This is a genomic window from Methanobrevibacter sp. (assembly GCF_045644645.1).
Taxonomy (GTDB): Archaea; Methanobacteriota; Methanobacteria; order Methanobacteriales; family Methanobacteriaceae; genus Methanocatella.
The window spans coordinates 1-55,058 of sequence record NZ_JAZRHE010000168.1 but is presented as its reverse complement, the minus strand read 5'-3'; the positions used below and the strand labels follow the sequence as shown (position 1 = coordinate 55,058).

Here is a 55,058-nt window from a genome sequence, read left to right as displayed (position 1 = left end):
CATGGCTACGATCCGACTTATTGATATATATTTAGGTAAAATTAGTATATATTTGTTTTTAAATGAATGTGAATAATGAATAATTTGTATGAAAATAAGTAAAGTATGAATATATTTTATTAAAAAAATAAATGTGATGGTCAAATATAATTAGTATAGATAAATGCACTTCTCTGCAGATGCCTCATAGCAAGTCCTTAATTTAAATCTCATGCCAACAGGTATTTTTAATGCTCATATTTCTGTGAATGCATTTCCAGACCTATTTTGCTTAATTTTAACTTTACCAACAACAAAATCCCCAAGAAAGTGGTGTTGCAAATCTCATTGACTTTCAAATCTACATCCTCTTGACTCATAATGCATCAATATGTTCAAATCTAACAATTTGATATTCCTCTTCAGCATCCAACAGCATTTTAACATCAGATTCAACATTTGCATAATGCTGATCCAATTCTTTTTGTCTTTTAGCCAATTCCTCAGACAGCACTTTCCTGTAATGTGTTATAAATCTCTGTTCGTCTGCTCTTGTGGTAAGGTGGTGTTCCCTTATAAAAGGCAAACAGCGTTCATAACCTGTATATAGCAGTACTTTAACAGAAGAGGTTCCAAAAGATTTCCTTTTTACATCATCAATATATAATATTTGTTCAAAGTTCTTAACCATGTCAAAGATTCCATTTTTACTGTCCTCTTGTATTTAGGTTCTTGCAGGCATTTTAGTAGCATCTGACACTACTTCTTTAATCATCTTTCCAGTCATTCCCATCATAAATGGAGCTATAGTTCAGCTTCATCCAATTGGGAAATCTTGGCATCGAACTCATTGAATTTGCGGGCAAGACCTGAGAAGTATGGAATATATACTTTGGAGAAAGTCAATCTTTCAGGGTCTTCTCCCAACTCCCTGATACTGTTTTTGACCCCCTGTATCTTGTGTTCCACTTCATCATACATCAAATCTCCAGGAAACTCCCCGATGAAAACCCCATCGGCACCGTTTTCAAGGGCATAATGTATATGCTTTGGCCTTACACGGTTTACCGAAATGACCTTGATGATATGTATCGATTCGGGATAGCTCAGCCTATTGACTCCAATATTGTCTGCGGCGGTGTATCCTATATTGTCTAAAAATACCAGTATCATGCGTTCCCCTTCACGTTTTTTAGACAATACCCCTTTTATTGTGGCCAATATCTTCTCATCGATGTTTCCGTTTACGGTAATGGCCCTCTGCTTACATCCAACAAGACATTTTCCACAGCCTGTGCAACTCATAGGGTCAATGTAAATCTCATCATCCTGTATGCTCATGGATTTGTATTTGCATCTGCTTATGCAGTCTCCACAGACTGTACACCTTTCCTTATCGATTTCAGCTATGAACGGTTCTATTTCCACTCCGCCATAATTGTATTCTGAAACCTTTGATGCCGCCGCTGTCGCCTGCATGATTGAATCTGTGATGTCCTTTGGATCCTGTGCGGTTCCGCATACATATATTCCCTGAACATCGGTGGCCACAGGCTTGATTTTAGGATGTGACTCCTTGATGAATCCGTCTTCGGTTGTTCCGATGTTCAATATCTCGGCTATCTCCACAGTGCCGTCGGATGGCTCCATTGCAGTTGACAACACCACCATGTCCGCCTCGATTTCCACAAATTCGCCCTTGAGAGTGTCTTCAGTCCTTACGATGAAATTATCTCCTTTTTTAACTACTTCACCCGGACGTCCGCGAAGGAAGCGAACCTCATTTTCCTGTGTGTGCTTGTAGTACTTTTCAAACATTCCCGGTGTCCTTATATCAGTGTAGCATATCAGAACATCAGTGTCAGGGTACTTGTGCTTGATGATGTTTGCGTTTTTAAGCGCCACAGTGCAGCATATCTTTGAGCAGTACCTGTGTCCGTCCGGCTTTTCGTCCCTTGAGCCGACACATTGTATCATCACAACCCTTTTTGGAACTTCACCGTTGGCCTTAACAAGTTTTCCCTTTGTCGGACCGTTCACCCCCGTGATACGTCCAAGTTCAGACTGGGTTATCACATCATCATATCTGGTGTAGCCGTACTCAGGCCTCTTTTCCATGTCAAACAGCTTATGGCCTGTTGCTACAATAATCGAGCCGACCTGAAGGAGTGACTTTTCGGCTTTGCCCCTAAGCTTGATGGCTTTCATAGTGCATGCCTTGACACAGTTGCTGCATTTATTACAGTTATCCATGTCAATCACATAGCTTTCAGGATAGGACTGTCCGAATGGCCTGTAGATTGCCTTTCTCATTGATAGATTATCATTCCAGTCATTTGGAACTTCCACCTCACATGCTTCAGCGCATTTGCCGCATGCGATACACTTTTCTGTGTCAACATACCTTGGGGACTGCTCAACAATCAGGTTATATGTCCCTGCCCTTCTTTCGGCTTCAATCACGCGGGAATTGGTCATGACGTCAATGTTCTCATTCCAGACCAGCTCATTCAATATCGGATTCAAAAGGCACATTCCGCACTCCTCGGCAATCTTGACCGGCGAGAAGACCTTACCTATCTTTGCCATGTGCCCTCCGATTGATGGGGACTGCTCTATGATTGTGACCTTGGTTCCCTGCTTTGCAAGGGACAATGCGGCATTCATTCCGGCTATTCCGCCACCAATCACGGCCACCTCCTTTGGTGTCTGGCAGTAGATGGGGTCCACCGAATCGGACTGCTTTACCTTTTCGATTGATGCATTGATCAGGGTGATGGCCTTGTGGGTTGCCTTGTCCTTATCGGAATGCACCCATGAGCACTGTTCCCTGATATTGGCCATGTCCATCAGATAGGGGTTTAGCGGCTTTACATAGTCCTGGAATGTCTTTTCATGACTGATAGGTGAGCAGGCCGCAACCACCACCCTGTCAAGGTCATGGTCAAATATTGCATCACGTATAATCTTACGGCCGTTCAGTGAACATAAGTTTTCAAATTGTCCGATAAATTCCACATCCAGTTCACTTCGAACCTTGTCCAAATCGATTGTATCTGCGATATTTCCTCCGCATTCACATAAAAAAACGCCAACTTTTAAATCATCCCTCATTTTTTAACCTCCTTCAATTCCCTTATAATTGAATCTATTGGAGTTGTGTGTGCCTTTGCACCTATCACATTATCCAAGTCTCCTCCCATTGCAAGTGCAATGAACTGTGCTATATTCAAATGGATGGCCTTGAATTTCCTGCCTTCCCTTTCGCCAATCAATGACTGGTATCTGTCAAACTGAATATGGCAGTTCGGGCATAGATGCACCAGAATCTCCACATCCTCATCGGCTATCGCATTCATCTTGTCTGCAGTGGCCGTGAATGACAAATCTGGATTCGAATACCTTTGCCTGAAGCCGGTTCCGCAGGTCGCCCTTTTGTGGTCATACCATCCTATTGTTCTGCATCCGCATGCCTCAACCAACTCATCCAGGACATTGGGATCCCTTACGCCACCGACAGTGTCCTCATAGTGCACCTTGCAGTAGTGGCATCCGTGATGGGTGGCTATCGTATAGCCGCTTAGATCATATTTGATATGTTTCGGAATCTCATCGATTTTGTTATACAATATGTCTACAACATGCAGAATGTTCTCTGTCGAATCCAGGTCATCCTTTTCATATTTCAGATGTCCCAATCCGTTGTCTTCAAATAGCTGGTTGATATGCTCCCTTAAATCATCCTTCCCATTGAGCAGTTTAACTGATTTCTTGTTGATTGCATAACATGTCGCACACATCATGACAAGGTTCGGCCTGTTCAAATCGCGTGCTACCTTAAAGTTACGTGCTCCGATTGCGGTTGTGTCAATCTGGTTAAATACGTCTGAATAGTATCCAAGGCCGGTGCAACATGTCTGCTTTTCGGAAATTGCATAATCAATTCCTAACCTGTCAAAGACAAACTTGGTTGATGCCTCGACTCCTGGATACTCGACACTGACCAGACAACTTCTAAACAGAAGTATGTCCTTATCTGGAATCTGCTTCATTGTCCTCCTCCTGGGATGCTCTTATCTTTTCTATCTTTTCCTTGAAACCGGTTATTGTCAATATCCTGCTTACTTCATCAATGACCTCTTCAGGCGGCATCAACGGTGGGTCAAGCTCCAGTTCGTCCCTGATTTCACCAAGGTTCTGTCTGAATTCCCACCATCCTTCGACATCCCGGGCAATATCATCAAAGAATATCTCGGGTATTGCCCCGATGGCCGCCGTAAAATAGCTGTCTGCAAATCCCATATACTCATAAAGCTTGTCGTATGCAATTCCGTTCTTGATTGCAAACTGCTTCAGAATCTGGTTAACCTCACATACGCTGTTTCCGACCGGACATACGCTGTGGCATGTGTAGCAGTAAAAGCAGTTCCACAGATTGTCATCCTCCAGAATTGACACGTCCCCTTCCAAAACCCTCTCTATAATATCGCGGGGATTGTAATCAGAGTGGCGGGCAGCGGGACATGTTGAGGTGCACATTCCGCATTGGACGCATTTCAGGACACCACCTTCCTTTGAGTTTTTGACATCACTTATGATGTCTTCGGCAAAGTCTATCGGTGAATCTGTAATCTTTTGGGTTGTCATATAAGCATCTCACTATAACTTGAATTCTTTGTTTTCAATCATCTTCTTTAATTTCAAGGATAATTTATTGGCCCTGAGCCTGTCTGACTGTCTGCATATGATTGGAATGTTTACATTATCGCCGTCAATCTCCAAATCAACATCCCCGGTATTCATCCTGAATGCATCATGGCGGCAGTGATGTGCACACATTCCGCATCCGAAACAGTATACAAGGTTCAATCTCAGGTTCTTGAATGCGTTTGTAGGGCATGTCTCCTCAACCCGGCACCTGTCACATCTATCGCAGCTGGAATCATCAAATTGAGGTCTTAAATCATGACCGTCCCACATTTCATGATAATTGGTGTTGTCAAGGGGCAGGTGACGTCCCTTGATGTCCGCCACAGGCAGGTCAATATCCTCATCTTTAATCAACAGATTATTATAAATTTCCTCATCCAATACTGGTATCGGTATGGCAACGGTGTCATAGACCTCTCCGCCCTGACCTGTCTTAAATCCTCCAATATAATAGGGGTCCATCTTGCACAAATCGGCCGTCAGCATCAGATTCGGCTTTTCGGCGCTTGACCTTGTGCCGTCACCCAGGATATAGCCTTCGGCACCGTTTATAAGAACCTTCTTGCCCTCTTTGATTACGTTGTGCGGTATGTCATTCTGCAGCGGATTCAGGTCTCCGCACCCTGAAAATGTCAATCCGGACAGGTTGCCTTCAAGGGGAACGGCTGCAAATATTGATGAAACCGCTTCATTATTGGGATTTGTGAAAGCTGTGTAGTTTTTGAATGCCATGCGGGAGCCGACGATTTGCCCGCGTGTAATGTCTTCCATTGTAATTTTGTTTTCTATGGTCTTTCCATCAGCGCTTTCTATCCTTACATCAATTTCATGGCCTTCAAGAAGTTCCTTCAGCAGAAATCCGCCGCCGTAATTGTCATCATAAATCGAGTGGGCCGTTCCATGAAGTATTGCATCAACCGAACCTAGCCACTCATTCGGACAGGGCCCTGCATAGGCCGGAACCCCGTTTAAATAAACCTCCCTGGCCCTTATAAATTCGCCGGGCCCGGATACGATAAAGTTAAGTATGGCCGCAGTTCCGCTCATCACCCCACATGTTCCGCATGTCACCACGTCCACTTCCTCAAAGCTTGGGGCATCTTCTTTTTTTATGAGCTTTTTGAATTCTTCTGCTGTGTAAATATTGGCCTCGCCATTGTCAATTCTTTCATTGATCTGGTCAACGCTTCTCTTTTTCAATTTATAACCCCACTAAATCTTGCCTAAAGTGTCTCCCCTCAATCCCCTTCTTAGGGTTTCAAGGGAAGTGATGTCATCGCTTGATACATTTCCCAAATTGACTGTGTTTCCCAATTTCAATATGAAGAATACCTGCTGGTCCTTGTTTGGAGCTTCCCAGAGAATCCTATCGCCATCGAAACTGTTCAGGATGTAGTCTATTTCATCCTCCTTTGCATTTCCGGACTTGTCGAATATTCCGATGTTCTTTCCGCCTTCGCGGGCTTCGACAATTATCAGGGATGAACCTGCGCTTAGCTCGTCCCTCATCTTTTCAATTCTCTCGTCCAGTGAAAGTTCCTTGTCCAGGTTAGGGTCCTTTTTTCCCACTTCAGACAGCACTTCAAAGCCATCCTCCCTTGCCTTTCGGATGCATTCAAGCTTGTCCTCATGTGGAATGTTTAAAGATCCGTCAGACACCTCAACAGCCGGAAAGCCCAAGTCATGAGCTTCGCTGAAAAACTCCTCCAACTTGTCGTTTTTGTAAGCTAGTTCAAACAATGTTCCTCCTGTATAGGGAGTGACTTCATGAGCCCTGTACATTTCCACCTTGGCCCTGATGATGTCCTGTTCATGGACAATGGATGTTCCCCATCCGAATTTCAGATAGTCCACATATTCCCCTGAAATGTTCATCAGGCTTTCTGCAGTCTCAAGTCCCAGACCCTTGTCCAGAACCATGGTTATGCCGCATTTTCTTGGCTTTTCTTCCCTAGGAATTGATAAGAATTCAAATGATTTCACAATTATCACGCGTGTTAATTTGATTTTTCTAAATATAAATAATTAAATATTATATATAAATCTTTTTAATGGTTTGCTTTTCAACACCAATAGAAAGCCGTTATATCAACTTAAGAAAAAAATAACGTATAGTATATCAAAAATAGATTTCACAATAGTTGTAATTGGAACTATGAATGTTGAAGAAAACTAGTCCATTAACCTTGTTAATTTCATCCATTTAAAATACAAAACTCTGTTCCTCTCACAACTATAAGCTATTAATCAATAGCAATATGAAGATAGTGCACAGCAATAACAAAATAGGCAATCGCTACACAAATATCTTCAAACATGTTTATCACCTATGAAAAAATTTCTTCCCATAATATCACTAATATCTATATGAAAGTTTTACCAACATTTAGAATATATGATATATCTCAAATATTATTTAATTTAGATAGTATTTAAATTAATAAAATTGTATACATTCCCCAATATTGATTTAATGTGTAAATTTTGTCTTAATAATTATTTATAAATGAAATAGTTTAAATAATATGAAATTCATAATCTATGATTAGACATCATTGATGTTCGACCATGTTTATCATGGCACTTATCTATATGTTAAAGGATGGGAATTTTCCCATTCTTATCTTTAAACTTATTTTTAATTAAATTACCTTAAAATCCAAATAATCTTTTTGATAATCAAAAAAATTTAATAGAACACCTGATAATATAACAACCATGCACTATGAAGAAATCAACTTAGGCGAAACACATATCCGGCTAAAAACTGATTTGGCCGAACACGACCTGAAGCATTACATTTACTCAATCAGATCTGATTTAAAAAGTTACATCAGCCGAAACCAGGATTTTTTACTCACAATCGAGCCTCTTAAGTTAAACGATGAATCACTACCTCCGATAGTCAAAACAATGAACGATTCATCAAGCATTGCAGATGTCGGTCCTATGGCCTGTGTTGCAGGTGCAATATCCGAACTGTCACTGAATTATTTGATTGAAAATGATTCCAAAACATCAATCGTTGAAAACGGCGGAGACATTGCACTGATAAACGATGAAACAACACTTTGCGGAATATATTCAAACAACAGGGTTTTGAGAAATGAAATAGCCTTTGAAATAAAACCCCAAAAAAATCCTTTGGGAATCTGCACATCCTCAGGTAAAATCGGCCATTCAATCAGCTTCGGCACATCGGATAGCGTAACGGTAATCGCCAGAAGCCCCTCAATAGCAGACGGGCTTGCAACAAGAATAGCCAATGACGTGACTGGGCAAACTTCAGAGGATAAGGTTTCAAATGCTCTTGAAACCTCAGAAAACTTTAAAGAATTTTTCAATGGAGCCCTGATAATTTCTGAGGACAGTATCGGGACAATCGGAAAATTGCCGAAGATTGTTGAAACTAGTAAATTCGATATTAACAAATCCTCCTGATGAAAAAATCAAAGAAACTTTAAAAAAATGAGGGATTATTTAAACAATTTAAAATTGCAATACAATTTTGATGCAATATTTAAATATGATTAGGTAATAATATAATAACATCGATGAAAGAGAGTAATAAATTATATTTTCATATAATTTGTTGTTTAACTAACAGAATAGGTTAAATAAAAGGTTAGATAGTTATGTATAAGGATGAAATGATACAATTACATCAATTTTTAGTATATGTTTTAAAATACTTAGCAGAAGATGATCAAATAACTAACGACTGTAGCGAATACATCACCCTAAAAATAAGCCCTCACCACATACACAAGACAAAAGCAGAACACAAACATGCTATTTTTGTCCTTTGTAAAATCATATCACAGGTAATTGCTGATAAGGAAGGAAATTCAATTCCTGAAAACGTTCGCAATTCCTTATCCGATTTAGTTGCTCGTTCTGAAAAGGAACTTAAAGTAGCTTAAATCCCTTTACTTTTTTTAAATATTTTTAAATAATAATAGCTTTCATAGTAATATCATGAAAGGTCTTAACAAAATGCTTTGTCTGGTTGACGGCGAACACTACTTGCCGGTCACAAAACAGGCAATAGATACATTAAATAACTTGGAGCATATTGACATATCCGCTGCTGTTTTTATAGGGGGAACTGAGAAACTTAGAGATGATTCACCGGACACATACTCAGAGAAACTGGGAGTTCCGGTGGAATTTGCAAAGGATAAGGACATCCCATATGACACCATTGTCGATGCGATTAGAAAATATGATATTGATACTGTAATGGATTTGAGTGATGAACCCATTCTTGACTATTCCAAAAGATTTAAAATAGCATGTAAGGTTTTAAATGAAGGAATAAGCTATGAAGGACCTGACTTTAAATTTGAACCGACTTCACAATATGAAGTGATGGAAAAGCCGTCAATAACAATTCTTGGAACCGGCAAGAGAATTGGGAAAACCGCCGTTTCAGGATTTGTATCAAGACTGATTGACAAAAACGGATATGAACCGTGCGTAATAGCCATGGGAAGAGGCGGACCTGAAGAACCCGAAATCGTTCACGGCGAAAAATTGGAAATAAATGCCGAATTCCTGCTGGAACAATCCGAAAAGGGAGTTCATGCGGCCAGTGACCATTGGGAAGATGCGCTAATGAGCAGAATATTGACAATCGGATGCAGACGTTGCGGAGGAGGAATGGCCGGTGAAGTATTTTTAACCAATATGAAGAGAGGTGCCAAACTGGCCAACGAAGTTGATGCCAAATTTGCAATTTTTGAAGGAAGCGGAGCTGCCATACCCCCAATCAAAACCGATAAGAAGATTGTACTGGTCGGGGCCAACCAACCTATTGAAAACCTGACAACCTACTTTGGACCATACAGAATCGGCCTTGGAGACCTGGTTATTCTGACAATGTGTGAGGAACCCATGGCGGACAATGATAAGATTGCAGCTGTTGAAGAGTTTGTAAGCGAAGTCAATCCCGATGCAACTGTCATCTCAACAGTATTCAGGCCTAAACCGTTAGAGGACATTTCCAACAAAAAGGTTCTGTTTGCAACAACCGCACCTGAAGGAGTTAAGGACAAGCTTGTGGATTATCTGGAAAGAAATTTCAACTGCGAGATTATTGGAACCACAGCACATCTGTCCAATAGGCCATTGCTTCGCGAGGATATGGAAAAATATATGGATAATGCTGACGTTATGTTAACAGAACTTAAGGCGGCTGCAGTGGATGTTGCAACAAAAGATGCATTGGCTGCCGGATTGGAAGTGATTTACTGTGATAACATTCCTGTGCCCATAAACGATTCATATCCCGATTTGGCGAAATCAGTAATTGGATTAGTTGATTCGGCAATTGACAACTTCAACAATTAGCATGTGGAATTTATTTTCCATAACCCTTTTTTTAATAAAAAACATCACAATTAGAAAAACTTATTTTATAATGAACTACAAATAATAAAACTAATGAAAAGAATAGCTATTGGTGTTGGAGAAAATGAAAACATTATACAGGCATGCCACATTTTCAAAGAAAAACACCCAGATACAGACATAAAATTAATATACAATGATGCCGACTTGGTCAAAGCAGTATTGGATAAAAATATAGACGGAGTAGTCCGCGGATCCCTTCCTGCATCCAATATCATGAAGGAACTGAAGGAAAGATACCCTAATCTTTCAAGGGCAACTTATGTTAATGATAAGGAATTTGAATTTCTGCTAACACCTGTTGGAATTGATGAAGGCACCACAGTTGAAGAGAAATTCAAGATGGCAATGAATTGTGTTGACTTTCTTAAAAAAGTAGGAAAAACTCCTAAAATCGCAGTTCTCGCTGAAGGCAGGGAAGACGATTTTGGAAGAGGCAAGGAAGTGTCCAATTCAATCAAAGAAAGTAGAAAATTAACCAAACTCATCCAAGAAAACTGTGATGCGGAAGTCAAAAATTACTATATACTAATTGAAAAAGCGATTAATGAAAAGTCAAATGTTATCATTGCTCCAAACGGAAGAGTTGGAAATATTATTTTTAGGTCACTTGTCCTGCTTAATTCATGGCCAAGTTATGGTGCCGTAACATTTGGAATAGACAGAACCTATATCGACACAAGTCGAGACCAAAGTATCGAAGGCTATGTTAGAAGTTTGATTCTAGCTAATGATTTAGCTGAAGATGAATAGACAATAAAGGGATTTAAATGGCAGAAAATATACTTTATAGATTATATGAATGGTACATTACCCGAGGTTTAAAACCAGACAAAATGCCAAAACACGTTGCCATCATCATGGATGGTAACAGAAGATACTCAAAACTTAAAGGAAACATAGATGTACTTAAAGGACATGAAATGGGAGTGGACACCTTGGAAAATGTCCTTGACTGGAGCGTGGAGCTTGGAATTGAAATCATCACAGCATACGCATTCTCAACTGAAAATTTCAACCGTCCACAACATGAAGTTGACGGATTAATGAAGCTGTTTGTCATCAACTTTAAAAAACTGGTCGGTCACGAAAAAATCAGGAAAAACGAAGTTAAGGTGAACGTTGTCGGCAGACTCGATTTGCTTCCTGAAGAGGTGAGGGAAGCCATCGACGAAGCTGTGGAAGCAACTGCCAAATACGATAAAAGATTACTTAACATAGCTATTGGATATGATGGCCGTCTGGAAATTATTGATTCATTTAAAAAGATTATTAAAGATGTTCAGGACGGTAAAATCACCATTGATGACGTTGATGAAGATTTAGTAAGCAAAAACCTTTACACTGGAGGATTGGCCGATCCCAATCTAATTATAAGAACAAGCGGTGAGGAGCGTCTGAGCGGATTCTTGCTCTGGCAGTCATCATACTCCGAGCTGTATTTCTGTGAAACATTATGGCCGGAACTGAGAAAGGTTGATTTCATCAGAGCCATCCGGTCATACCAGGCAAGGGATAGAAGGTTTGGAGTCTGAATATGATTGATACCCATTGCCATATTGATTTTGAAGACTTTGACAGCGACCGTGATGAAGTTATAAAAAGGGCGCAGGACAAACTTGATTTGATTATTGCATCAGGCTTTAACAAAAAGAGTAATCAAAATGTATTGGACCTTTCAAAAGAGCATGAAGGCTTTATTTATCCGACATTCGGTTTTCACCCAGTCAGCTCACAAAATTCAACTGACGAAGAACTGAAAGATGCTCAAAATCATTTAATTGATAATCTGGATAACATCGTGGCTGTCGGCGAAGTTGGAATGGACTATTTCTATGTAACTGACAAGGCATTACGCGAAAGACAGCAGGAAATTTTTACCAGCTTTTTAAATCTTGCAAACGAACATAAGGTTCCCATTGTAATGCATGTAAGAGACTGCGAGAAAAAGGCCGTCAATATTATTGAAGACTATGACGACATTCCATATTTTGTTTTCCACTGTTATGGAGGAAGCCTGAAAACAGCAAAAAGAATAATGAACAGGGATAATTGTTTTATGAGCTTTTCTACAATGCTTTGCTATTCCAAACATCATCAGGACCTGATAGAAAAAATAGATTTGAATTATGTTTTGACCGAAACAGACAGCCCCTATCTGGCAATAACCAAAGAAGAGAGAAATGAACCTGCAAATGTCGTGAATGCAGCTAAAATGATAGCTGAAATTAAAGATATGGATTTGAAAACCGTTGACGAGATAACCACTGCCAATGCCCGTAAGGTCTTCAGGATTTAGAAGTGATATGTGAAATTCAAGTTTATCAAAACATCCTTATCTTCTTTGACAGCCTCTATCTCCAATTCAAAATCTGTTAAATCATCCATTACCAATTTAATTAGATTCCAGTCAAGAAGAGAATCGTTTAAAAATATTGTGAATTGATTTTGATTTATGGTTACTGTTTTTCTACAGAATAATTTAAAAGCGTAGAAGTACAGCTCGATTCTAAAAATCAAATCCTCCCTATCTCCAAGACCATTCTCAAAAAACCTTTTCAAATCCTCCTGTAAGATCTTACCCTCATCACCGACATCGGCTTTGAAAGTTTCCATCTCCACCAGATCATCCATCAATTGCCTTTTTTCTTCATCGCTATACATTGCAATCACTCATTTAACCGGCAATAAATCCTTTTTGTAGAATACTTCCTTGGCGGCTATTATGCCGTTAATGGATTTTGGAAAACCGGCATATGCACTCATCTGCATTATGATTTCAACAATTTCCACAGGAGTGTTTCCAACATTTAAAGCTGCATTAATGTGGTCTTTAAGTTGAGGTATTGTTCCGATTGCAGTTAGTGCTGCAACAGTGCACAACTCCCTGGTTTTTAAATCCACTTCTTCACGTGTATATATTTCAGAATATGGAAACTCAACAACGAACCTGGACAAATCAGGTGCTATGTCTTCCAAATCTTTGAAAATCTCTTCAACAGATGACTTTTGAATATTTTCTAAACATTCCTTTCCTTTTTCATACCTGTCCATAATATCCCCTGATAATACATTTGACTTCAAACCCATTTAACATTAGCTGTTGTGAAGACATAATGCGGTGAAAAGACAGGGTTGTATAATCCGTTTGTTGAAGATGTTGTGTTGAAAGTTACTGCAATGGATTTCCTTAAATTAAAGTTAATCCTATCTCCAATTGAATCCAATTCCTTTTTATTGAATTTTTCCGATGCTTTTGCATATACCCTGAACTGGATTTTCTTTTTATTGTAATTGCTATCCCATCCAAGTTCAGCATATGTAACATTTACCAGTTCCACCGAATAGGGATTCATCAGATTATATTTTGAGTCCGAATAATCATAATATGTATCAATCGGGTAAATTGCAGATGCTGAAGAGGAGATTCCTTCAATGACCCCATTTCTTGAAGCACCCATTGCACGGTTCAGCTCATCCTCGCCGGCAATGAATACAAGCGATAAAATTAAAACCATTATCAGAACTCCACTCAACAATAAATATTCTCCGCTGACCTGACCATTATTCTCCTTCATGTTATCACTATCCTGCCATCTTCGGTTTTTGAAATCATATAAGTCCTTCCACTATACAATTTATACTTAGAAGGAATTTTTAAAGGCAGTACTTGAGTTTCGCCTATCCTGTTTGAATTTTTCATCGTTAACTTATCCCTCTCAACAGTTATTTCATAATAGCCTGCCTTAGAGTCAAGGTGAACATATGCGGAATATCCTTCACCATGAGAATTTACCTGATTTATCAAACCGGCCAGATTATCTAAAATAAGCCTGTTTTCCACATTATTTTCAATATTATTATTTGACTCTATTGTTGCCTGAGTGAAAAATAACAATCCTGAAGCAATAATCAGAACAATAAAGATTGAAAATAAATATTCCATTGAAATAAATCCTTTTTCATCCATATTTCTTAATTATTTTAGAAATTAATAAACTTTATTTAAATCAAAGGTCAATTATAATACATAATTATTAAATAATACTTGAAATAAAAAGTTATACTATGAAAGGAAAAGTTGTTTTCATTGGTGCCGGCCCGGGAGATCCCGATTTAATCACCGTTAAAGGAAGAAATGTAATTGAAAAAGCGGACGTAATTATCTATGCAGGTTCTCTCGTCAATAAAGACGTTTTGAATCCTGCAAAAGACGATTGTGAAATCCACAATAGCGCATATTTAAATTTAGAAGAAACAGATGCAATTATCACACAAGCAGTTGATGAAGGTAAACTGGTGGCACGTGTGCACACAGGCGACCCTTCAATTTATGGTGCGATTGCAGAGCAAATTCGTGAACTCAAAAAACATGACATCGAATATGAAATAATTCCGGGAGTCAGCTCCTTGTTTGGAACAGCAAGTGTTCTTGAAGCTGAATTAACACTTCCTGAGATTTCACAAAGCGTAATCATCACACGCCCTGAAGGCAGAACCCCAAAACCTTCTGGTGAAAGCATTGCAAGTTTTTCCAAACATCATGCCACAATGTGTATCTTTTTAGGCATTGGGATGATTGATAAGGTAGTTGAGGAACTGCTTGTGGGTTATGAGGAGACCACCCCAATAGCAGTTGTGAAAAAGGCTACCTGGCCAGACCAGCAAATAATTAAAGGAACCCTTGCGGATATTGCACAGAAAGTTAAGGACGCCAACATAACAAAGACTGCAATGATTGTGGTGGGAGATGTCCTTGACCCCGGTGACTTTAATGCATCCAAGCTATATGATAAAAACTTTAAACATGAATATCGATGAATTAGGAAATTGAACATTTCCTAAAAACTTTTTTTAAAAAAAATAGGATAGTTTGATATTTAATCAAACTATTTGACTGTTGTACTTACACTGACAACACCATAGGCATCCGTAGTGCTTTCCTCATCAACAACCTTGCCATCTTTAACAATCTGAACTTTTAATTTGTCATTTCCGCCGGTTGTCTTTTGAACTGCCGCTGCAAGAACATCATAATCGGCCGGGTCAAACTCTATGACCGCATCTCCGGTTCCCTCATAGTGTGTGCTGTTATCTTTACCGCCCATGGAAGCGGACCATCCGACCGGACATATAATCCTTACTTCCAGTTCACCATCGGATACGATGACATCACCGCCTGATGAATTGCTTCCGCTTTTCATATTGTCAGTGAGATTGGCCAAAATTTGCTGGGATGTGTTCGCATCGGGAGTCAAGGCACCGATTATTCCGCCAACAATGACAAGGCCAATACAGCAAAGCAGAATTACTGAAATTATCTTCAGTCCCAAACTGAATTCATTCCATTGTTCTTTTAGATCTCTCATTTAAATCCCTCCAAGTTTTAAAAACATAAAGTATTTTAAAGCTTTTATAAGTATTCCAAGTCCCAAACCGCCAAGCAATCCTGTTAAAAATCTTAATGCGTTATTGCTTTGGCTGTCTGTTAACAATTGTGTTAGCCCATCAAGAATAGCTGGAATCAAAAAGATAACTGCTAAAGCAATCAAAAAGGGAGTATAATCTACAAAAAAGAAATATGCATAGATAAAATACAGGATTAATGTTATGTAAAAACCCGTACATCTTGCACATACTGGAAATTGATGTCCCCCAATAAAAAAGCTCCTTTCAGGCATTCTATGGCATACCAAGTTTAAAACATTCATTCTAAAACACTTAACTAAATACTTTATAACTATTTATCTGAATCATATTTTAAAAAAGTTATGACAGGCCATGAATGAATTCCATAATTTTATCGGCAGCCTGCATCTGTTGGTCTTCAGGTGAGATTGAAGCTATTCCATCACCTGATTGGGTGCCGTAGTATGCAAATTGCTCATGGTTTCCGCCGACAATAACAAACTCAGTCAGATTAGTCATTAAAGGTTTTGATTCATTGTATTTTTCCACATCCAATACCTCATCTTTAGAACCATAGATTGATAAGACGGGTTTGGTTATTTTTGAAGGCGGATATGCGGAAAGTAAAATCAACCCATCAGCTTTGCCTGTGCCGTTCATATAGGATGCGGCTGTAACACCCCCCAGGGAATGGCCTGCAAGCACATAACAGGTATAATTAGTATTGTCCATAATGGCATCTGCAGCATTTCCATCGAAAAAGGCGATGTTAAACGGCATTTCAACCAAATAACAATCCACGCCACGATTTGCCACCTCCGATAAGAGAGGCAAGTATGAAACATACTCGACTTTGGCTCCTGGATAGAAAATCAGTGCAGTGTCATTTCCCGGTCCGTCCAAAAACAGTTTGGAACCCTCTTTAACAACAGAAACATTTTCAGTACCCTTCATATAATCATTTGCTGTTGTTTCGGCAGGATAATAATCTGTTAAGTAGAATGATATATAAGCCAAAATCAACACAATGGCCACTATCAGTATAATCTTTAATTTTTTATTCATGGCATCATCGATTAACTGTATTTATCTTTGATTTGATTCATCAACTTTAATTTTTCGAAAGCAACATCCTTTGGAGCTCTTCTAAGACCGCAATCCGGATCCAAAATTAGATTGTCCTTTCCGACAATGTCGATTGCCTTCATGACCAGGTCATCCACATCATCCACATCATCGACTTCATTAACGGATGAATCCACACAGCCAAAGCCGATTTTCTTGTTGCGAATCAAATTAGCATTTTCTTCCAGAACGCCAACATTCACATTATTTCCTGCAAATTCCATGTCTAAAATATCGACATTAAATCTGGCAATTTCCTTAAACGCATTATCAAGAGTCCCGCAGACATGCATTGCCAAAGGAATTTCCAGATTGTCGTGTAGAATGTCAATAGCTTCACTGGCCACTTTCATATCAACCATTCCAGTTGACAGGAATGGCTCATCGATTTGAATGTAAACAGGTTTAACCTTTTTGGCAATTGCATTCACTTCAAACTTAAGAGAATGAGCCAGATCAATGATTGCATCCTCTTTGTTTTTATAGAAAGATTGTATTCTTGAAGAATGAATGATTGTTGTCGGACCTGTAATGATTCCCTTTACCCCTTTTCCTTCAGGAATATTGCCACCATAATAATCCTTCATGACCTTTTTCGCATATTTTAAATCATTTACTGAAATTTCCTGAGTTGGATTTCTGATTTTAGAAACAACAACAGTATTCCCATCTTCCAATTTCATTCCAGGAATGTATTTGGTAAAAATAGAAACCATGTCGCCCCTTACCTGACCGTCGGATACAATATCCACACCGGCATCAAGTTGAGCTATAACACTTTCTTTAATAGGTTGCTTATATTCATCATAAGCCCCCAATGCATTTAATAATTTATCTTTACCAGATGAGGGTGCCTTTACATCAACTGGAAAACTTCCCACAACAGTTGATTTCATTTTTTATTACCTGTATCTAATTTTCTTATTTTTTCAACTTCTTCTTCGTCAATAGGCAGCTCCACAACTGAGGTTCCATGGCAAGGCTTGGTGTATGGGAGAAAAACAGTCCCCTTCTCATGGTCAAATCCAATTGGAATCGGTGGAATTCCAATTACTCTAACACCCAAAACCTCATCTCCAGGCTTAATGTATACTAAATCATCAGCTTTAAATCTAATAATCATCGCACAGTCTTTAAAACCTGCTTTTGAAGCATGGATTTCATAGTTGTCAGACTGTTGAAGGTAAGTATCTAAACAAAATGACATTTACTCAAACTCCTTTATTGCTTTGTCGAATTTAACTTTGATTGGAGATGGATTGTGGAATGCTCTTACAGCAGTTATTTTAGCATTACTTCCGCTTTCCTGAATCATATTAACAAATTCTTCAACTTCATCCGCATCTCTTGAAAATACTAACGCTAGGGATTTGGTATTAAGAATTTGGTCAAAGGTTACGAAAAATGAAGCTGCTGCATCCTTATGTACAAAACCAACTAATAAATCATAATCCTTTTCATTAATTTCCCCCAAAGTTCTCTCCAAATCCACCAGATTAAGTTTGTAATATCCTTCAGGATCTGAAATACTCACTAATTTTTTGGCCGCAGGGTTTGCCGCTATTGTAACATCATAACCCATTTTTGTTAATTTATTAGAAACATAAACAGCCATTGGAGTCTGAGATGGAGTTTCCGGACATCCTAACAATACTAAAGCCTTCATAATAACTGCCCCCTATGATCTTGATTTGAGTGTAACCACATTAGCTAAAATCAATGCGCCTAAAAATAGGAATGTTAATAATGCCATACCATTGATTGTTCTGTTAAATACAAATAAACCAATTAAAGCCTGCGCACTGAAAGCCGCAAGTGCACCGGTTAACAATACTTCTCTTCCCAAGTATTTTTTATTGTTTTTCTCTCTTTTCTCTCTATACATGGTCAATACCTTAAAACCAATCAGAATTGTTCCAAGTACGAAGACCATTAATCCGACCAGTCCCAGTATTCCAAAGTCAAAACCATATCCGAATATTCCCGGAAGCATATAGTCAATTGTATCTTTCTGGTTTACCAATATACCGAAAAACATTGGGAAAGGCAAACCGAAGAACAAAACGAATTGCATTGGCAGTGTGATATATCCTTCAGCAAAAGCCGTTCCTTCAGTACCCCAATAGGAAGCTTCTCCACTATGTCCTATTAACTGAATGTTGTTCAATACCGTTTTAATACTTGTTAAAGAGTATTGTTCAATCCTACCTAATCTTAACAATGGAGAGAAAACTGTCATTCCAGTTACTCTGGCCAATACCTCCAGGGATATGAAACCAACAAAAGCAACCCCTAAAAACATCATGATTCTTCTACCGGTCAGTATGGTTCTTTCTCTGAAGGATTTTGATATGATAATATAACCTATAAATAATCCCAATATCCATAACAACAAGAAAGACCTATGCATTAATCCCCCAAATATTGTAATGCCTGCTGTAAATAGGATCACAAATCTTTTAAGAGGCCGTATGTCTACACCCGATTCCTTCATCACTTTAAGCGCTGCAAAGGCTGTTACTGTTCCAAGTAGCGCTATCGGTCCGAATGGGTGAGTGAATTCCGCCTGACTTGAAGATATGATAAGTAAAACTATATCCGCACCGAAAATAAATGTAAAACCACCCATAATAAATAATGATAAAAAAGTTACTACACTTAGTGATAGTGGAATCAAGTTAAGACAGAAGACCAATGATACAAACAACATCAATCCTACTTCAACAATTAATTGTAAATGATTTTGAGCAATCAATAACATATTCTAATCACAATCTTTTTATTTTAAAAAAATAAATGGACTGACCGGGATTTGAACCCGGGGCCTCCGCCATGCCAAGGCGACGATCTACCATCTGAGCTACCAGCCCAAAAAAACTTAATATCAAATACTACTATAATATTTGAAAATCTTAATATATAACTATTTACCCTTTTTTGCCAAATCATAAAGATTGTCAATAATTATCTGGAACAAGTCATCTGTTCTTACATCAACTTTTTCATGAGGATTGACAATAAACTCCAATGCTTTGTTGATTACATCCTCAGTATCAACAGACCTATACATCAAGCCTTTATTGATGTAATACTGATCAACAGATAAAGTTTCACCGGGATAACATGAGATAACAGGAGTTTGCAAAATTGCAGATTCCCTGTTCATTGTTCCTCCAGCACCAATCACCAAATCACATTTTTTGATAATGCTTGATGTGTCAACCGGCGGTTTTAGAATTGAAACATTATCAATGCCTTCGAATATCTCGGACTGTTCCTTGAATCTTGGCAAAATTAAGATATTGGCCACATTTTTTAGCTCATCAACAATCGGAGATAAAACAGATTTTCTACAATCAGCATCCAAATAGGAAGCAAGAGAAGGTTCTGGCCTCATCAAAATAGTTTTAGGATGTTTTAAATTAAGATTCAAATCATTGAAAATATTATCATTATATTCGAAGCTTTTAAAATGCATTAATTCTGAAGTTCCATCATATGGAATTATTGTGTTTGGATCTGCTCCGAATTTCATTAGCTTCCAAAAGTCAATAATGTTTGGAGTGATGATTCTGTCACATAATGGAAGGGTCAATTTGTTTGCAGCAAGTGCATGTTCATTATCAAGGACATATAAACTTGGAATCCCTAAACCAAAAGAAATTCTCGGAAGTTCAATAGAATGCTTGCTAAGGGCAACATCCACCTTTTCATCATGTATTATATCTACGAGATTATAAACTCTTTGAGTGCTTTCCCTTAATTTATCATATAATGTTACACCATGTTTTCCAACAGATATAAAATCGATTTCATACATTTCCAATAATTTATGAATATCTCCAAATTGCCTTGCTGTAACGATTACATCCTCACCTTCAGCTTCAAGATATTTGATTACATCTTTGAAAAACCTTACATGGGGAGCATTCGAAATATCAACCCATACCTTCATGAAATCACCTATAAGAGCAATTAATTATTCTTTTTTTCTTCAATAGCTTTAATAATTTCATCCAATCCGCTACCATCCTTAAGGCTGGATTTGATGATTTTGACATTAGGGTTTAATTTTTTAGCATCCGCAACCATTTTATCTGCATCAGCGCCAACAGCTTCCGCCAGATCAATTTTATTGATTACGACTGCATCGGATGTTTGGAATATTAATGGGTGTTTTTCAACAGTGTCATCTCCTTCAGTGACACTTACCACAACAATTCTCATGTGGGAACCGAGTTCAAAGTCAACAGGACAGATTAAATTACCTACATTTTCAATGATTACCATGTCCAGGTCTTCCAACGGCAAGTCATGAAGTCCATGACCAACCAAATGTGCATCCAAATGACATTCTTTACCTGTGTTAAGGCCGACCACAGGAACATTGTGTTTTTCAATACGTCCGGCATCAAATTCAGAAATCACATCACCTGCAAGAACACCAATATTGTAATCGGTATTGTCAATGATCTCTTCAATCAATGTTGTTTTTCCAGAACCGATAGCTCCAACAAAATCAACACAGAATATTTCCTCATCCTCTAAATGTTTTAGGTTTTTATCTGCCAGCCTTTTATTGGCATCCATAATATTTTTTGCTACTTCCACATCTGCTATTTGATGCATATTTTCACCTCTATTAATCTAATTATCATCAGGTTTTTCAATAACAATATTTTTAACAACAATATCTCTACCATTAAGGATTTCAACTGCAAGACTATCACATTCAGGACATTTGACCATAGGTGCATAATGATCCTTATCATCAATGATTGCATCACCGTGGAATCCGCATTCAGAGCATTCGACTTCTACAGGAATCTCTTCGAATTTAATTTCTGCATCTTCAACAATAGTATTTTCAACCAAAACTCCTAAAATAAATTTCAGTTGTTCCGGATTAACCATAGCCAATCTGCCCAGTTCTATAGTAACCTCATTTACCTCAGTTGCATTATTACTTTCAGCAGTATCTATTACCGCATTAATAATACCCTGAGCCATTGATAATTCATGCATTTTAAATCTCCCATAATAAATATTAATATTTTAAATTTAGTTTTATTAATTAATAAAGCTATTTAATATTTCAAGTAATACCCTGTAATACTTTGGAAATTTAAAAAAATGAAATTATGTTGCAATTGACAACATTTAAATATGTTGCCAATTCAAAAATATCACCATAGGAGATGCAAAAAATGACTTTCAAATCTAAATTCGGTTTTGGCTGTATGAGACTGCCCCTAACCGATGAAAACAATCCCACATCAGTTGACCAGGAGCTATTTAACCAGATGGTTGACAAATATATGGAAAAAGGATTTAACTACTTTGACACTTCATATGCATATCATGGAGGAGTTAGTGAAGCAGCAATCAGAAAGGGGGTGGTTGAAAGATACCCCCGCGAATCATATCAAATCTGCGATAAAATGCCGACATGGGCATTGACCAGCAAGGAGGACAATGATAAATTTGTAAATGAAATGCTTGAAAGACTGGGAATAGACTACTTCGACGTGTTTTTTGTTCACAACATCAATGTTCCATGGCTGAGACTGGCTGAAGAACATGATGCATTCGGATACATTAAAAAAATGAAGGATGATGGAGTCGCCCATAAAATCGGATTCAGTTTTCATGACGATTCAAAACTTCTAAAAGAGGTTCTTGACAAATATGGGGATATCCTTGATATTGTCCAGCTGGAGCTCAACTATCTTGACTGGGAAGACCCGGCCATTGAAGCCCGAAAATGCTATGAGCTATGTGTGGAATATGGTCTTGATGTCTATGTGATGGAACCCCTGAAAGGCGGAGTGATCGTCAACCTGCCCGATGAAATAAAAGATGACTTTAAAAAATTCAATCCCGAAAAATCAATAGCCAGTTTTGCAATAAGATTCTGTGCATCGCTGGATAGCGTTAAAATGGTTTTAAGCGGCATGAGCAAGATGAGTGATTTGGATGACAATATTGACACTTATGAAAACTTCGAGCCGTTGAGTGATGCCGAAAGCGAATTTTTAGGAAAGATGGCCTTGAAACTTAGCGAAAGTCTTGCCGTGCCATGCAGTGAATGCGGATACTGCATTGATGCTTGTCCTGAAATGATTCCGATTCCGGAATACTTCAACCTATACAACACCAGCAAGAACCAGCCCGAATCAAATATTTATAGACTTTACTATGACAAGCTATGTGATGAGAAAGTTCCCGCCAGTGAATGCACTTACTGTGAAAACTGTGTTGAGCACTGCACTCAAAAAATAGACATTCCAGAGGAACTTGAAAATGTCTGCGAACATTTTGAAGAGGGTTTCAGCCCATATGCCGGAAACCCTTAAAATCTCAGGATATGGCAAAAATTTTTAAATGGATTAAATTAAATGAATTTATATGAAAAGATATGTTATAATCAGTTTGGTTATGCTCATTCTAGCATCAACAATGGCTGTCAGTGCAATCGATTTTGAAAATACAACAATCCGAGGTTTGAACATTACAACCGATGTTGATGGGGCATTAAGTGAAGCCCAAATCCAAAACAAAAGTGTGGCATTGCTATTTGACCAGGACAGCTGTGTCTATTGTGAAATTTTGAAGGATGATGTCCTGTCAAATTCAACAGTTCAAAAGGAGCTGAACGAAAAGTACATTGTTGTTTTAGTTGACATCAACAAGAATCCTGAGATTGCAGGCAAATATGACATTTTTGGAACCCCGACAATCCAGTTTCTAAAGCCTAACGGCACTGAAGCAGGTAAAATTGAAGGATATCTTGAAAGCGATGAGTTCTTAAATGCAATTAAGGAGATTTAAATGGAAATAACTCCAATAGTTTCCTTTTTGACAGGCGTGATTTCCATATTGTCACCCTGCATTCTGCCAATCATCCCCATTTTTGTAGCATTCAGCCTGAAATCAAAGAGCAAAAGCGAAATACTGTCATTTACCTTAGGTCTATTCAGCATTTTCATTCTTATAATATTTTTGACCGGATTTTTCACATCCCTCGTGTACAGATATCTCTTCTACATCAGAATCCTATCGGCCATTATCCTGTTGGCAATTGGAATTTCAATGTGGTTTGACAAATCAATCAGTTTTGGCGCGGTTTCACCTAAAAATAATGAAGGCATGGCTGGATCATTCACTTTGGGAGTGTTGACATCCATATCATGGGCTCCATGCTATAGCGCTTATCTGATTTCGCTGATAGCTCTGCTTGTAAGCTCAAATGATGCCGCATATGCTGCTTTTAACATTTTCCTCTATGGCCTTGGTTTTGCCTTGACTTTATTTGGATTAAGCCTTGCAATATCAAAAATCGACTTGGAAAAGTTAATCTCAAAAACAAAATACATTCCAAAAATCTTTGCCGTATTAATAATTATTGGAGCGATTTACTTAATGTGGGAATCCCTTAAGGTATTGGTCTAATTAAGATATCCTCATCTTCAACTCACGAACCATTTCACTGTTCTTATCTATTTTATAAGCTTTTTTAAATAGTTCTACAGATTTCGGAAATATTCCTGATTGATAATATATCAATCCCATTAAGGCCAGGGCATCTGCATTTTTGCTGTCAAACTCAACTACCTTTTCTAAAATCTCAAAGGAATTTTCCAAATCCCCCTGCTCATACAGGTCATAGGCCTCCTCATACAATACTTCCTCATCATCCAGATTACTTATTTCAACATCAACATCAGAAGTTACAGATTTTCTGTTGTTCAAAAGCACATCCAGCTCATTGGCTTTCTCATTGGCTGCGTCAATGGCCAATGCCCTTTTCAGAAACATCTTTGAGATGTCAATCTGGTCCTGTTCGTACAGTATCTGCGCCATCAAAACCAAAGCATCAACATGGTTTTTGTTTGTGCTGATGATGCTGTTCAATATGTCCTTTGCCTGGGAATAATCCTTTTTGTCATACAGCTCCAATGCATCGCTGAACTGCATATCTTCCCCGGTAACTTGCTTTTTATGAGTTACTTCTTCATTAATCTCTTCATGCACGGCCAACTCCTCATTTGATATTAGCCTGCACATGTACTCCAGGATGTATCTGGTCGCATTTTTGTGAAGTGGCTTGTTATCATTTCCGCATTTCGGTGAGTAAATGCAGGCGGGACATCCGCTTTGGCAATCACAGTTATCGATTAGGTCAAGTGTGGACTTCAACAGATCAACAAAAACCTCAACTGCCTTTTCTGTGATTCCGATTCCACCCTCATAACCGTCATATATGAAAATGGTTGCTTCCTGAGTGTCCTCATGGTAGTTTGTTGAAAGCCCCCCTATGTCAAATCTGTCACACATCGTATGAAGCGGGAAAAGACCAATCAGTGCATGTTCCGCCCCGTGAAGGCCTCCTGCAAACACTTCCTCCTCATTCGGAAACATGTCGTCCAACTTGTCCTTAACATATTTTGGAATTGTGAACCACAGCCCTTTTGTATTGAATTTCAAAGGGGGCAGATCCAGCGGGTAGGTTCCAATGGCTTTTGAGAACTGCATCTTTTTGTATTTGAAGTAGTCTTCACTTACAGTCAGCTCGCCAAAGTGAATCGTAAGCTTTCCGTATTTCGTTTTTGATAATTTTTTCCTAATGTTGATTTCTGTTTGATTCAAAACCATCGTGTGGTAGTCGACGTCCTTTTGGGTGACATTGACAAAGCCTCTTGACAGGCTTACACTATCAACAACATAGGTATCCCCCTTGTTGATTAAAATTGCACCTTCATGCGCTTCCCTGTAAACTTGCGCACGTTCCATAGTCTCTAAAAGTCGCCCATTATTCATTATCTTAAATTCCTGACCTGAAATTTGGTCTAATGAATGGTCCAGTGCAGGATTGTCATCATAAGGATACATATAATCTCCTCGGGAATTGATATGCAAATCCTTATTTGAAACCAACTCATCAAGAAAATCATCATCAACGCCGAAATACTTTTCAATTTCATCATATTTTAAAGGAAGTTCTTTAGCAGCGCACAGGAGGTGAGCTTCCTTTAAGATTGGATTGGTCAAATCAATGACGGCATTTTCATGGGGCTTATCAAAAAAGAATTTGGGATTGTTCATAAAATATTGGTCCAGCTGGTTTTCGAATGCGATTAGAATGGCCAAAGACTTTTGTGAACTTCTGCCTGCCCTTCCGGCTTGCTGCCATGTTGATATCATGGTTCCGGGATAGCCTGAAATGATGACTGCATCGAGAGACCCTATATCAATCCCCAGTTCCAGTGCATTCGTACAGGTAACGCCCAAATACTTCCCGCTTTTTAGTCCCGCTTCTATTTCACGCCTTTCTTCAGGCCTGTAGCCTGCCCTGTAAGCTGCAATCCTATGGGCCAGTTTACCTTTAACTTGAGTCATATCTTTTTTAGCCCACATTGCTATTAATTCTGTAGTTTTTCTTGAAACAGTGAAGCATAATGTTTGAATCTCTTTCAACATCATATACATAAAAATGTTTTCTGTTTGCATGTGGACCGAAGGGGCATCCTGCATATTGACCTTATTTCTCCGGTAGTTCTTAAAAGGATTATATAGGATAAAATCTTTTTCACCACTGGGGGAAGTGTCATTGTCCACCAATTTAAATTCATCACCAGTCAATCTATTAGCCAATTCCAAAGGGTTTGCAAGGGTTGCAGATGACAATATGAACTGCGGATAAGAGCCGTAAAAGTTAGCTATTCTTTTTAATCTTTTAATCAGAAATGCAACATTCGAACCGAATACGCCTTTATAATAATGAGCCTCATCTATTACAATATATCTTAAATTGCGATAAAATCTGCTCCATTGATGATGCCATGACAAGATAAGATGCAGTTGGTATGGGTTTGTCAGGACAATGCGGGATCTTTCACGAATCCGCTTTTTATCTTCTCTTGGAGTGTCCCCGTCATAAGTTCTTGGGTTGATTTTAATGTCCAAATCCTTTTCAAGAGATTCCAAAACGTGCAGCTGGTCGTTTGAAAGAGCCTTTGCAGGATAAATGTAAAGGGCCGTTGCATCCTTATCTTCAATCATGGTCTCCATTATCGGCAAATTAAACGCTAAGGTCTTTCCGGATGCCGTTGGAGTTGTGATGATTACATGCTCGCCCTCTTTAATAGCCTCATATGTATCGGCCTGGTGATTATATAATCTAATATTCTGGTTTTCCAGATAATCAATGATTCTTTCATTCAAATTATCCACTTTTTTAAAATTAGCTTCTTTAGCTGGAATAGTCTCTACATGAGCTATATTATCCCTAAAGCGAACATCATTTTTAAACATATCAATTTTTTCAGAACCAGACATAATCTCAGCTAAATTAATTTAATAAATATATGTTAAATCCAATTGATATTTAAAATTAATTGTTCTTAAAAGAAGAAAGTTAGGGAAAATCCCCAACTTATGCATATTATGGAAGGATAAATACCCTGCCACAATACTAATTATATCACAACAGCATAAAAATATATTGTAATATAAAAATTACATGACCTAATATATTTTAATTTAATAGTTTTCAAATGCTCTCTCAATTACTTTATAATATGATAATGATATAAATTAATAAATATAGAATAAGAGGGAAAAAATGATTTCATATGATGAATTTGAGGATATGATAGTAAACACGCTTAAAAGAGACATTTCTTCAAATAAGGACCAGAAGAAAGCCATTTTATCTGAAGCTGACAAATCCCTTTTTATCGTTGCAGGACCAGGTTCGGGAAAAACAACCGTAATGGTTTTAAAAATACTAAAGTACATCTTCGTTGATGATATCGAACCCTCAGAAATACTGGCCACAACATTTACCAAAAAGGCTGCAGACGAGTTATACTCAAGAATTCTAGGCTGGGGGGACAAAATCAAAAACCGGCTAATCGATGAGGCCGGAAGCGGTTTTGAAGATGCAAAAAAAATTGCAAAAGTTGAAAGAATTGACTTTAACCAAATCAACATCGGGACCACAGACAGCATTGCTGAAGAACTTCTAAGAGAAAATAAAAAGCCCGGAGAGAACCAGGCCACAGTGATTGAAGAATTTGTCGCTAACACAGCAATGATTAAAATCCTTATTGAAGATGAAAAATACCTAAATAAAGACCTTGTGGAATACTTAAAAGAATTAAGCGGCATGGACAAACTTGAAGAGCCATCAAAAATGAGTGAAATCCTAATGAAAGTAAAAAATAGGATTTATTATGACCAAATTGACTTTGATGAGCTTTATTCAAAAACAGAATCTGGCAGCGGACATAGATTGGCACTTGATTCCATCAAGGAATATGAAAGAACACTTGAGAATAGAAATACAATTGATTTTGCGATGCTTGAATCCGCATTTCTTGAAAAACTAAAAAATCATGACCTGGACTTATTTTTGGATGAAATCAAAATTGTTTTAATCGACGAATACCAGGACACAAATTTGCTTCAAGAAGACATCTATTTCACAATCGCCAATTCGGCGCTCGACAATAACGGCAGTATAACTGTGGTTGGCGATGATGACCAGTCCCTTTATAGATTTAGAGGAGCAACCGTTGATTTGTTTACAGATTACAAAAATCGTGTTAAGGAAAGGTTGGGCATTGAAGTTGAGGAAATCAACCTAAGAACCAATTACCGCTCAACTGAAAACATCATCAACCACTGTAACCAGTTTGCAGAGCTTGACAGAGAATATCAAAACGCCAGAGTTGAAAATAAACCTAAAATCATTGCTCCGGACTTTGAAAGAGACAAAATGCCAATATTGGGAATGTTCAGAAATAACCCTGAAATGCTAGCCAAAGACCTGTCAAGATTAATCGATAAATTGGTAAACAAGGGCGAATGCGATTTAAAAGTTTTAAAGGTGCTAAACGAGGATTATTATAGAAAAGTCAATGGCGCAATCAGTATTGCCGACTTGCAAAAAATCAAGAATGAAGCCGTTCAAGCGGGCAAAAGTGAAGAAAAAATAAAAATCACTTTAGATAAAGATTATGGGTCTGCATCGGATATAGCAATTTTATCCTATTCGCCAAAAGAAACTCAATATGGAAACCGTTCATTTCTCCATCACCTAAGAAAAGACCTGAAAAGACTTAGAAAACCCCTTGAGATGTTTAATCCCCGAGGCATTGATTTGCCCGATATCGATGTTGTCGCCATATTCTGCGGTTTGATGCTTGAATGTATCGACCCTGAAGCGAGCATTCAAAATTCGGATAAGACAATTCCCAATCTGGCAAAAAGAAATATGAATCGCTGGAGATATAGTGCAAAAGACTATATCAAATTAAATCCGGAGCCCCATGAACCAGTATCCCTGAATGATTTTGTAACACGCTGGCAACTCAGAAGACCATACCCCGAAGTCATTAACGGCATTGAGCAGAGCTGGCCTAAAAGTGCAAGTCTAATGGAACTTGCATACAAGCTGACAACCTGGATTGAAGAGCTGCAGGACGATGTGGAGGGAATCGTATACCTTGAAGCCATTACCAAATCAATCACTCAAACCGGATTCTTCAATGATTATCACTCAAGCATCTCATTTAAAACACCTTTACAGGAAAGGGAATCAGTTCTTGAGGCAATATGGAACATTTTCATACCCCTTTCAACAGGCGGAGTAAGCATTGATGAATCACTTCTTGAAACCTTGCCTGACGATAGAATAAACGTTTTATCGATACACCAGTCAAAGGGATTGGAGTTTCCACTTGTTATTGTGGATGTCGGTTCAAGATTTAAAACAAATGATATACGAACACAACGTTTAAGATTCCCAAAAGCGCTGCCGGATAAAATAACCATAGAAGACAGCATTAGACAATACAGTGCGCTTGGCCAAAGCGACAGAAGTGAAAAGGACCGCTCATTTGATGACTTGACAAGACTTTATTTTGTTGCCTTTTCAAGGGCTGAAAGTGTATTGCTGTTAGTCGGTCTCAATTCGGCCATCGAAGGGTATACCAAGAAAAATGACCACTTCGATATACCGAATATTGCCGTTGGATGGAGCAGAGACGAGAAGTATGTTGGATTTAGAGAAATATATCTAATTTAGGAGATAAAATATGAAACTACCTTCAAGATCAAAAGCGTATATGATTCCGGAATACAGTCTGACCGGAGACCTATTATCATTTTTAACCTGCAATCTGCAATACCGATATCAGAACAAGGGAACACTACCCCCTTCAAAACCTGTTCAGAGGTGGTTCGGTGAATTTATTCATGGAGTTATGGAAGAAGCGTTTATCCAATGGAGCCAAAATAAAACCGAATTTCCCTGGGACTGGAAAAATGACATACGGCCAATTGAAGATTTAATTGACTTGAGACTTCAGGCAAGAGGGCTTTATCCCCACGATGAAGACCTATTTTTCAGTACAACCAACCATGAAGTTGAAAATCTGAATGAGCATGACCATAAGAAATTAGCCAGCGCAAGAGCCGAAAAGGCAATAAACATATGGGGAAAACATTTATTCCCACTAATCGATTCATCTGAACTGTTAATTAAAGGAATTCGTGATATGCCCCAATATGATGAAAACAGAAGCAGGTCCAATTACTATGGCATTAATGGGGTTGTAGACGTACTGACATCCATGAAAATCAATAAAACTCTTGAACAAAGTAATTTGGATAATTATAACAATAAGATTATTGAAATTCTTAAGAAAAATGAATCGTTCAAGCAAAGGATTAAAGACTCTGAAGATGGGGACGACTATGAAATAATTATTGATTACAAGGGAATGAAAAGACCTCCAATTGAAGTGAAAAACCCTAAAGCTGAAAACAAATGGGAAAGCCATAAACAGCAGATCCTGACATATTCCTGGCTTAGATCACAGCAGGAAGATGCGAAATCAATCTTTGCAGGAATTATTTTTTATCTAAATGAACTTGTTCCATCAAAAGAGGATTTGCTTTTAATCCAGGAAGAGATGGAAAACAATCTGATTGATGAAAAAACACTGAAAAAATATGAAAATGACTTTAAGCTAATTGAAAATTGGCAGGAAGATGACAAAGCTCCCGAATTAAGTGAAGAATTCAAGCTGGAACGTTCAATAAGAATCATTAATATCAATGAAGAGGAAATTGACGAATCCCTTGAAAAGTTCGATGAAGTTGTTTATAATATAGAAGAATCATTAATAAATGAAATGAAGGGATGTAAAATTCAGGATGCCTGGAAAGCGGAAGCCGATGAAAGAACATGCACCGCATGTGATTTCAAGACATTCTGTAAAAACAATAAAAACAAACCGAAAGAGTTTAAAATTCCATAAAACGAATATATAATTAGGTGTTATCTATGACAAATCTGGAAAAAAATCAAAAATACTGTGAGGTTATCGAAGGAAGAATAAATCTGGACGCTAAACCTGTAGCAATGAAATTATTGAAAACCGAGGATGACCTCCCTGAAGGCTATGATTTAATTGATGAAAAAATCAGACACTGTGAGATGGTAAGAAAAGCATCTTTAGGCAGCAAATTCTACTCAACACTTGAACAGCAAATGTGTTTAGGTGGAGCAGGGGCTATTGGGCTTAGAGACATGCCTCCAAAATTAGCAAATGGGGAAAAATACTTTTCACTTGGGAGATTCCAGGATTTGGAAACCGCTAAAAAACTTACAGGAAAACTTTCAATTATTGAAGAGGAACACTGGGGCATCGTTTACGCTCCTTTAGATGAGGCTGATTTTGAAGCGGACATCATTGAAATCATTACCGAACCTGTTGGCGGAATGATTCTTGCACAGAGTATCGTTTACAAAACAGGTGAGAAAATTACTCCTTCATTTGCCGGCATTCAATCATTATGCGGTGATGCTTTTGCAAATCCATATCTTTCAGATGGAATTAACTTTACATTAGGTTGTGATGGTTCCAGAAAAGCGGCTGACATTAAAGATAATGAGATGGCTGTTGGAATCAGTTCAGCTAAAATTGAAGAGGTAATTTCTGGTTTACAATCAATCTAAGAGATTTAAATAATCTTCATAATGATTGATATTCAATAATTCTTTTTTATTTTTTTCTTTTATTCCATAAAATGTGTACCCATCATCGAATATTTTTCTAAGAATAGGATTTAAATTGTCATCTTCATTTTCCAGATAACCCATCAGATTTTTTCTATGTGCTACAAAAGGCATGCCCAATCCTTCTGCAGTATCCAGCAATCCGATTTTTCTTCTTCTTAAAATAGCTATTGTCTTTTCGGGATCTTCAGAACTCTGACTTACCTCTATCATTTTATTAAATGTCTCTGTTGACACGCTAGGCTGGTCACCTGTAATGCATAAAGCATAATCAAATTTGGAATTTGCCAAACCATTGAAAAGTGATGTTGATAAACCTACATCAACCGGATTGTTTTGAATGAATTTGACACAACCATCATAATTATCGCAAATAGCTTCTTTTATTTCACTAGCATAATGACCAAGTACAACAATACATTCATCAATATTGGCAGATAATGCATTGTCGATTGTTGTCTCCAAAACCGTCTTATCCATAAACGGCAAAATAAGCTTATTTTTCAAATCAATATTTCTAGAAATCTGGTGTTTTCTCATTCTAGAATTTTTTCCGGCTGCAGTAATTATAGTTGAAATCGACATAAAAATAAAAGAAAGGATATATTCTAGTTATTAGGAATATATCTTGTAAGTTGACAATAAACGCCCATTCCAGTACCTGAACCTTCAGTCCACATGTTAATTTTAACTGGATAATCGTGGCTATTGGTTACTGTAATACCGCTAGCAGGGTTATAACCAAATAATACTGCATTTTCATCACCAGTCATACCAACAGGCATTCCAAATCCTTCAGCAAGAACCGCATCCCTCAATGCCCTTGCAGACGGACATACACCATGGGATGCACTTCCCCCAGGAGCTGACGGATCAGCAGCCATTGCAAAGTAGATATAATCTTTACCGCTGCTTGTGGAATTAGGAGGTATGATAGTTCCATTCCATGCTTCAACAAATTGCCTTGCATTAACTTCCCTGGTCTCATCACCATATTCGGCGTGTGAGCCCAAACTGGTTCCGAAAACATCACCGTTCTGTTCGGTGTAATTACCTGAATACAATAGGATAGGTGAACCTGTAGGATATTCTGCAGCATAATCTACAACATCCTGTCCAAATATCCTTGGAACATCAGGGGCACTAATGGAATTCCTTTCATCAGAAAAACCTGCCATTCCCTTTTCCAAGGTGAAATTAGATCCTTCAACAGCATCATAATTATACCAGTTTACAATAGTGTTGTTATCGTAATAATCAGATGAATAGTTTAAATGTTTAATTTCATTAACAGGGACAGACTCTATAACTTTACCATCCTCGACAACATCAACGCCATCCTTGGTTTTGGTCAATACTTTAGATGGTACACTATAAGCCCAAACATAATTATCAGGCCCCTTAACGGCTAACTTATCCCCATCATAAGTTGTATAGCCCGGCCCATCTATGCCTTTAGCATTTCCATATGAATCTATTCCTTCACTTGCTACAGTAGTAAAATCAAATGGGACAACACCTGTTGACAAAGTCATTACCATTCCCTGAATATCAAAAGCGAAGAGTTGATGACTTATAAATCCCATATTGGATAAGAATGGAAGTTCAATCGGATTGCCTGTGCCTAAAATTGAATCCCCATCAAAGACTGATTCTCCAACAGTTATATTATACATTTCAGAAACTGAATGCCCATTATATGGAGTACTGCTTACAAATGCGAAAGCGAATAAAAGAATGCATGCAAAGAATAATGCTAAAAATATTTTTATTGATCTACTTCTCCAACTTTTACTCATCTTTAATACACCATCTAGTCATATATATTGAAAAGTCTTTACTACCTACTATTTAAATATTACTTTTTGTTATAATTTTTCTGAAATTAGTTTAATCCTCTCTTGAATATCAATAATTGTTTCTTGACCATTGCCGCCAATAAGTATTGCATCCTCATGAGAATATTCGGCAACAAGCTCTATGATTTCATCTAGAGTGCTTACAGTAATAATATTTCCCCTATAACCCAAGGAATTCAATCTGTATATTGCAATATCCAATGTATCATCAAGACCAGGGAATAAGACAATGACTTCAGGATTGTATTTGACGGCAACATCCAAAATATCTAATCTGTGCTCCTCATTATGGCGGGGAGTGCCTATGAATATTGCATAGAAATCCTTTTCAGATAAAATTGAGGCAAGCGCATCTGAGTTATCTGTTTTTCCAACATAAACGGACGCATCATTTATCTTATAGACATCCAAACGGCCCTGAACTGCTTTGAAATGTGAAAGAGTGTCTTTAATAACATCCTTTGGAACTTTCAATTCTTTTGAAATGGCGGTGGCCAAACCTGCATTAAGTAAATTAAACTTACCGAAGACTTGCAGTTCATCCTGATAAGCAAAATAGGAAATATGTCTGGCTGCAGATTCTTTAAAATCCGTGTTGAAGTCTTGGTTAAAGGAGGTAAATATTGTTTTACCTTCAAAAAATCGGACTAATGTGTCCTTATAATTGGCAATGGTCTTATGGACATTCATATGATCATTGCCTATATTGGTTAGACCGATATAATCGAAGTCAAAGCAGTGCTTGCAAAAGTCCAAGGTCATATCACATACTTCAACAAGCAATATATCATAATCGCCTTCATTAGCTTCAAGCATCAAATCATAATATCCGGAAAATCCTCCGCCGCCGTTTCCACCGACTAAAACTTTTTTGCCGGCGCTTTGTAAAATATCCTTTAACATGTGCACGGTAGTGGTTTTACCGTTAGTGCCCGTGATTCCGATAGTGAACATTTCCTTATGTTTAATTAAAACATCACTTAACAGGTCACCGCTCATAAGCAATCTTTCTGCAAATGCTCCGCCATACATACTGGGACTTATGGCTATTGCATCACATTGTTCAATTGCATATGAATTAGTGAATCCCAAATCAACAGTCAACTTATCACCAACAATAGAAACCGTTTGATTATCATCCAATACATTCATTGATAGATTTGGTAAATCCAAACCAGTCAAGTCAACATTAATATTCAAATCAGTAGCATAAACTTCCCATCCGTGATTCAAAAGAGAGTTTACTGCCTTTTTTCCTTCAACACCTAAACCAATAACAGCAGCTTTCATAAAAATTCCTTATTCCAATATTCCTATAATTAAATATTACTTCAAAATTAATAAAGATTTTGAAAAACAAATTATTTTATATAATACATCAATTAAAATAAAAGCAAGGTGTTAAAATGTTTGAAGATGAAAAAGATGATAAAATTTATAATCTGATTATTACCAAGGGCATTGACATGAAAAATGAATACGGGCAGTTCTGTGAAAAGTTATTCTCAAAGGTTGATTTCTTATGGAAAGAGTCCATATCCGGTTCCTATGCCCATGCTGGAGATGCATTTTACGAAAAAATTGATGGGATAATATTATTGGCCGGCATTTATAATGATAATAAAGAACTATTCAACGATTTATTGGCTGCAAGCGAAAGATATGACATACCAACAATATTAGTCAGACCATACGGGCTTGAAGAAGTTCCAGAGGTATTGGAAGAAAATGCAACAACAATTGTCGGATGGAATGCAAACTGCATAGTCGATTCCATTAAAAGCGCCAGGGAACTAATGTAAAAAAATAGGAAAATAATGATATTAAATCATTACTTTTGAAATACCATTTTCTTTTTCAACTTTAATTATGTTATCAGCCGCATTTTCAAGCTGACTTTCATGAGTTACTATAATCATTTGAGGCAGCAGGGACATGTCCTTTAATAAGTTAATCAGTTCATGTCTTCTTGAGCTATCCAAATGAATTGTAGGCTCGTCCAATAAAATAGTATCCAATTCTCCTTTGGACATGGCTTGAGTGATACCCAGTCTTAAAGCAAGAGCAATAGCTATCTTTTCACCACCACTAACCATACTCATTGAAGATTCGCCTTCAGGACCGTAAACGGTAACATCATACTCCTCATCCAAAGTTAAATCGGAGTAGTTGAAATTGAATTCATTGAAGAATTGCTTAGTGTATTTCTGAATTAAAGGCCTTGAAATATTCCTTAAATCCTTTTGAATACCATTTTTACTGTATAAACTCCTGAAATGATTTAAAAGTTCAATATAATCTGAAATGTCATTATATTCCTGTTGGAATTTATTGGAAGTTGAAATCCTTTCCGTCAGATCCTTAAGGTTTGAAATGGATTCGCGAGCTTGGCCTTTAATTTCTGCAAGTTCATTGTTGAAGGTGGCCTGACGTCTTTCGTACATTTCAAAACGATAAATAATCTGCTCATATTTTTCCTTATCATATAATGAGGCTTCCATCTTATTTTTAGTGATGTCAATCTGGTTTGTTGACATGCCTATATCTTCCTTGATGGAATTGAGCTGAGACATTAATGAAGATTTGTTTTGAACAAAACCTTTAAGCTGATTATACTCTTCGTTTTTCTGTTTCAAATCATTGATGCGGTCTTGAAGCTCACTGGAACTTATATCTCCACTTAAATGAGGATCTTGTTCCATAGCTAATTTAATGTTTTTAACATGATTGTCAATTTCATTTTTAACTTGTTTTAACTTATATTGAGCTTCAGTTTCACTGCCTAAAATTTCTAAAGCACCTTTAGCCTGATTATAGGCATCATAAGATTCCTTATAACCTTCCTTACCTTCTTTTTCACGGGCAATCAATAATATCAATTCACCCAGTCTATTGCTAACATACTCTTTAGGTTCCAGGCCCTCATCAATCTTATTCAATCTAACCAGTTGATTCTGCAAATGACCGAATTTATGTTTGTATTCAATGATATTTTTTGACAGGTCCTGAATCTGGGATTGCTTTTCTTCAAAGCTATCCTTATTTTTAGTTAACAAACGAATATTTTCCTCATTTTCTGAAATTAATTTTTTATTTTCTTCGATTGTATCCTCATATTGTTTGATTAGCTCTTTTTTCTGGTCCGGACTGATATCGGATTGGCAAACTGGACATTTATTTTTCGCTTCATTCAATTCTTCCAATGGTTTTTCACTAGACTTGATATTCTGATTAAAAACAACCAATTCCTCATTTTTTGCTACGATATCATCGGACAGGTCACTGATTTTTGAATTAATCTCCTTGATGAAATCGTCAGTGACTTCCTCAAGATTATTGAAATCATCAACATTAGCCAAAATGTCTTGTGACAATCCATTATCTTCCAATTTATCTTTAGACCTTGAGAAAAAGTCTTCAATATCATTTCTTTCTTCTTCAATATCTTTCAACAGGTCTTTTTTATCTTGTTCCAATTTAGCTATTGTGGCTAATTCCTTTTCAAGATTTACTTTTTGATTATTCAATTTGTTTATTTCCTCATCAGAAGCCAGGAACTTATTATAATCCTCTTTTTTTTCTGAAACTATTTCTTTTTGTTGACTAATGGATTCCAGTTTATTGTTGATTTCAGCTTCATCCTCTTTTAGCATTTTAATACTATTAACAGATTTTTCAAAGTCAAGGTAAACATCCAACTTTGAAACATACTTTCCCAATCGGGTAATCTGGTCTTCAGCAGCGGCAATCTTATCCAGATTATCTTGAACAAGTTTTTTGTCGCTTTCTAATTTTACCAAATTCTTTTGTTCATTTTCATAATTGGCAACTTGAGTTTCATAAATTTCCTTCTCCCTTTCCATGTCCCTTTTACTTTCAGAAATTTCCTCAAGAGATTTGGCCACATCATCAAGTTGTTCCTCAAGTTCATGCCCCCTATTTTTAAGAGCATTCAATTCATCTTTTTTCCGGGAGTATTCTTCAGTCAATTCAGAGGAATTGTACAGTTTTCCATTAAGCTCTGCAAGTTGATTTTCATAATCATTAATCACAGGTAATAAGTTTTTCCAAGCTTTTTCCAATGAATCTATACCTAACAATTTAGCAATTAACTGTTTTTTCTCAGCAGGAGTCTTATCAACCAATTCAGCTATTTCTCCCTGACGAATATAAATTGCATTAAGGAATAGATCAGAATCAATATCTAAAATCTGGCGAATTTCATTTGCAACTTCTTTATCTCCAGTGCAGATATGTACATATCCCCCTTCTTTGGAAGTCTTTTTGTAAAGTGATGATTTTAACATTGACTTTTTAACGCGGACAATCTTATATTGTCTATTGTTGGAAATAAATTCTAATTCAACAGTCATTGAATCAGCAGTATTGCGCACTAAATCATCAATTTTTTTTGCGGTGTGTTGTTTGAATAAAGCAAAGCTAATAGCCTCTAATAAAGTGGATTTTCCAGCACCATTTTCACCCACAATAACACTGATGCCCTTCTCAAACTTGATGGTAGTGTTTTCATGGGATTTAAAATTAATTAATTTTAATTTTGTGAAAATCATTCTAGAACCTCCTTGGACTTATTTTGAACCTTTTTAGGTTTTTCTAATGGAGTTTCTTCATCTCCAAAATCTTCAATTTCAATTTCAACTTCTTCTATGGCATTCCGATAATTCTCCTCGAAAAATTGATCAATTAAATCCTGTGATTCCTCAACTTTGTCTTTAGACAATAAATCATACAAATCAACTGCTAAATTACTGATGGTCTCATCATCATAAATTTTTAATTGCTCCTTAAGAATTTCTTTAGGTCCCAAAGAATCATTTTCATCTACAAGAATGTCAATATCATCTTCACCAATTATGTGGAATGTTGGTCTAATCATTAAAGATAAATCCCCCAGTTCCTCATTAATCATTTCATAAACCCTATTAGTATCTGATTCTATGTTATAAATGTCCAAATCAAGAATAGGCTTTTTATCGAAGTCCTTAATAGTTTCCTTAATGCCCAAAACACCGCTTTCCAAGTCATTATAGTCAAGGGACCTTTTAATAAATTCACGAGGAATATCGATTTTAACCCTTTTAACAAGTGGTTTTTCATTGTCCATGTCAACAATCACAAAACCCTTGCCGTTTTCATGGTAATCCTTTAATTCATTGATTTTCCATATTTCACCTGAACCGGGATAAACTAATTTTCCTTTCCCGAAATTATCATTGACATAATTGTGAATATGGCCTAATGCATAATAATTAAAATTATCTGGCAAATCTCCAATTTCCAATTCAAAATTATATCCAAAGTATTTATCAATACCCTGATGCAATACAAGAATTGATTTTTCATGATTGGCCGCCTTTTTGGATAATTCCGCTAATTTAGATTTTAAATTCTTGACTTGTGATGATGGATAGAATGGCAAACCGGCAATGAAAATATCTCCGTGCATATAATTAGTATTGATTGGACTGATTACTTTTAAACCTAATTTCTTGAAAATTACTTGAGGAGGAATGGAATCATTACGCATTACAATATCATGGTTACCTGCTATCGCATACATAGGAATTCCTGAACCTTTGAGCTTAAGCAATCCTTTTTGAAAGGTCAAAAGTGCAATAGGAGATGGTCTGGCGGTTTCAAATAGATCCCCACTATGAATCACAAAGTCCACTTTTTCTTCAATTATTTTATCTATAACCTTCTCAAACACTTCATAAAAGTCTTTTTCACGTTCAATTAATCCAAATTGACGATAACCTAAATGAGTGTCTGCTAAATGTGCAAATTTCATTATATTACCTTTTTTTATCAATTGTATATAACCAATTTAAACACTTAACTAAGTATTTAATTGAATAGTATTATATTTCTTAGCATATTTAATAGTTTGCCAAGAGAGCATTTGAAAAGTAAAAAAATAAATTATTAAGAAAAAATAATATTGATTTTAAATTAAAAAAGGAAAATGAAATAGTTATGAATACTAATATTCACAATACGCGCTTAATCATAATTTTTTACAGAATCGATCAAATCCTCCATATCACCAAGCAAATCTTTAACATTCCCATCATCAGATTTGCTCATATTTAATACTAACTCATCAGTTAAATCATCTATTTTATCTATTAATGATTTTAGAACTTCCATTCGTGATTTTATTTCATCATCCACTCTTTTTGAATCATCAGATGCCAGGTCAATAATTGATTGAATAGAATCTGCCTTTTCGTTGAATAGCTTGGTGCAATTATCAACCGCAGTGATAAATCTGTTATAGGTCAATTGCGGAGGTTCGAAGCGCTTTGCGATTAAATCTCTCAAGTGGTTCTCTTTAGTATCGTATTCCTCTTTCAATTCATTGAGCTGGGACTGGTACACAGCAAATTCAGATTTTTCCCCAGCGACTTTTGGAGCAACTTCAACGTCGACCCTTTTCTCCTCAACTTTTTTCTCCTCAACTTTTGGAGCAACCTGAGGCTTAGGCTTTGCAGTTACCTTTTTGGGTGTTGGATTATTATTCGTCAATTTATGGATTGCATAACCGATTACGGATGCAGGTATTGCAAACATAATACCGATAGCCACACATACTAAAAGAGAGGATGTGGGGGCGAATGAAGTCAAAGATGTAAAAAACAGGAATATTAAAAGAGTTATTATTTTTGTTTTTGAATATACGAACTCGCCTGTTTTCTTATTCTGCCAACACAATAGCGCATTCTTCAAATCTTCAACCAAACCATAATCATTATGATTCAATACATTATCCGATGGCTTGTCATTACCCAATATCTTATGAATACAGAACCCAATCAGATAAAAAAACGCGGTGAAGATCAAACCTATAATAAGCACCGCCACGGGAGGGCCGGTGAACATGCTTAAAACAAATACAGCAAATGTTAAGAAAGATATTAATTTAGTTTTTGAGAATATGTAACTCCCATCATAATTCCAATAGAATAATTTATGTACCCAATCACTATTTTGAGACACTTTTTTAGTTGGAATTGAAGAAGATTTGTTTGAAACTGGATTTGCTTGTCTGAATTTATTTAATCCGCAATCCGGACAGAATTTAACATAATCGTCCACAGCTTTCCCACAGTTTTCACAGATTTTTTTAGACATTTGTTTTCTCCAAAATTAATCGTTAATATATTGTTAAAAAAGGATATATAAATATTTTTAAAGATGAGAAATATTAAAAGAAATAATGGATTAATAGTTATAACCCATCTCCATGCTTTCCTGTTCCTGACGTTCTATTTCCTTCTCTTCCTTTTGCTTGATATCTGCAAAATGGGAAACTATATCCATATCCTCCCCATGAAGACGTCCCTTAAACTCATCAATCTTAACAAGAGTAGGTACCTTACTCATCAGACCCAATACAATAGCTTCACCTACATTCAAAGAGGGCAATTGGTTAACCAAATCCTGAGACAGGCTTTCACTGGCCGATTGCACATGCCTCTGGTCTTCAGGTTCAACGAGTCTTAATATGATCATATTATTCATTTGAGACAATGCATCATGGTCAACTGTTTTTGGAGATTGGCTTACCAGGCATAAGCCCAATCCAAATTTACGGCCTTCCCTTGCAATTCTTTGAATCCAACGTTTTGAATCCGAATCACGCTTTTTGGGAGCCAAAATATGAGCTTCCTCTAAAATGAAAAATACTGAATTTTCCATCAATTCCTCTTTATTTCCGCTGTGGGCTGCATCTTTACTTCTTTGAAGTGAATTTCTTAGAATATGACTTACAAGAACTGTAGCCACATATTCATCAACCTGACTTAAATCCAAGACATTGACATGGGAGTGCTTGATGTTAGATATGATATTTGGAGCATTTTGATAAAATAGCTTGGAGTATTTGAGTTTAGCATCATTAATTTTATTCATAACATCCACAACAGACTTGTCGATTTTGCCGTCTTCATCATTCAATCCAGATTTATCCTCCAAATAATCATACATTAAATCTAAAAAGTCAATGATCTTTTCAGTCCCTTCACTGAGCTTTTCATTTGCATGAATAAATGCTTCTCTAAAGTGTCTTTCCTGGATAACTGCATTGTTTGGAATGTTCATTAGCTTTTTAATTTCATAGAATTCCATATATTTCGGATTGATTTTAGGTTTGATGACATTAACATCCCCATTAGGGAAGTTTGCACCAACATATTCCCCATGCATGTCAAATACAAAAATTGGAACGCTATAACCCAGTAACTGGTCTATCAAAACGGAAACGGTATTGGATTTGCCTGCACCGGTCATGGCCAGTATTGCCAAATGTCTTGATAGGATGGGGTTTGCTTCAACATTAACGTCAACATCACCTTGATTAACAAGACAACCTAATTTGATGGGGTTTTTAACATCAAATATCTCATTTAAAGTATCCTTGTCAGCCAATTGAATTTCAGTTCCCGGAAGAACGGGAGTCCTAGGCAACTTTAAGTTATCATTAACATCACCCAGGATTTTTACCTTGCCGCGAATATAGTTGTCATCAACGCCAAGTCTGGAAATCTTTTGAATAGCTTTAAAATCATTGATGTCTACATTTAAGGCATCATTACCCCTTATTAAATTTTCAATCATTCCTAAAACTTTCTTTCCATCGTATTCTATTGTAACATATTCGCCCACTTTTGGCATTTTATCAGAGATAAAAGTAACTTCCGAAAGGGATGTTTCACCTACACAAATTCCAACTACCATCTTAAAACCTCACTATAACATTTCCCTGTTTGTTGTTTCATAAACCTTGGCAATTTTTAACAATTCCTTAATATTTCTATCAGTGATGACGACATCATTGTGTGCTTTATTGAGCAGATACGGATAGCCCTGAACTGATAGCATATTAATCTTTTCTAAAACCTTAATTACATCACCAATAGATGCCTTATAAGGCAATTCCACTTTTAAAACATTTTTATTATCCTGCAACCTCACATAAAAGACCGTGAATTGCAATTGTTTGAAAAAATCATTGAAATATGGAAAGGCCGCATTTTTATATACGCGCCGATAATCAATTTTTGATATGCCCTGCTTTTTATCGGTTAACTGATCTAAAATTGAAATGTCGGGAATATTCCATTTGAACAAGTCATTGTCTGAAGACGTTTTTGATATTGAGATTATTTTCTTTTTATTTTCTAAAAGTTCCTTCAATAGAATAATCTTTTCTATAGACGCCAGATGTAAATCAAAATCTTCCTTATCCTTAAAGTCTTCATTTACACTTACATCAACCAATACCTTATCTTTTATTTGTGGAAATACAAATCCATACGGAGTTATTTCAAGCCTTCTTTTAAATTCATTTAGAAGTGCATCATCAAGATTGTCCCTGATTTTGGCTGGAAGTTCCGCACCCCTCGGATAGGCATTTTCCAAATCTCCCAAAATGGATCCGTCAAATAAATAGTAATCAACATCATATTCATTAATGGCCCTGAGTGCGCATCTGAGTTCTAATATGGACATGTAATTGCTTAAAAGCTCATCCAAAAATGAGATGTGGCTTACTTCAATTATGTCCGAATCATCGATCTTTTTTATTTCACCATCGTAAATGATGGATTCGGCACCGACAGCGCAGAAATTGCTTTTTAAAAATTTCTTTTTGTTAAAGCTTCCGTCTCCTGCTGCAATAGAAAAATCATCAGAACTTTCTTTAAATTCTCTGGAAAACCAATTGGCTTCCAGTTGAGATTCCAGATTATTATCTGATTCAATATCTTGGATAAATCCTCTTTTAGCGATGGCCTTTTCATACAGTGAATTTAACATAATATTTCCTATGTTAATTGATATTAAAAAAAAATATGGTGAGAGCAGTTGAAAACTACTCCAGTGAAGCTTTTCTGATAGCTCCGGTCAATTCTTGAATCTTAGCCTGAACATCATCAACTTCTTCAACTACAGTGCCGGTTACAATAATGTCTCCACCAGCTTTTGCAGCCATATATGCCGCTTTGCCGTCGCGAATTCCTCCGCCAACAACAAGTATGTTTTTTGGAGCTGCTTTTTTAGAGTATGCAACCATTTCCGGAGGGATCGGCTCTTCGACTCCGGAACCTGCCTCAAGATAGAAAAACTTAATTCCGAACAGCTCGGCAGACATCGCATAAACAGCAGGTATCTTAGGTTTGTTTCTAGGCACCAGATTGGCATCTCCAACCCATCCTACAGTTCCTCCCGGTGCAATGACCATATAATGCATAGGTAAGATTTCCATTCCGGATGCTTTTACGGCAGGTGCTGCTATTGCTTGAGCGCCATTAATCCAATGAGGATTTCTGGAGTTGACATAACTCATGTAAAAAATCGCATCAGCATATTTACTTACACTACTTGTATTGCCGGGGAAGATAATAATCGGTACGGCAATGTTTTCAGACAAGATTTTACAGGTGTTATCTACATCATCACCATTTACAGTTGATCCCCCAATCATGATTCCATCAGTTCCGCCTTCAATAGCTGCAGTAGCTATTTCCAAAGCCTCTTCAGGGGTTTGTTCGTCAGGGTCAATTAAAGTGAAATGTAATTTTCTTGTTTTCAAAATATCTCTAATATAATTTTCAACGTCCTTCATAAGAATACCTAAAATAAGATTTATAAAAAATAATATATTAAATTAATTGTTTTTTAAAAGAAATATGAAATAAAAAAATAATAAAAAAAAGTAGAGATAATAAATCTATCCCCTTGGTTCTTTAGCTTTAAATCTTAAACCTTTGTAACCACATTTTCTGCAAGTTGTTGCAGCAGCAGGGTTACGAGCATTACATTTTAAGCAGATTTTTACATTGAACATTCTGTTTTCTGCTTCTTCAAATCTTGCCATTAATAACTCCTCCTATAATCATGAAAACTGTAAATTAATTAAAATAACATGTTATGAAATAAAATGAGAAATTTCACTTTTCATAACTATTAATAAATTATATAACATTAATAGTATTTAAAGGTTTAGTTAAAAACACCCTAAATTAAAAAATTATGTAATAAAAATTAAATTAATATCAATCTGACTCAAGGAATTCATTTTGAACTTTAACTACTTCCGCACTGGTATCCGCTTCACTGTAAGCTTCAAGTAAATCATGATTCAGTTCTAAAAAGGTATGCCCCCATTTAAAACCGTCCATTATTTTACGGGCTTCATCCTTAAAGCGAGTGATATATAATGTGGCGGAAATAGCTTCAACGGTTGACAATATGCAGGGTTTTCCATAATTGACGGGATTTGTCGCTATCAAAAATGGAAGTGACCTGTGGTATTTTGAAAGGGAAAAGAACTTTTTGGACTTTGAAACCTCATTCCAAGAGCAGTCAAGCCCTACAATTCCCCTTCTCTGAACATGCCTATAATCTTCAAATGAAACGGCCTTATCTGCATATGGGTTCAATACAATAGCTCCGCCGGGTATCTTATTGATATTGTAAACCAATTTGCATTTGCCCAGTTTTTCCATTTTAATGGATGTGCATTTTTTTCTGTCACACTCATCTGCATGGAAAACCGTTATTTTCATTTACCTTCCCCTTGGAGTGCAGAAGCATTGCCCGCCTTGTATTGGTGGACAAGATCCATTTGTTTTGCAAAATCTGATTCGGATAGTCCGAACTGATCATTAATTGCTGGAACGTTGCTGCTTTCTTTTAAAGTCAGGCTTTCAAGCAAAGGCTCCACATAACTCTTATATGGCTCTCCAAATGCATTCAATGATACATTTAAATCAGTTTTAGAATCAATAATCATGTAAACCAAATAACCCTGTTTTTCATGTTGGCATTGACAGATGATTATGCTCAGCTTTTTATTTGTATCATTGCCCTGGATTGCCTGAGTGAAATAGATATTCCAATCATTTCCATTGAATGTACGATGCTCAGGGTTTGAAACTCCCTGCACATAATAAATATCCATTAAAGCGGTGGAATTATCCACAGTTGAAACATTATATGTAATTGCATGTTGACTATCCTCATAGGATTGCATGAAATCAGAGGAGTTGTTTGCTAACTTAACATCACCTGTAAAAGCACCTTCCATAAATGCGTTGCTAAATGAAGTTGTAGGTCCTTTTTCCGTTTTATTTAACATGCCAGTAGCAAAAATTGCGCCAAGAATAACAACGATTGCCACAATCACCACTGCGATTATAATTAAATTTTTATTTTCCATTATATGAAAACTCCATAATTTATTATAATAATTTTAGTAAATTCTCTTTAATATAAGTTTAGTTTAATCAAAAAAGTATTTTTATGACAAAAAATAAAGATTAATAATAAAAATTACTCGGTAGAATTAAAACCTTATATTAAGTGATATCATGGATAAAATTCGTGGAATTTTAATTGGTAGAATGCAACCTGTCCATAATGGACATATCCAAGTTATTAACAAGATTTTGGAAGAGGTAGATGAGATAATCATCGGAATCGGCAGTGCCCAGTTAAGTCATGAACTGAAAGACCCGTTCACTGCCGGTGAAAGGATAGTGATGATGAATCAGGCACTGGCCGAAAGAGATATTGATCCAAAAAGGTATTATATAATCCCTATGGAAGACATTAATTTCAATGCAATTTGGCCATCCCATGTAAAAATGATGACACCGCCATTTTCAATCGTCTACTCCGGAAATCCTTTAGTCAAACAGCTGTTTCATGAAGAGGGATTTGAGGTTAGGCAGCCCCCATTATATGACCGGCTGCATTTATCCGGGACTGAAGTCAGGCGCAGAATGCTTGAAGGCGAAAACTGGCAAGAGTTGGTTCCAAAGGCAACAGCGGATGTTCTTGCAGAAGTGAATGGCGTTGAAAGATTAAAAAATTTATCCTTAAAGGAAATCAGTGATATATAACAATAGTTATTTATAGCATTAAAATAAATTATAAAAATGGAGAGATAACATGGTCGTACGTATTATCGAATCAAAAGAGGACAAAGTAATAACAGCCGATTTAGTAGCTGAATTAAAAAAGAGCAATAAAATTGATTATTCCGGAGCTATTTTTACTTTTGAAGGAATAGTTCGTGGAAAAGAAGAAAACATGAACCTGAAAAAACTTATTTTAACTACTCCTGATAAAGAAAAAACCCAATCAGAGATTGAAAAGATTGTTGAAAATGCAAAAATAAAATATAATGTTCATGAAATATCCGTTGTTCACTACATTGGCGAATTCTACACCGGAGACTTATTATTTTTAGTTGCAGTTTTGGGCGCGCATAGAAAAGAAACTCTTGACGCATTGAAGGAAGTTATCGAAACTGTAAAATATGAAGTGGAATTCAAAAAAGAAGAAATTTCCGAAGAGGGTACAAAAACCATTCTCGCCGGAGGATAGACCATGATAATGAACATTATCCGAATACTCATATTATTTGTAATTATTTATGCGGTATTAAAAAATTTAAAAACACTTTTAAAAGCAGCTTTGGTAGTATTTGTAATATTGCTATTGTTAGGAATAGCAGGATTTTAATCCTACTACTTCCAACCTATTTTCCTATGATTATTTCAGTGGATTTGATGATAGCAGTTACATCATCGCCTTCAGCCAGACCTAACTTTTCAGCAGACTCTTTAGTAATGACTGCAGTAATAACATTAGGTTCACTAATCTCGATTTTGACATTTGCCATTACAGCACCAAGTTCAACACCAGTAATTTTACCATTTAATTGATTTCTTGCACTAAGTTTCATTTTGAATCACCTTATGAGTTATAATCAAAAGTATATCGAACTGAATATATAAACATTTCGATTTTTTATTTTTAACTAAATTTTATATAAACTGGATTAAATTATGAAACATGCATTAAAAAATAGGATAATAATAAAAATTAAAATATATGATTAAATAATTATATTAATAATAAATATATTACATTTCATTAGATTTTATCGATATTGCATTATTTCAATTCAAAAAAATTTATTAATCATGACACAACAAAATATAATTATGAAAATCGAAATGGAATCAATAGGCACCATTCATACCGAATTTACGGAAATTGAAGGAATGCCAATTCAACCGACCGGAGCTAAAGGAATACCTGGAACAATAGAAATCAAAGAGGAATATGCTGATGGGCTAAAAGATCTTGAAGGCTTCTCGCATATACACATATTATATTTGCTTCACAAAGTTGAAGGTTACATGCTTGATGTAAAACCGTTTATGGACAATAACACCCATGGAGTTTTCGCAACAAGGTCCCCCAAAAGACCAAACCGCATTGGAATGAGTGTTGTTAAAGTTAAAAAAGTTGAAGGAAATAAGGTGTTTGTTGAGAATATTGATGTTCTGGATGGAACACCACTTTTAGACATCAAACCATATGTGCCGCAACTGTATGAGGATACAATTGATGAACTAAAGATTGGATGGTTTGAAACTAAACACCAAAAAGCAAAATCACAAAAATCAGACGACAGATTCAAATAATCCATCATCTATTTTGAATCTGACAATTCTAATTTTAGCTCATATAAAAAGTCTTCAATAATGATATCCTTTAAATCCTTATTTTCACATTTAAAATCAATGAAAGAACCTTGGGGATTATCGAGATTTAATTCGGATACCAGTTCCATTAAATCGTCATATGATAAATTCTTTAAATCGGCATATTCCCTTGTATACTGACAGATTATATCCTTCAAATTTAGGTTTTCATCCCAGATCCCGCCATATTTTCTAATGTTGATATGGGCATTATCATATTTTTGGTCAAATGCCTCCTTATTGCTGACAATCAGGTCTTTGGCCATGGCAAGCTTTAGGTCTCTGACAAACTCATCTTCATCAGCACCATTGGAAATGTAAAGGTCCTTTTGAGAACTATTCAGCTTATCTAAAAATTTGTCATCCCTAAAATAAAACATGGAATGTTTAACAGGAGGCAAACATTCATAGCCGCATTCCCCATGTTTCTCAAATGGCTGTAGGGCATGCATTATCATCAGTTCTGTGAATGAGATATCCCCGATATAATCGACAAGTTCGGGATACTTATCCAAAGTCAATTTATCAACATCCCTATAGGTTGGAGCGCAACCTAACTTCTGACCTCTAAAACAGATGAAAAATGTCCTATCCATATCTATTGATTCAAAATATTTGCGGATAGACCTGCATTGGGCCAATTCATTTTTGGACATGGAAAAGATTAAATCATTATACTCCAAATTGACATCATGACTTCTACAGATTTCCTTTAAATCCGGAACCACATGTTTAATGAAGTAATAGTGTTCAGCAAACATGTCCGGAATGGTACTGACAATCATTATTGTAATATTATTGCGCATATTGAAAACACCGAGATTATATTTAACATCCTAAATGTAAAAAAAAGAAAAGATATGAAAGCTATAGGTTGTTTATAGCTTCAGTGATCAATTGAATAGTTGATTCAATGTCGTCCATACTGCATACACTTACAGGAGTGTGGATGTAACGAGTGGGAACAGACAGAACACCGGTTGGAATTCCCTCACGGGTCAAGTGGATTGCAGTTCCGTCAGTTGTTCCGCCATCACTCACTTCCAATTGATAATCAATGTCATTTTCATCACCCGCTTTAATGAGCATGTCTTTTACGGATTGCTGAGTCAAGATACCTCTACCGCTCGCATCCGCCAAAATAATGGCAGGACCTTTACCCATAACTACAGGCGCTTCTTCCGGTTTGATTCCAGGATGGTCACCGGATAAAGTGACATCAAGAGCAATAGCCAAATCAGGATTTAATTTGAATGATGAAGTTTTAGCTCCTTTTAAACCCACTTCTTCCTGTACAGTACCTACACCATAAACTGTAGCTCTGGTTTCAACTCTTTTTAAAACTTCCATCATTACATAACAGCCTACACGATTGTCCAAGGCTTTACCCATAATCAAATTGTTTGGATATTCAGCGAATAAAGCATTAAAGGTCATTTTATCCCCAATACGAACCATTTTTTCTGCTTCTTCCTTGTCTTTTGCTCCAATGTCAATAAACATGTCGTCAGCTTTGACAACCTTGTTTTTCTCTTCAGGTTTAGTAACGTGAGGAGGTTTTGAACCAATTACACCTACAACATCCTCACCAAATGATGAGTGAACTGTTACAGTCTGATTCATTAACATCTGGTCATTGATTCCGCCAATGTTGGAAAACTTAATAAAACCGTTATCGTCTATGTATCTTACCATTAAACCTATCTCATCCATATGGGCTGCAAGCATTACTTTAGGTGCTTTTTTCTCACCTTTTTTGGTTGCAATTAAGTTTCCCATACTGTCAGTTTCAATAGTGTCCGCCACATCTTTTAATTCGCGTGTAATAATTTTAGCTATTTCTTCTTCACTACCAGATACCCCTGGCGCCAAAGAAAGCTCTCTCATTAATTCCATCGTATCACCAAATTATTTTTTAAACTTAATAATATAAATAGTTTCTAAAAATTAAGATAAATAATTTTGCATAAAAAAAGAAGAAGACATGTAATAAATACATATCTAGTTGTTTAAGGCTTTAAATCCGATTGGTGTGGTACTGTATTTTGTTCCGGCTGCAGTAATTACATCCTGAACTGAAGAAGTGAGTTTTGATTGCGGTCTCCAAGGTGCATCTTTATCTTCTCCAACAACAGATACCTGGTCTACAATATTATTTTCAAGCAGATATACTAAAATAGCTGAAACAACACCACCATCCTGACCTATGATGGAATCCGCCTTTACGGAATAAATATCAAGATAGTTTCCAAGGGGTTTTTCATCAATATCGCTCGGATATATTTCTTCACTGATGAATGTTCTAGGACATGCAAAGTAACATGCATGACAGTCCTCTTCACATTCCTTTTTGGCCACAGGTTTTCTGTGGTTTATCTGAATTGAATCAATAGGACATACATATTCACAGGCTCCGCACAGTACACATGAACCGACACTTATCACATCATTTTGCAAGTTTTCAAATTGACACAAACTGCATTCGGCAATGAATTCCTCTTCCGTTACTGCCCTTTTAGATAAGACCGGCCTTGCCACAGCTTCCCTTTTTTTGAATCTTTTTGTGTTTCTTGTGATTTTCTGATTGGCTATTTTTTCCAAAAGGTTTAGGCCTTGAGTTGAGATTTCATCAACTGCAATATATCCCTTTTCAATAGCATCCTCAATGATTTGCCTTCCTTTTTTAGACCTGACAATAACGGTTGAATACCCGCTAGGTGAACCTACCGAACCAACGGAAATATCCGCTGCGTCTGATGTATAATCTGTACAAACATGACAGTTTTTACGTGTAAAAGGTTCTGTTTCTGCAATTGGAATTTTAAACACAGTCCCATCAATCAGGTTTGCAATGAATTTGCCTTTTTCTATTCTGAATTCCTTGACTTCATACAATTCAATGCCCTGCTGTTTTAGATATTTTTCCAAATAGGAATATGAAAAGTTTTCCATGCAGAATAAACCTATTTTCACGTCAATAGGTGATCCGCCTGTCTGTTTTTCGTATTTATTGATTTTTGTTGCAGCTAGTATCTGGCATGGGGTTCCAACCATAGCCGTTTTAATTTCACTCACTTTTTACACCTCGGTTAAATACGTCGGAAGGTTACTTCCTACATACTAATTTTGACATTTTATATATTTAAAGCTTTTCAAAAAAATGAACAAAACCAACAATAATCAACATACCCCATCAAAATAGTTTAAAATTGAAAAATAAATAAAAATTAAATTAAACAAAAATGCAATAAAATACAAAAAATTTAAAATTAATATTCGAAATTTTTAAGTTATTTAATTAATATAATATTTAATCGGTGATACAATGTCAAAAATCATAAAAATTTTTTTCAGCCCTTCACAAACAACAAGAAAAGTAGTGGAACAGCTTGCAAGCAATTTCGATGGTGATGGCGAAACCTACGATTTACTGAACTTCAATTCTGAAAAGGAGTTCGAAAGAGAGGATATTGCAATTGTTGGAATGCCTGTTTTTGCTGGAAGAATTCCAAAAAGCGGCCGTGAAAGATTATCAAAAATGAAAGGTGAGAATACCAAGGCAATAGCCATTGCAAACTATGGGAATGCGCATGTGACTGATGCACTGCTTGAGCTAGTAACCCTTTTAAAAGAGAATAACTTTGATGTGATTGCCGCAGCAACAACTGTAAGCCACCATTCCATATTTGACGGAGTTGCGGTCGGCAGGCCGGATAGCAGCGATATTGAAAAAATAAATGAATTCGCCCTAAAATGCCTGGAAAAGATAGAATCCAATGAGAGCCTCACTTCACAAATTCCTGGAAATGAAGAGTACACCCCATACAAACAGTTGCCATTTGAAATAAGTTGTGATGAAGGAATCTGTTCATTCTGTTATGACTGCGTTTCGATTTGTCCTGAAAAAGCCATTCCTGATGATGACCCGATAAGCACTAATCTAAATTTGTGCAGCAGATGTACAGCATGCATCAACATCTGTCCGGAAGATGCGCGTTCATTCAGCGGAGATGCCTTTGAAACTAAAAAGCCTGCGTTTGAAAAGGCCAACAGCGAAAGAAAAGAGCCTGAATTTTACTTATAATTTCATCCTCTTTTTCGCTACATTCCTTACATATTCATTATCATCATTGATGGAGACTTCCTTTAAAACTTTTTTACTCATTATATGTTTGACAGCAGCCTCACGAACTCTCCATTGAGTGTCATTTTTAACCACATCGGTTAAGAATTCCTGATTTCTCACTTTTGAAACTGCCCTCACGGAGATATTTTCAGAAATGCCCTGCTCATAAATCTTAATCAAACATTTTTCAACTTTAATTTTATTCAAGGCCTTAAGTGAAAATTCCTCATCTTCATTTGCCAAAACAATCCTGATTAATGTTTCCAGATCATCAATATTATCTAAAGTACTTTTTCTGATGCTTTCCAATTTGGCTTCATTTAAAATTCGAATGAATGACTTTTCATCGGTGATATGCTTCATTGCCTCACTAGCAATATCCTCATGAGTCGAATTAATGGCAATATTTAAAAAATCATTCTCATCAGTTAAATTTGGATTATTGATAGCGTGAGACCTTACAAACTGGTCACTGTCATTTAAGGCGATGTTAATTAAATCTTGAGGGTTTTTAAGATTTTTGACTGCAATCTGGCGTACAAATCTATCATTATCATTATCGATTATTTTTAATAAAGTCCCTTCATCACCAATCTTTTTAACGGCTTCGCTTCTAACAATTTTATCATTATCATTCAAAGCTATCTGACTAAGCAAATCCTCATCATCCAATTTTGTAACTAAATCAAGGCGAACATCAGATTTATCAGATTTTAAAACAATTTCCTTTAATAAATCAACATCATCTATTTTTTCAAAAATCAATGATCTTATCTTTGCATTATCTTCACTCTGAGCTATCTTGGCCAATTTCTCTTCATCGTTGATTTTGTTGATGGCTGCAATTTTGACTCCCTCATCCTTTTCACAAATAGCTACCTTTTTAAGGATGTCCTCATCTGTGAAGCTATCCTTTTCAACAGCCGCTTTTTTAATAGAATTATCATTTGACTTAAAAACCAGGTCTTGCAGTATCTCCGGAGATTCAATCTTTTCGACAGCCTCGTTTCTGTATCTTCTATCATCAGCTTCAATCGCAATCCATTCGAGGGTTTCTTCATCGGCAATTTTTCCAAAAATTTCATCAATATTGGAATTTTTCTTAGTGTTTATCACAATTTCTGCGATTGATTTGTTGTTTTCGCCCAATCTCTCATATGCAAAGCTTCTAACATCAAAGAATTTTGAGTTTTCTGCGGCATCCCACAGCAGATTTTCATCTTTAACCTTATTAATTGCTATTAATCTTATGGCTCTGTCTTTTACATTTTTAGATAAATCCAGCGCCACATATTGATTTGTGATTTTATCGGCTGCTGCTGCTCTTTTATTTCTGTCCTTATCTGTTGTGGCTATTTTTTTCAATAATAACTGATCTTCTTCTATTTCAACATCTTTTGGAATAGGTTTATGTTCTTTTTTATCGTTTTTCTTAAATCTGTCAAAAAGTCCCATTTAATTTACATCCCTATACATTTTCTCTAAAAAAGCTGCGAGCGAAACGATATCCTGCCTATTGTGTTCAATTATAGGTACAATAGGGCCGATATTATTCTGTGATAAATAAGCATCATAATATCCCGGAATATACTGTCCTGGAACATCATCCTGCCTTTCTAGGCCGAAAAATTCTTTTTCAATTGTCTGAAGTTTGCAATTCGGCAAATCATCACTCCATAAATTTTTTGCAAAATACATTAAATCCAAGTGGGGCAAGTCCAAGTTTGCACTAATTCTATTATATGTGCACCTATTCTTAATAAATGGTACATCAAAACTTTTCCCGTTGAATGTTACATGAATAGAATCTTCATCCAAATGAGAAAGATAAGCATCTAAAATTGCATCCTCTTCAGCATAATTTCTTAAAAAGTATTGTGAGGATATTATCTTATTGCCTTTTATCTCGGCAACTCCAATCAATATTATTGGAACATTGGAAAGACCTTTAGTCTCAATATCCATGAATTTAAAGTTTTCACAATCCGTGAGACTAATGCACTTTAACAGATTATCCCTACATTTTTTTGAGTATTTGTTCCTGTCAAGCAAATCCATTATTTCACAGAATGCCATCTCATCAATCCTATCCAAAAACTTGGATGCCATATCCCCGTAATTATTATGGGTTTTAAGGGACTCGATTGTTGAATAACCATTATTCTTAAGAGTTTCCTCTTTTTTAATGCCTATTTTTGGAAGTAACTTTAAATTATGATTTATCTGGTCTTTGAAATTATTATCCTCAATTTTAAAATTGATCTTTTCCTTATTGGTAATCTTTAATGTTTCACCCAAATCTGTTGAAACTACCTCGGAATTTTCAATGTCACTTAAGTTTTTTCCTTCAAAATCCGCCAGCAACCTTCTTTTTAAATCCTCAAAATATAAGGGGGATTTCTCTCTAGCCCTTTGTTTTGCTTCATTTGAAGGATTTCTAGAAGAAATTGAGTTAGCCAACATTTTTTGATAATAATTTTCTTGTTTTTCATTATACATATCTTCATTTTAACTTTTGTAAATCAAATAATATATAACTTTTTAATAAAGTATACTTGAATTTTATTAAATTATAAATAACTTTATATACTTGAAACCATATAATAAATAATTGGCTACAAAGTAGCCTGAGAGATAGATAAAACAGCCAAATTTTAAAATTCATTTCTCTAAAAGCTTGTAAAAACAAGTTGTTAGGTAGGTAATTATTAATAATTATTTCCCTAACCATCCGAAAACTTTTTTTTAAATCAGATAATTAC

56 protein-coding genes, 1 tRNA gene and 1 pseudogene are annotated in these 55,058 nt (G+C 36.4%); 18 read left to right on the top strand and 40 right to left on the bottom strand.

The features are described from left to right. Positions 1–355: 355 nt before the first annotated feature. The 6 genes from ACKI4K_RS10880 to comA form a co-directional block, all read right to left on the bottom strand. Positions 356–670: a hypothetical protein gene (locus ACKI4K_RS10880; RefSeq protein ID WP_407424900.1), complete on the bottom strand. Its 315-nt coding sequence runs from the start codon at positions 668–670 to the stop codon at positions 356–358. Positions 671–783: 113 nt separating this feature from the next. Further along, positions 784–3,093 carry a ferredoxin:CoB-CoM heterodisulfide reductase subunit HdrA gene (gene hdrA, locus ACKI4K_RS10875; RefSeq protein WP_407424899.1) on the bottom strand — a complete coding sequence of 770 codons (2,310 nt, stop codon included), beginning with the start codon at positions 3,091–3,093 and terminating at the stop codon, positions 784–786. After that, positions 3,090–4,031 carry a ferredoxin:CoB-CoM heterodisulfide reductase subunit HdrB gene (gene hdrB / locus ACKI4K_RS10870; protein ID WP_407424898.1) on the bottom strand — a complete coding sequence of 314 codons (942 nt, stop codon included), beginning with the start codon at positions 4,029–4,031 and terminating at the stop codon, positions 3,090–3,092. Before hdrB ends, hdrA begins: the two co-directional genes overlap by 4 nt. Then, positions 4,012–4,626 (bottom strand): ferredoxin:CoB-CoM heterodisulfide reductase subunit HdrC, encoded by a 615-nt coding sequence (hdrC, locus tag ACKI4K_RS10865; RefSeq protein WP_407424897.1) that lies wholly within the window; start codon positions 4,624–4,626, stop codon positions 4,012–4,014. Before hdrC ends, hdrB begins: the two co-directional genes overlap by 20 nt. 12 nt (positions 4,627–4,638) lie before the next feature. Next, positions 4,639–5,889 (bottom strand): methanogenesis marker 16 metalloprotein, encoded by a 1,251-nt coding sequence (locus tag ACKI4K_RS10860; RefSeq protein ID WP_407424896.1) that lies wholly within the window; start codon positions 5,887–5,889, stop codon positions 4,639–4,641. A 12-nt stretch (positions 5,890–5,901) separates the two neighbouring features. Then, positions 5,902–6,672, bottom strand: coding sequence for a phosphosulfolactate synthase (comA, locus tag ACKI4K_RS10855; protein WP_407424895.1), 771 nt, complete (start codon positions 6,670–6,672; stop codon positions 5,902–5,904). A 735-nt stretch (positions 6,673–7,407) separates the two neighbouring features. On the opposite strand from comA, the gene ACKI4K_RS10850 reads away from it, so the two are divergent. The 6 genes from ACKI4K_RS10850 to ACKI4K_RS10825 all read left to right on the top strand — a co-directional run bounded on the left by ACKI4K_RS10850 (position 7,408) and on the right by ACKI4K_RS10825 (position 12,400). Further along, the gene (locus tag ACKI4K_RS10850) at positions 7,408–8,130 is read left to right on the top strand and encodes a UPF0280 family protein (protein ID WP_407424894.1); all 723 of its coding nucleotides are present in this window, start codon (positions 7,408–7,410) and stop codon (positions 8,128–8,130) included. Positions 8,131–8,324: 194 nt separating this feature from the next. After that, on the top strand, positions 8,325–8,612 hold the full coding sequence (locus ACKI4K_RS10845; RefSeq protein ID WP_303371424.1) for a UPF0058 family protein: 288 nt from the start codon (positions 8,325–8,327) through the stop codon (positions 8,610–8,612). Between the two features lie 55 nt (positions 8,613–8,667). Continuing rightward, the gene (locus ACKI4K_RS10840; protein WP_407424893.1) at positions 8,668–10,041 is read left to right on the top strand and encodes a 2,3-diphosphoglycerate synthetase; all 1,374 of its coding nucleotides are present in this window, start codon (positions 8,668–8,670) and stop codon (positions 10,039–10,041) included. Between the two features lie 93 nt (positions 10,042–10,134). After that, on the top strand, positions 10,135–10,854 hold the full coding sequence (gene mtxX / locus ACKI4K_RS10835; RefSeq protein ID WP_407424892.1) for a methanogenesis marker protein Mmp4/MtxX: 720 nt from the start codon (positions 10,135–10,137) through the stop codon (positions 10,852–10,854). 17 nt (positions 10,855–10,871) lie between these two features. Continuing rightward, a complete protein-coding gene (uppS, locus tag ACKI4K_RS10830) occupies positions 10,872–11,636 on the top strand; it encodes a polyprenyl diphosphate synthase (RefSeq protein ID WP_407424891.1) in 765 nt (254 codons plus the stop codon). A gap of 2 nt (positions 11,637–11,638) precedes the next feature. Continuing rightward, positions 11,639–12,400 (top strand): TatD family hydrolase, encoded by a 762-nt coding sequence (locus tag ACKI4K_RS10825; RefSeq protein WP_407424890.1) that lies wholly within the window; start codon positions 11,639–11,641, stop codon positions 12,398–12,400. Here ACKI4K_RS10825 and ACKI4K_RS10820 read toward each other — a convergent pair. From ACKI4K_RS10820 to ACKI4K_RS10805, 4 genes are read right to left on the bottom strand one after another with little or no spacing between them, the layout of a single operon-like run. Beyond that, on the bottom strand, positions 12,397–12,765 hold the full coding sequence (locus tag ACKI4K_RS10820; protein ID WP_407424889.1) for a hypothetical protein: 369 nt from the start codon (positions 12,763–12,765) through the stop codon (positions 12,397–12,399). The two genes, ACKI4K_RS10825 and ACKI4K_RS10820, sit on opposite strands and share 4 nt — an antisense overlap. A 9-nt stretch (positions 12,766–12,774) precedes the next feature. After that, positions 12,775–13,155, bottom strand: coding sequence for a carboxymuconolactone decarboxylase family protein (locus ACKI4K_RS10815; RefSeq protein WP_407424888.1), 381 nt, complete (start codon positions 13,153–13,155; stop codon positions 12,775–12,777). 26 nt (positions 13,156–13,181) lie between these two features. After that, a complete protein-coding gene (locus tag ACKI4K_RS10810; protein WP_407424887.1) occupies positions 13,182–13,679 on the bottom strand; it encodes a hypothetical protein in 498 nt (165 codons plus the stop codon). Then, a complete protein-coding gene (locus ACKI4K_RS10805) occupies positions 13,676–14,071 on the bottom strand; it encodes a hypothetical protein (protein ID WP_407424886.1) in 396 nt (131 codons plus the stop codon). The genes ACKI4K_RS10810 and ACKI4K_RS10805 overlap by 4 nt, the downstream gene beginning before the upstream one ends. Positions 14,072–14,169: 98 nt before the next feature. Here ACKI4K_RS10805 and cobM point away from each other — a divergent pair, with 98 nt between their 5' ends. Next, the gene (cobM, locus tag ACKI4K_RS10800) at positions 14,170–14,922 is read left to right on the top strand and encodes a precorrin-4 C(11)-methyltransferase (protein ID WP_407424885.1); all 753 of its coding nucleotides are present in this window, start codon (positions 14,170–14,172) and stop codon (positions 14,920–14,922) included. Positions 14,923–14,990: 68 nt separating this feature from the next. On the opposite strand, the gene ACKI4K_RS10795 is transcribed toward cobM, so the two are convergent. The 11 genes from ACKI4K_RS10795 to hypA all read right to left on the bottom strand — a co-directional run bounded on the left by ACKI4K_RS10795 (position 14,991) and on the right by hypA (position 21,660). Continuing rightward, complete coding sequence (locus ACKI4K_RS10795; protein ID WP_407424884.1) at positions 14,991–15,470, bottom strand: hypothetical protein; 480 nt, start codon at positions 15,468–15,470, stop codon at positions 14,991–14,993. After that, entirely contained in the window at positions 15,471–15,812 is a 342-nt protein-coding gene (locus tag ACKI4K_RS10790) for a DUF2085 domain-containing protein (protein WP_407424883.1), read from the bottom strand. 58 nt (positions 15,813–15,870) lie between these two features. Next, positions 15,871–16,575 carry an alpha/beta hydrolase gene (locus tag ACKI4K_RS10785; protein ID WP_407424882.1) on the bottom strand — a complete coding sequence of 235 codons (705 nt, stop codon included), beginning with the start codon at positions 16,573–16,575 and terminating at the stop codon, positions 15,871–15,873. A gap of 11 nt (positions 16,576–16,586) precedes the next feature. Continuing rightward, entirely contained in the window at positions 16,587–17,531 is a 945-nt protein-coding gene (locus ACKI4K_RS10780; RefSeq protein ID WP_407424881.1) for a methionine synthase, read from the bottom strand. After that, complete coding sequence (locus tag ACKI4K_RS10775) at positions 17,528–17,842, bottom strand: DUF1894 domain-containing protein (RefSeq protein ID WP_292603436.1); 315 nt, start codon at positions 17,840–17,842, stop codon at positions 17,528–17,530. The genes ACKI4K_RS10780 and ACKI4K_RS10775 overlap by 4 nt, the downstream gene beginning before the upstream one ends. After that, positions 17,843–18,301: a DUF1890 family protein gene (locus tag ACKI4K_RS10770; protein WP_407424880.1), complete on the bottom strand. Its 459-nt coding sequence runs from the start codon at positions 18,299–18,301 to the stop codon at positions 17,843–17,845. 12 nt (positions 18,302–18,313) lie between these two features. Continuing rightward, positions 18,314–19,396, bottom strand: a complete 1,083-nt coding sequence (locus ACKI4K_RS10765) for a hypothetical protein (RefSeq protein ID WP_407424879.1) — start codon at positions 19,394–19,396, stop codon at positions 18,314–18,316. A 36-nt stretch (positions 19,397–19,432) separates the two neighbouring features. After that, positions 19,433–19,505, bottom strand: a tRNA-Ala gene (locus ACKI4K_RS10760). A gap of 53 nt (positions 19,506–19,558) precedes the next feature. Further along, a complete protein-coding gene (locus ACKI4K_RS10755; protein WP_407424878.1) occupies positions 19,559–20,590 on the bottom strand; it encodes a DUF354 domain-containing protein in 1,032 nt (343 codons plus the stop codon). Positions 20,591–20,610: 20 nt separating this feature from the next. Next, positions 20,611–21,264: a hydrogenase nickel incorporation protein HypB gene (gene hypB / locus ACKI4K_RS10750; RefSeq protein WP_407424877.1), complete on the bottom strand. Its 654-nt coding sequence runs from the start codon at positions 21,262–21,264 to the stop codon at positions 20,611–20,613. An 18-nt stretch (positions 21,265–21,282) separates the two neighbouring features. Then, positions 21,283–21,660 carry a hydrogenase maturation nickel metallochaperone HypA gene (gene hypA / locus ACKI4K_RS10745; protein WP_407424876.1) on the bottom strand — a complete coding sequence of 126 codons (378 nt, stop codon included), beginning with the start codon at positions 21,658–21,660 and terminating at the stop codon, positions 21,283–21,285. A gap of 182 nt (positions 21,661–21,842) precedes the next feature. On the opposite strand from hypA, the gene ACKI4K_RS10740 reads away from it, so the two are divergent. Genes ACKI4K_RS10740 through ACKI4K_RS10730 form a run of 3 tightly spaced genes read left to right on the top strand, consistent with a single transcriptional unit; the run spans position 21,843 to position 24,087 of the window. After that, complete coding sequence (locus tag ACKI4K_RS10740; protein ID WP_407424875.1) at positions 21,843–22,991, top strand: aldo/keto reductase; 1,149 nt, start codon at positions 21,843–21,845, stop codon at positions 22,989–22,991. A 52-nt stretch (positions 22,992–23,043) separates the two neighbouring features. Further along, positions 23,044–23,466 (top strand): thioredoxin family protein, encoded by a 423-nt coding sequence (locus ACKI4K_RS10735; protein ID WP_407424874.1) that lies wholly within the window; start codon positions 23,044–23,046, stop codon positions 23,464–23,466. Further along, the gene (locus ACKI4K_RS10730; protein WP_407424873.1) at positions 23,467–24,087 is read left to right on the top strand and encodes a cytochrome c biogenesis CcdA family protein; all 621 of its coding nucleotides are present in this window, start codon (positions 23,467–23,469) and stop codon (positions 24,085–24,087) included. It abuts the gene before it with no gap. A gap of 348 nt (positions 24,088–24,435) precedes the next feature. Here the strand turns inward: ACKI4K_RS10730 and ACKI4K_RS10725 are convergent. Further along, positions 24,436–26,973, bottom strand: a pseudogene (locus ACKI4K_RS10725) (DEAD/DEAH box helicase); the annotation flags it as partial. A 286-nt stretch (positions 26,974–27,259) separates the two neighbouring features. Here ACKI4K_RS10725 and ACKI4K_RS10720 point away from each other — a divergent pair. Genes ACKI4K_RS10720 through ACKI4K_RS10710 form a run of 3 tightly spaced genes read left to right on the top strand, consistent with a single transcriptional unit; the run spans position 27,260 to position 31,666 of the window. Beyond that, on the top strand, positions 27,260–29,728 hold the full coding sequence (locus tag ACKI4K_RS10720) for a UvrD-helicase domain-containing protein (protein ID WP_407424872.1): 2,469 nt from the start codon (positions 27,260–27,262) through the stop codon (positions 29,726–29,728). A gap of 10 nt (positions 29,729–29,738) precedes the next feature. After that, the gene (locus ACKI4K_RS10715; RefSeq protein WP_407424871.1) at positions 29,739–30,965 is read left to right on the top strand and encodes a PD-(D/E)XK nuclease family protein; all 1,227 of its coding nucleotides are present in this window, start codon (positions 29,739–29,741) and stop codon (positions 30,963–30,965) included. Between the two features lie 26 nt (positions 30,966–30,991). Next, positions 30,992–31,666: a DUF169 domain-containing protein gene (locus tag ACKI4K_RS10710; protein WP_407424870.1), complete on the top strand. Its 675-nt coding sequence runs from the start codon at positions 30,992–30,994 to the stop codon at positions 31,664–31,666. Here the strand turns inward: ACKI4K_RS10710 and ACKI4K_RS10705 are convergent. The 3 genes from ACKI4K_RS10705 to ACKI4K_RS10695 all read right to left on the bottom strand — a co-directional run bounded on the left by ACKI4K_RS10705 (position 31,658) and on the right by ACKI4K_RS10695 (position 34,875). Beyond that, positions 31,658–32,311 (bottom strand): NTP transferase domain-containing protein, encoded by a 654-nt coding sequence (locus tag ACKI4K_RS10705; protein WP_407424869.1) that lies wholly within the window; start codon positions 32,309–32,311, stop codon positions 31,658–31,660. The genes ACKI4K_RS10710 and ACKI4K_RS10705 overlap by 9 nt on opposite strands. 23 nt (positions 32,312–32,334) lie before the next feature. Continuing rightward, on the bottom strand, positions 32,335–33,525 hold the full coding sequence (locus tag ACKI4K_RS10700; protein ID WP_407424868.1) for a hypothetical protein: 1,191 nt from the start codon (positions 33,523–33,525) through the stop codon (positions 32,335–32,337). A gap of 69 nt (positions 33,526–33,594) precedes the next feature. Beyond that, positions 33,595–34,875 carry a Mur ligase family protein gene (locus tag ACKI4K_RS10695; RefSeq protein ID WP_407424867.1) on the bottom strand — a complete coding sequence of 427 codons (1,281 nt, stop codon included), beginning with the start codon at positions 34,873–34,875 and terminating at the stop codon, positions 33,595–33,597. A gap of 116 nt (positions 34,876–34,991) precedes the next feature. Between ACKI4K_RS10695 and ACKI4K_RS10690 the strand changes: the two genes are divergently transcribed. After that, positions 34,992–35,387 carry a nuclease gene (locus ACKI4K_RS10690; protein ID WP_407424866.1) on the top strand — a complete coding sequence of 132 codons (396 nt, stop codon included), beginning with the start codon at positions 34,992–34,994 and terminating at the stop codon, positions 35,385–35,387. A gap of 21 nt (positions 35,388–35,408) precedes the next feature. Here ACKI4K_RS10690 and ACKI4K_RS10685 read toward each other — a convergent pair whose 3' ends face one another. The 9 genes from ACKI4K_RS10685 to ACKI4K_RS10645 form a co-directional block, all read right to left on the bottom strand. Beyond that, positions 35,409–38,156 (bottom strand): AAA family ATPase, encoded by a 2,748-nt coding sequence (locus ACKI4K_RS10685; protein ID WP_407424865.1) that lies wholly within the window; start codon positions 38,154–38,156, stop codon positions 35,409–35,411. After that, a complete protein-coding gene (locus tag ACKI4K_RS10680; RefSeq protein WP_407424864.1) occupies positions 38,153–39,397 on the bottom strand; it encodes an exonuclease SbcCD subunit D in 1,245 nt (414 codons plus the stop codon). Before ACKI4K_RS10680 ends, ACKI4K_RS10685 begins: the two co-directional genes overlap by 4 nt. Positions 39,398–39,609: 212 nt before the next feature. Next, on the bottom strand, positions 39,610–40,740 hold the full coding sequence (locus ACKI4K_RS10675) for a zinc ribbon domain-containing protein (RefSeq protein ID WP_407424863.1): 1,131 nt from the start codon (positions 40,738–40,740) through the stop codon (positions 39,610–39,612). Positions 40,741–40,830: 90 nt separating this feature from the next. Further along, on the bottom strand, positions 40,831–42,345 hold the full coding sequence (locus ACKI4K_RS10670) for a helicase HerA-like domain-containing protein (RefSeq protein WP_407424862.1): 1,515 nt from the start codon (positions 42,343–42,345) through the stop codon (positions 40,831–40,833). Between the two features lie 12 nt (positions 42,346–42,357). Beyond that, the gene (locus ACKI4K_RS10665) at positions 42,358–43,425 is read right to left on the bottom strand and encodes a DNA double-strand break repair nuclease NurA (RefSeq protein WP_407424861.1); all 1,068 of its coding nucleotides are present in this window, start codon (positions 43,423–43,425) and stop codon (positions 42,358–42,360) included. Between the two features lie 55 nt (positions 43,426–43,480). Next, a complete protein-coding gene (locus ACKI4K_RS10660) occupies positions 43,481–44,233 on the bottom strand; it encodes a geranylgeranylglyceryl/heptaprenylglyceryl phosphate synthase (RefSeq protein WP_407424860.1) in 753 nt (250 codons plus the stop codon). Between the two features lie 105 nt (positions 44,234–44,338). After that, positions 44,339–44,485: a 50S ribosomal protein L40e gene (locus ACKI4K_RS10655; protein ID WP_292608188.1), complete on the bottom strand. Its 147-nt coding sequence runs from the start codon at positions 44,483–44,485 to the stop codon at positions 44,339–44,341. A gap of 178 nt (positions 44,486–44,663) precedes the next feature. Further along, positions 44,664–45,176 (bottom strand): DUF367 family protein, encoded by a 513-nt coding sequence (locus ACKI4K_RS10650; protein WP_407424859.1) that lies wholly within the window; start codon positions 45,174–45,176, stop codon positions 44,664–44,666. After that, positions 45,173–45,829 carry a hypothetical protein gene (locus ACKI4K_RS10645; protein WP_407424858.1) on the bottom strand — a complete coding sequence of 219 codons (657 nt, stop codon included), beginning with the start codon at positions 45,827–45,829 and terminating at the stop codon, positions 45,173–45,175. Before ACKI4K_RS10645 ends, ACKI4K_RS10650 begins: the two co-directional genes overlap by 4 nt. 151 nt (positions 45,830–45,980) lie before the next feature. Here ACKI4K_RS10645 and ACKI4K_RS10640 point away from each other — a divergent pair, with 151 nt between their 5' ends. Both ACKI4K_RS10640 and ACKI4K_RS10635 read left to right on the top strand, forming a co-directional pair. Beyond that, positions 45,981–46,514 (top strand): nicotinamide-nucleotide adenylyltransferase, encoded by a 534-nt coding sequence (locus ACKI4K_RS10640; RefSeq protein WP_407424857.1) that lies wholly within the window; start codon positions 45,981–45,983, stop codon positions 46,512–46,514. A gap of 49 nt (positions 46,515–46,563) precedes the next feature. Beyond that, positions 46,564–47,001 carry a molybdenum cofactor biosynthesis protein MoaE gene (locus ACKI4K_RS10635; protein WP_407424856.1) on the top strand — a complete coding sequence of 146 codons (438 nt, stop codon included), beginning with the start codon at positions 46,564–46,566 and terminating at the stop codon, positions 46,999–47,001. Between the two features lie 154 nt (positions 47,002–47,155). On the opposite strand, the gene ACKI4K_RS10630 is transcribed toward ACKI4K_RS10635, so the two are convergent. Next, positions 47,156–47,362: a molybdopterin-binding protein gene (locus ACKI4K_RS10630; RefSeq protein ID WP_407424855.1), complete on the bottom strand. Its 207-nt coding sequence runs from the start codon at positions 47,360–47,362 to the stop codon at positions 47,156–47,158. Positions 47,363–47,624: 262 nt separating this feature from the next. Between ACKI4K_RS10630 and tsaA the strand changes: the two genes are divergently transcribed. Then, positions 47,625–48,110 (top strand): tRNA (N6-threonylcarbamoyladenosine(37)-N6)-methyltransferase TrmO, encoded by a 486-nt coding sequence (tsaA, locus tag ACKI4K_RS10625; RefSeq protein WP_407424854.1) that lies wholly within the window; start codon positions 47,625–47,627, stop codon positions 48,108–48,110. An 8-nt stretch (positions 48,111–48,118) separates the two neighbouring features. On the opposite strand, the gene ACKI4K_RS10620 is transcribed toward tsaA, so the two are convergent. The 3 genes from ACKI4K_RS10620 to ACKI4K_RS10610 all read right to left on the bottom strand — a co-directional run bounded on the left by ACKI4K_RS10620 (position 48,119) and on the right by ACKI4K_RS10610 (position 51,245). After that, positions 48,119–48,976, bottom strand: a complete 858-nt coding sequence (locus ACKI4K_RS10620; RefSeq protein ID WP_407424853.1) for a hypothetical protein — start codon at positions 48,974–48,976, stop codon at positions 48,119–48,121. Between the two features lie 61 nt (positions 48,977–49,037). Continuing rightward, complete coding sequence (locus ACKI4K_RS10615) at positions 49,038–50,066, bottom strand: M42 family metallopeptidase (protein ID WP_407424852.1); 1,029 nt, start codon at positions 50,064–50,066, stop codon at positions 49,038–49,040. A gap of 105 nt (positions 50,067–50,171) precedes the next feature. Then, positions 50,172–51,245 (bottom strand): Coenzyme F420 hydrogenase/dehydrogenase, beta subunit C-terminal domain, encoded by a 1,074-nt coding sequence (locus ACKI4K_RS10610; RefSeq protein ID WP_407424851.1) that lies wholly within the window; start codon positions 51,243–51,245, stop codon positions 50,172–50,174. A 250-nt stretch (positions 51,246–51,495) separates the two neighbouring features. Here ACKI4K_RS10610 and ACKI4K_RS10605 point away from each other — a divergent pair, with 250 nt between their 5' ends. After that, complete coding sequence (locus ACKI4K_RS10605; protein ID WP_407424850.1) at positions 51,496–52,254, top strand: ferredoxin; 759 nt, start codon at positions 51,496–51,498, stop codon at positions 52,252–52,254. Here ACKI4K_RS10605 and ACKI4K_RS10600 read toward each other — a convergent pair. Both ACKI4K_RS10600 and ACKI4K_RS10595 read right to left on the bottom strand, forming a co-directional pair. After that, entirely contained in the window at positions 52,249–53,751 is a 1,503-nt protein-coding gene (locus ACKI4K_RS10600; protein ID WP_407424849.1) for a HEAT repeat domain-containing protein, read from the bottom strand. The genes ACKI4K_RS10605 and ACKI4K_RS10600 overlap by 6 nt on opposite strands. Next, complete coding sequence (locus ACKI4K_RS10595) at positions 53,752–54,795, bottom strand: ribonuclease H-like domain-containing protein (protein WP_407424848.1); 1,044 nt, start codon at positions 54,793–54,795, stop codon at positions 53,752–53,754. Between the last annotated feature and the right edge of the window lie 263 nt (positions 54,796–55,058).

Bases quoted from the DNA above. Each gene is read 5' to 3' on its own strand.
- ACKI4K_RS10690 (WP_407424866.1), top strand. From the start codon at position 34,992: ATGTTTGAAGATGAAAAAGATGATAAAATTTATAATCTGATTATTACC.
- ACKI4K_RS10775 (WP_292603436.1), bottom strand. From the start codon at position 17,842: ATGTCATTTTGTTTAGATACTTACCTTCAACAGTCTGACAACTATGAA.
- ACKI4K_RS10710 (WP_407424870.1), top strand. From the start codon at position 30,992: ATGACAAATCTGGAAAAAAATCAAAAATACTGTGAGGTTATCGAAGGA.
- ACKI4K_RS10825 (WP_407424890.1), top strand. From the start codon at position 11,639: ATGATTGATACCCATTGCCATATTGATTTTGAAGACTTTGACAGCGAC.
- ACKI4K_RS10645 (WP_407424858.1), bottom strand. From the start codon at position 45,829: ATGGAAAATAAAAATTTAATTATAATCGCAGTGGTGATTGTGGCAATC.
- ACKI4K_RS10785 (WP_407424882.1), bottom strand. From the start codon at position 16,575: ATGAATAAAAAATTAAAGATTATACTGATAGTGGCCATTGTGTTGATT.
- ACKI4K_RS10880 (WP_407424900.1), bottom strand. From the start codon at position 670: ATGGTTAAGAACTTTGAACAAATATTATATATTGATGATGTAAAAAGG.
- ACKI4K_RS10620 (WP_407424853.1), bottom strand. From the start codon at position 48,976: ATGCGCAATAATATTACAATAATGATTGTCAGTACCATTCCGGACATG.
- uppS (WP_407424891.1), top strand. From the start codon at position 10,872: ATGGCAGAAAATATACTTTATAGATTATATGAATGGTACATTACCCGA.
- ACKI4K_RS10735 (WP_407424874.1), top strand. From the start codon at position 23,044: ATGAAAAGATATGTTATAATCAGTTTGGTTATGCTCATTCTAGCATCA.
- ACKI4K_RS10595 (WP_407424848.1), bottom strand. From the start codon at position 54,795: ATGTATAATGAAAAACAAGAAAATTATTATCAAAAAATGTTGGCTAAC.
- ACKI4K_RS10720 (WP_407424872.1), top strand. From the start codon at position 27,260: ATGATTTCATATGATGAATTTGAGGATATGATAGTAAACACGCTTAAA.
- ACKI4K_RS10670 (WP_407424862.1), bottom strand. From the start codon at position 42,345: ATGGTAGTTGGAATTTGTGTAGGTGAAACATCCCTTTCGGAAGTTACT.
- ACKI4K_RS10840 (WP_407424893.1), top strand. From the start codon at position 8,668: ATGAAAGGTCTTAACAAAATGCTTTGTCTGGTTGACGGCGAACACTAC.
- ACKI4K_RS10705 (WP_407424869.1), bottom strand. From the start codon at position 32,311: ATGTCGATTTCAACTATAATTACTGCAGCCGGAAAAAATTCTAGAATG.
- ACKI4K_RS10715 (WP_407424871.1), top strand. From the start codon at position 29,739: ATGAAACTACCTTCAAGATCAAAAGCGTATATGATTCCGGAATACAGT.
- ACKI4K_RS10765 (WP_407424879.1), bottom strand. From the start codon at position 19,396: ATGTTATTGATTGCTCAAAATCATTTACAATTAATTGTTGAAGTAGGA.
- hdrA (WP_407424899.1), bottom strand. From the start codon at position 3,093: ATGAGGGATGATTTAAAAGTTGGCGTTTTTTTATGTGAATGCGGAGGA.
- ACKI4K_RS10850 (WP_407424894.1), top strand. From the start codon at position 7,408: ATGCACTATGAAGAAATCAACTTAGGCGAAACACATATCCGGCTAAAA.
- ACKI4K_RS10730 (WP_407424873.1), top strand. From the start codon at position 23,467: ATGGAAATAACTCCAATAGTTTCCTTTTTGACAGGCGTGATTTCCATA.
- ACKI4K_RS10780 (WP_407424881.1), bottom strand. From the start codon at position 17,531: ATGAAATCAACTGTTGTGGGAAGTTTTCCAGTTGATGTAAAGGCACCC.
- ACKI4K_RS10820 (WP_407424889.1), bottom strand. From the start codon at position 12,765: ATGTATAGCGATGAAGAAAAAAGGCAATTGATGGATGATCTGGTGGAG.
- ACKI4K_RS10615 (WP_407424852.1), bottom strand. From the start codon at position 50,066: ATGGAATTAATGAGAGAGCTTTCTTTGGCGCCAGGGGTATCTGGTAGT.
- hdrB (WP_407424898.1), bottom strand. From the start codon at position 4,031: ATGAAGCAGATTCCAGATAAGGACATACTTCTGTTTAGAAGTTGTCTG.
- hdrC (WP_407424897.1), bottom strand. From the start codon at position 4,626: ATGACAACCCAAAAGATTACAGATTCACCGATAGACTTTGCCGAAGAC.
- ACKI4K_RS10805 (WP_407424886.1), bottom strand. From the start codon at position 14,071: ATGGATGAAAAAGGATTTATTTCAATGGAATATTTATTTTCAATCTTT.
- ACKI4K_RS10655 (WP_292608188.1), bottom strand. From the start codon at position 44,485: ATGGCAAGATTTGAAGAAGCAGAAAACAGAATGTTCAATGTAAAAATC.
- ACKI4K_RS10815 (WP_407424888.1), bottom strand. From the start codon at position 13,155: ATGGACAGGTATGAAAAAGGAAAGGAATGTTTAGAAAATATTCAAAAG.
- mtxX (WP_407424892.1), top strand. From the start codon at position 10,135: ATGAAAAGAATAGCTATTGGTGTTGGAGAAAATGAAAACATTATACAG.
- ACKI4K_RS10695 (WP_407424867.1), bottom strand. From the start codon at position 34,875: ATGAAAGCTGCTGTTATTGGTTTAGGTGTTGAAGGAAAAAAGGCAGTA.
- ACKI4K_RS10795 (WP_407424884.1), bottom strand. From the start codon at position 15,470: ATGAGAGATCTAAAAGAACAATGGAATGAATTCAGTTTGGGACTGAAG.
- hypA (WP_407424876.1), bottom strand. From the start codon at position 21,660: ATGCATGAATTATCAATGGCTCAGGGTATTATTAATGCGGTAATAGAT.
- ACKI4K_RS10665 (WP_407424861.1), bottom strand. From the start codon at position 43,425: ATGTTAAATTCACTGTATGAAAAGGCCATCGCTAAAAGAGGATTTATC.
- ACKI4K_RS10790 (WP_407424883.1), bottom strand. From the start codon at position 15,812: ATGAATGTTTTAAACTTGGTATGCCATAGAATGCCTGAAAGGAGCTTT.
- ACKI4K_RS10640 (WP_407424857.1), top strand. From the start codon at position 45,981: ATGGATAAAATTCGTGGAATTTTAATTGGTAGAATGCAACCTGTCCAT.
- ACKI4K_RS10685 (WP_407424865.1), bottom strand. From the start codon at position 38,156: ATGATTTTCACAAAATTAAAATTAATTAATTTTAAATCCCATGAAAAC.
- ACKI4K_RS10770 (WP_407424880.1), bottom strand. From the start codon at position 18,301: ATGAAGGCTTTAGTATTGTTAGGATGTCCGGAAACTCCATCTCAGACT.
- ACKI4K_RS10755 (WP_407424878.1), bottom strand. From the start codon at position 20,590: ATGAAGGTATGGGTTGATATTTCGAATGCTCCCCATGTAAGGTTTTTC.
- ACKI4K_RS10600 (WP_407424849.1), bottom strand. From the start codon at position 53,751: ATGGGACTTTTTGACAGATTTAAGAAAAACGATAAAAAAGAACATAAA.
- tsaA (WP_407424854.1), top strand. From the start codon at position 47,625: ATGAAAATCGAAATGGAATCAATAGGCACCATTCATACCGAATTTACG.
- cobM (WP_407424885.1), top strand. From the start codon at position 14,170: ATGAAAGGAAAAGTTGTTTTCATTGGTGCCGGCCCGGGAGATCCCGAT.
- ACKI4K_RS10675 (WP_407424863.1), bottom strand. From the start codon at position 40,740: ATGTCTAAAAAAATCTGTGAAAACTGTGGGAAAGCTGTGGACGATTAT.
- ACKI4K_RS10740 (WP_407424875.1), top strand. From the start codon at position 21,843: ATGACTTTCAAATCTAAATTCGGTTTTGGCTGTATGAGACTGCCCCTA.
- ACKI4K_RS10810 (WP_407424887.1), bottom strand. From the start codon at position 13,679: ATGAAGGAGAATAATGGTCAGGTCAGCGGAGAATATTTATTGTTGAGT.
- ACKI4K_RS10845 (WP_303371424.1), top strand. From the start codon at position 8,325: ATGTATAAGGATGAAATGATACAATTACATCAATTTTTAGTATATGTT.
- ACKI4K_RS10650 (WP_407424859.1), bottom strand. From the start codon at position 45,176: ATGAAAATAACGGTTTTCCATGCAGATGAGTGTGACAGAAAAAAATGC.
- ACKI4K_RS10680 (WP_407424864.1), bottom strand. From the start codon at position 39,397: ATGAAATTTGCACATTTAGCAGACACTCATTTAGGTTATCGTCAATTT.
- ACKI4K_RS10635 (WP_407424856.1), top strand. From the start codon at position 46,564: ATGGTCGTACGTATTATCGAATCAAAAGAGGACAAAGTAATAACAGCC.
- ACKI4K_RS10630 (WP_407424855.1), bottom strand. From the start codon at position 47,362: ATGAAACTTAGTGCAAGAAATCAATTAAATGGTAAAATTACTGGTGTT.
- ACKI4K_RS10660 (WP_407424860.1), bottom strand. From the start codon at position 44,233: ATGAAGGACGTTGAAAATTATATTAGAGATATTTTGAAAACAAGAAAA.
- ACKI4K_RS10605 (WP_407424850.1), top strand. From the start codon at position 51,496: ATGTCAAAAATCATAAAAATTTTTTTCAGCCCTTCACAAACAACAAGA.
- ACKI4K_RS10700 (WP_407424868.1), bottom strand. From the start codon at position 33,525: ATGAGTAAAAGTTGGAGAAGTAGATCAATAAAAATATTTTTAGCATTA.
- hypB (WP_407424877.1), bottom strand. From the start codon at position 21,264: ATGCATCAAATAGCAGATGTGGAAGTAGCAAAAAATATTATGGATGCC.